This window comes from Devosia honganensis (genome assembly GCF_042648785.1).
GTDB classification, from domain to species: Bacteria; Pseudomonadota; Alphaproteobacteria; order Rhizobiales; family Devosiaceae; genus Devosia; species Devosia honganensis.
Genome location: NZ_JBHRYD010000001.1, coordinates 959664 through 1015691, shown reverse-complemented (window position 1 = coordinate 1015691; position 56028 = coordinate 959664). Strand labels below are relative to the sequence as shown.

General features: G+C 66.2%; 52 protein-coding genes (2 of these 52 running past the window's edge). 34 read left to right on the top strand and 18 right to left on the bottom strand.

Annotated elements, in window-relative coordinates; translation table 11 throughout:
* Together ACFOOL_RS04840 and ACFOOL_RS04835 are read left to right on the top strand one after the other, a co-directional pair.
* A protein-coding gene (locus ACFOOL_RS04840; RefSeq protein ID WP_380095382.1) for a cation:proton antiporter domain-containing protein crosses the window boundary here: on the top strand, positions 1-426 show its end. It extends 1755 nt beyond the left edge of the window; 426 of the gene's 2181 nt are visible here — the last part of the coding sequence; its start codon lies off the left edge, out of view; it ends in the stop codon at positions 424-426.
* Positions 427-451: 25 nt separating this feature from the next.
* Complete coding sequence (locus tag ACFOOL_RS04835; protein WP_380095381.1) at positions 452-892, top strand: RrF2 family transcriptional regulator; 441 nt, start codon at positions 452-454, stop codon at positions 890-892.
* 3 nt (positions 893-895) lie between these two features.
* On the opposite strand, the gene purU is transcribed toward ACFOOL_RS04835, so the two are convergent.
* From purU to ACFOOL_RS04810, 5 genes are all read right to left on the bottom strand, one after another.
* Positions 896-1750 carry a formyltetrahydrofolate deformylase gene (gene purU / locus ACFOOL_RS04830; protein WP_380095380.1) on the bottom strand — a complete coding sequence of 285 codons (855 nt, stop codon included), beginning with the start codon at positions 1748-1750 and terminating at the stop codon, positions 896-898.
* Between the two features lie 395 nt (positions 1751-2145).
* Positions 2146-2958: an ABC transporter permease subunit gene (locus ACFOOL_RS04825; protein WP_380095378.1), complete on the bottom strand. Its 813-nt coding sequence runs from the start codon at positions 2956-2958 to the stop codon at positions 2146-2148.
* A 1-nt stretch (position 2959) separates the two neighbouring features.
* The gene (locus ACFOOL_RS04820) at positions 2960-3916 is read right to left on the bottom strand and encodes an ABC transporter permease subunit (RefSeq protein ID WP_380095376.1); all 957 of its coding nucleotides are present in this window, start codon (positions 3914-3916) and stop codon (positions 2960-2962) included.
* 166 nt (positions 3917-4082) lie between these two features.
* Entirely contained in the window at positions 4083-5234 is a 1152-nt protein-coding gene (locus ACFOOL_RS04815) for an ABC transporter ATP-binding protein (protein WP_380095374.1), read from the bottom strand.
* A gap of 48 nt (positions 5235-5282) precedes the next feature.
* Positions 5283-6377, bottom strand: a complete 1095-nt coding sequence (locus ACFOOL_RS04810) for a polyamine ABC transporter substrate-binding protein (RefSeq protein WP_380095372.1) — start codon at positions 6375-6377, stop codon at positions 5283-5285.
* Between the two features lie 445 nt (positions 6378-6822).
* On the opposite strand from ACFOOL_RS04810, the gene ACFOOL_RS04805 reads away from it, so the two are divergent.
* On the top strand, positions 6823-7758 hold the full coding sequence (locus tag ACFOOL_RS04805) for a pseudouridine-5'-phosphate glycosidase (RefSeq protein ID WP_380095370.1): 936 nt from the start codon (positions 6823-6825) through the stop codon (positions 7756-7758).
* The gene (locus ACFOOL_RS04800) at positions 7755-8639 is read left to right on the top strand and encodes a carbohydrate kinase family protein (RefSeq protein ID WP_380095369.1); all 885 of its coding nucleotides are present in this window, start codon (positions 7755-7757) and stop codon (positions 8637-8639) included. The genes ACFOOL_RS04805 and ACFOOL_RS04800 overlap by 4 nt, the downstream gene beginning before the upstream one ends.
* A 37-nt stretch (positions 8640-8676) precedes the next feature.
* Here the strand turns inward: ACFOOL_RS04800 and ACFOOL_RS04795 are convergent, their stop codons facing one another.
* Together ACFOOL_RS04795 and ACFOOL_RS04790 are read right to left on the bottom strand one after the other, a co-directional pair.
* A complete protein-coding gene (locus tag ACFOOL_RS04795; protein WP_380095368.1) occupies positions 8677-9483 on the bottom strand; it encodes a siderophore-interacting protein in 807 nt (268 codons plus the stop codon).
* An 82-nt stretch (positions 9484-9565) separates the two neighbouring features.
* On the bottom strand, positions 9566-10882 hold the full coding sequence (locus ACFOOL_RS04790) for an NAD(P)H-dependent oxidoreductase (protein WP_380095366.1): 1317 nt from the start codon (positions 10880-10882) through the stop codon (positions 9566-9568).
* Between the two features lie 189 nt (positions 10883-11071).
* On the opposite strand from ACFOOL_RS04790, the gene ACFOOL_RS04785 reads away from it, so the two are divergent.
* From ACFOOL_RS04785 to ACFOOL_RS04770, 4 genes are all read left to right on the top strand, one after another.
* Positions 11072-11362 (top strand): STAS domain-containing protein, encoded by a 291-nt coding sequence (locus ACFOOL_RS04785; protein WP_380095364.1) that lies wholly within the window; start codon positions 11072-11074, stop codon positions 11360-11362.
* On the top strand, positions 11359-11724 hold the full coding sequence (locus ACFOOL_RS04780) for a response regulator (RefSeq protein WP_380095363.1): 366 nt from the start codon (positions 11359-11361) through the stop codon (positions 11722-11724). Before ACFOOL_RS04785 ends, ACFOOL_RS04780 begins: the two co-directional genes overlap by 4 nt.
* 38 nt (positions 11725-11762) lie before the next feature.
* Positions 11763-14105, top strand: coding sequence for a chemotaxis protein CheA (locus ACFOOL_RS04775; protein WP_380095361.1), 2343 nt, complete (start codon positions 11763-11765; stop codon positions 14103-14105).
* A gap of 81 nt (positions 14106-14186) precedes the next feature.
* Positions 14187-14675, top strand: coding sequence for a chemotaxis protein CheW (locus ACFOOL_RS04770; RefSeq protein ID WP_380095359.1), 489 nt, complete (start codon positions 14187-14189; stop codon positions 14673-14675).
* 121 nt (positions 14676-14796) lie between these two features.
* Here ACFOOL_RS04770 and ACFOOL_RS04765 read toward each other — a convergent pair whose 3' ends face one another.
* Positions 14797-15150, bottom strand: a complete 354-nt coding sequence (locus ACFOOL_RS04765) for a hypothetical protein (protein WP_380095358.1) — start codon at positions 15148-15150, stop codon at positions 14797-14799.
* A gap of 234 nt (positions 15151-15384) precedes the next feature.
* Here ACFOOL_RS04765 and ACFOOL_RS04760 point away from each other — a divergent pair, with 234 nt between their 5' ends.
* From ACFOOL_RS04760 to ACFOOL_RS04690, 15 genes are all read left to right on the top strand, one after another.
* Positions 15385-15975 carry a chemotaxis protein CheD gene (locus tag ACFOOL_RS04760; protein WP_380095357.1) on the top strand — a complete coding sequence of 197 codons (591 nt, stop codon included), beginning with the start codon at positions 15385-15387 and terminating at the stop codon, positions 15973-15975.
* A gap of 103 nt (positions 15976-16078) precedes the next feature.
* Positions 16079-17632, top strand: coding sequence for a methyl-accepting chemotaxis protein (locus ACFOOL_RS04755; RefSeq protein WP_380095355.1), 1554 nt, complete (start codon positions 16079-16081; stop codon positions 17630-17632).
* Positions 17633-17702: 70 nt separating this feature from the next.
* The gene (locus ACFOOL_RS04750; RefSeq protein WP_380095353.1) at positions 17703-18539 is read left to right on the top strand and encodes a CheR family methyltransferase; all 837 of its coding nucleotides are present in this window, start codon (positions 17703-17705) and stop codon (positions 18537-18539) included.
* The gene (locus ACFOOL_RS04745; protein WP_380095351.1) at positions 18539-19585 is read left to right on the top strand and encodes a protein-glutamate methylesterase/protein-glutamine glutaminase; all 1047 of its coding nucleotides are present in this window, start codon (positions 18539-18541) and stop codon (positions 19583-19585) included. The genes ACFOOL_RS04750 and ACFOOL_RS04745 overlap by 1 nt, the downstream gene beginning before the upstream one ends.
* A gap of 145 nt (positions 19586-19730) precedes the next feature.
* Positions 19731-20120: a response regulator gene (locus ACFOOL_RS04740; protein WP_380095349.1), complete on the top strand. Its 390-nt coding sequence runs from the start codon at positions 19731-19733 to the stop codon at positions 20118-20120.
* 213 nt (positions 20121-20333) lie between these two features.
* Positions 20334-22862, top strand: coding sequence for a methyl-accepting chemotaxis protein (locus ACFOOL_RS04735; protein WP_380095347.1), 2529 nt, complete (start codon positions 20334-20336; stop codon positions 22860-22862).
* 151 nt (positions 22863-23013) lie between these two features.
* On the top strand, positions 23014-25089 hold the full coding sequence (locus ACFOOL_RS04730) for a methyl-accepting chemotaxis protein (RefSeq protein ID WP_380095346.1): 2076 nt from the start codon (positions 23014-23016) through the stop codon (positions 25087-25089).
* 218 nt (positions 25090-25307) lie between these two features.
* Positions 25308-27347, top strand: a complete 2040-nt coding sequence (locus ACFOOL_RS04725; protein WP_380095345.1) for a methyl-accepting chemotaxis protein — start codon at positions 25308-25310, stop codon at positions 27345-27347.
* Positions 27348-27628: 281 nt separating this feature from the next.
* Positions 27629-30028: a methyl-accepting chemotaxis protein gene (locus ACFOOL_RS04720; protein ID WP_380095344.1), complete on the top strand. Its 2400-nt coding sequence runs from the start codon at positions 27629-27631 to the stop codon at positions 30026-30028.
* 251 nt (positions 30029-30279) lie between these two features.
* A complete protein-coding gene (locus ACFOOL_RS04715; protein ID WP_380095342.1) occupies positions 30280-31839 on the top strand; it encodes a methyl-accepting chemotaxis protein in 1560 nt (519 codons plus the stop codon).
* A gap of 69 nt (positions 31840-31908) precedes the next feature.
* Positions 31909-32283 carry a methylglyoxal synthase gene (locus ACFOOL_RS04710; RefSeq protein ID WP_380095340.1) on the top strand — a complete coding sequence of 125 codons (375 nt, stop codon included), beginning with the start codon at positions 31909-31911 and terminating at the stop codon, positions 32281-32283.
* 107 nt (positions 32284-32390) lie between these two features.
* The gene (locus ACFOOL_RS04705) at positions 32391-33173 is read left to right on the top strand and encodes an ABC transporter ATP-binding protein (protein ID WP_380095338.1); all 783 of its coding nucleotides are present in this window, start codon (positions 32391-32393) and stop codon (positions 33171-33173) included.
* Positions 33173-33877, top strand: coding sequence for an ABC transporter ATP-binding protein (locus ACFOOL_RS04700; RefSeq protein ID WP_380095336.1), 705 nt, complete (start codon positions 33173-33175; stop codon positions 33875-33877). Before ACFOOL_RS04705 ends, ACFOOL_RS04700 begins: the two co-directional genes overlap by 1 nt.
* Before the next feature lie 4 nt (positions 33878-33881).
* Complete coding sequence (locus ACFOOL_RS04695) at positions 33882-34889, top strand: branched-chain amino acid ABC transporter permease (RefSeq protein ID WP_380095335.1); 1008 nt, start codon at positions 33882-33884, stop codon at positions 34887-34889.
* Positions 34886-36211, top strand: a complete 1326-nt coding sequence (locus ACFOOL_RS04690) for a branched-chain amino acid ABC transporter permease (RefSeq protein WP_380095334.1) — start codon at positions 34886-34888, stop codon at positions 36209-36211. The genes ACFOOL_RS04695 and ACFOOL_RS04690 overlap by 4 nt, the downstream gene beginning before the upstream one ends.
* 85 nt (positions 36212-36296) lie before the next feature.
* On the opposite strand, the gene ACFOOL_RS04685 is transcribed toward ACFOOL_RS04690, so the two are convergent.
* The gene (locus ACFOOL_RS04685) at positions 36297-37499 is read right to left on the bottom strand and encodes an ABC transporter substrate-binding protein (protein WP_380095332.1); all 1203 of its coding nucleotides are present in this window, start codon (positions 37497-37499) and stop codon (positions 36297-36299) included.
* 222 nt (positions 37500-37721) lie between these two features.
* On the opposite strand from ACFOOL_RS04685, the gene ACFOOL_RS04680 reads away from it, so the two are divergent.
* The 3 genes from ACFOOL_RS04680 (at position 37722) to pyc (ending at position 42855) form a co-directional block, all read left to right on the top strand.
* Complete coding sequence (locus ACFOOL_RS04680; protein ID WP_380095330.1) at positions 37722-38777, top strand: glycine betaine ABC transporter substrate-binding protein; 1056 nt, start codon at positions 37722-37724, stop codon at positions 38775-38777.
* 121 nt (positions 38778-38898) lie between these two features.
* Positions 38899-39315 carry a TIGR01244 family sulfur transferase gene (locus ACFOOL_RS04675; protein WP_380095328.1) on the top strand — a complete coding sequence of 139 codons (417 nt, stop codon included), beginning with the start codon at positions 38899-38901 and terminating at the stop codon, positions 39313-39315.
* A 99-nt stretch (positions 39316-39414) separates the two neighbouring features.
* The gene (gene pyc / locus ACFOOL_RS04670; RefSeq protein ID WP_380095327.1) at positions 39415-42855 is read left to right on the top strand and encodes a pyruvate carboxylase; all 3441 of its coding nucleotides are present in this window, start codon (positions 39415-39417) and stop codon (positions 42853-42855) included.
* Positions 42856-42906: 51 nt separating this feature from the next.
* Here pyc and ACFOOL_RS04665 read toward each other — a convergent pair whose 3' ends face one another.
* Positions 42907-43197 carry a YkvA family protein gene (locus tag ACFOOL_RS04665; RefSeq protein ID WP_380095325.1) on the bottom strand — a complete coding sequence of 97 codons (291 nt, stop codon included), beginning with the start codon at positions 43195-43197 and terminating at the stop codon, positions 42907-42909.
* A 156-nt stretch (positions 43198-43353) separates the two neighbouring features.
* Between ACFOOL_RS04665 and ispG the strand changes: the two genes are divergently transcribed.
* Entirely contained in the window at positions 43354-44595 is a 1242-nt protein-coding gene (gene ispG, locus ACFOOL_RS04660; RefSeq protein ID WP_380095323.1) for a flavodoxin-dependent (E)-4-hydroxy-3-methylbut-2-enyl-diphosphate synthase, read from the top strand.
* 63 nt (positions 44596-44658) lie between these two features.
* Here ispG and ACFOOL_RS04655 read toward each other — a convergent pair whose 3' ends face one another.
* The 5 genes from ACFOOL_RS04655 to ACFOOL_RS04635 all read right to left on the bottom strand — a co-directional run bounded on the left by ACFOOL_RS04655 (position 44659) and on the right by ACFOOL_RS04635 (position 47885).
* Positions 44659-45102 (bottom strand): PACE efflux transporter, encoded by a 444-nt coding sequence (locus tag ACFOOL_RS04655; protein WP_380095321.1) that lies wholly within the window; start codon positions 45100-45102, stop codon positions 44659-44661.
* Positions 45103-45207: 105 nt separating this feature from the next.
* Entirely contained in the window at positions 45208-45858 is a 651-nt protein-coding gene (locus ACFOOL_RS04650; RefSeq protein ID WP_380095320.1) for a class I SAM-dependent methyltransferase, read from the bottom strand.
* Positions 45840-46307, bottom strand: a complete 468-nt coding sequence (locus tag ACFOOL_RS04645) for a YbaK/EbsC family protein (protein WP_380095318.1) — start codon at positions 46305-46307, stop codon at positions 45840-45842. Before ACFOOL_RS04645 ends, ACFOOL_RS04650 begins: the two co-directional genes overlap by 19 nt.
* A 37-nt stretch (positions 46308-46344) precedes the next feature.
* The gene (locus tag ACFOOL_RS04640) at positions 46345-46980 is read right to left on the bottom strand and encodes an MOSC domain-containing protein (protein ID WP_380095316.1); all 636 of its coding nucleotides are present in this window, start codon (positions 46978-46980) and stop codon (positions 46345-46347) included.
* Between the two features lie 2 nt (positions 46981-46982).
* The gene (locus tag ACFOOL_RS04635) at positions 46983-47885 is read right to left on the bottom strand and encodes a polyprenyl synthetase family protein (RefSeq protein WP_380095314.1); all 903 of its coding nucleotides are present in this window, start codon (positions 47883-47885) and stop codon (positions 46983-46985) included.
* Positions 47886-48000: 115 nt separating this feature from the next.
* Here ACFOOL_RS04635 and ACFOOL_RS04630 point away from each other — a divergent pair, with 115 nt between their 5' ends.
* The 3 genes from ACFOOL_RS04630 (at position 48001) to fumC (ending at position 50583) form a co-directional block, all read left to right on the top strand.
* Positions 48001-48711, top strand: a complete 711-nt coding sequence (locus ACFOOL_RS04630; RefSeq protein ID WP_380095312.1) for a biosynthetic peptidoglycan transglycosylase — start codon at positions 48001-48003, stop codon at positions 48709-48711.
* A gap of 174 nt (positions 48712-48885) precedes the next feature.
* A complete protein-coding gene (rpmF, locus tag ACFOOL_RS04625) occupies positions 48886-49065 on the top strand; it encodes a 50S ribosomal protein L32 (protein WP_286020162.1) in 180 nt (59 codons plus the stop codon).
* Between the two features lie 117 nt (positions 49066-49182).
* Complete coding sequence (fumC, locus tag ACFOOL_RS04620) at positions 49183-50583, top strand: class II fumarate hydratase (protein WP_380095310.1); 1401 nt, start codon at positions 49183-49185, stop codon at positions 50581-50583.
* Positions 50584-50585: 2 nt separating this feature from the next.
* Here the strand turns inward: fumC and ACFOOL_RS04615 are convergent, their stop codons facing one another.
* Both ACFOOL_RS04615 and gloB read right to left on the bottom strand, forming a co-directional pair.
* Positions 50586-50825 (bottom strand): hypothetical protein, encoded by a 240-nt coding sequence (locus tag ACFOOL_RS04615; RefSeq protein WP_380095309.1) that lies wholly within the window; start codon positions 50823-50825, stop codon positions 50586-50588.
* Between the two features lie 158 nt (positions 50826-50983).
* Positions 50984-51751, bottom strand: a complete 768-nt coding sequence (gene gloB, locus ACFOOL_RS04610) for a hydroxyacylglutathione hydrolase (RefSeq protein WP_380095307.1) — start codon at positions 51749-51751, stop codon at positions 50984-50986.
* 147 nt (positions 51752-51898) lie between these two features.
* Here gloB and ACFOOL_RS04605 point away from each other — a divergent pair, with 147 nt between their 5' ends.
* The 3 genes from ACFOOL_RS04605 to ACFOOL_RS04595 all read left to right on the top strand — a co-directional run bounded on the left by ACFOOL_RS04605 (position 51899) and on the right by ACFOOL_RS04595 (position 54787).
* Positions 51899-52654: a class I SAM-dependent methyltransferase gene (locus ACFOOL_RS04605; protein ID WP_380095306.1), complete on the top strand. Its 756-nt coding sequence runs from the start codon at positions 51899-51901 to the stop codon at positions 52652-52654.
* 64 nt (positions 52655-52718) lie between these two features.
* On the top strand, positions 52719-53819 hold the full coding sequence (gene hisC, locus ACFOOL_RS04600) for a histidinol-phosphate transaminase (RefSeq protein ID WP_380095304.1): 1101 nt from the start codon (positions 52719-52721) through the stop codon (positions 53817-53819).
* Positions 53816-54787 (top strand): prephenate/arogenate dehydrogenase family protein, encoded by a 972-nt coding sequence (locus tag ACFOOL_RS04595; RefSeq protein ID WP_380095303.1) that lies wholly within the window; start codon positions 53816-53818, stop codon positions 54785-54787. Before hisC ends, ACFOOL_RS04595 begins: the two co-directional genes overlap by 4 nt.
* 20 nt (positions 54788-54807) lie before the next feature.
* Here the strand turns inward: ACFOOL_RS04595 and ACFOOL_RS04590 are convergent, their stop codons facing one another.
* The gene (locus ACFOOL_RS04590; RefSeq protein ID WP_380095301.1) at positions 54808-55779 is read right to left on the bottom strand and encodes a DUF2125 domain-containing protein; all 972 of its coding nucleotides are present in this window, start codon (positions 55777-55779) and stop codon (positions 54808-54810) included.
* A gap of 236 nt (positions 55780-56015) precedes the next feature.
* On the opposite strand from ACFOOL_RS04590, the gene ACFOOL_RS04585 reads away from it, so the two are divergent.
* Positions 56016-56028, top strand: the beginning of a protein-coding gene (locus tag ACFOOL_RS04585) for a gamma-glutamylcyclotransferase (protein ID WP_380095300.1). It continues 569 nt past the right edge of the window; only the first 13 of its 582 coding nucleotides appear in the window; its start codon is at positions 56016-56018; its stop codon lies beyond the right edge, outside the window.

The following is a 56028-nucleotide window of genomic DNA, read 5'->3' as shown; positions in this document are numbered from 1 at the left end:
GCAAAATTGCCGGAAGTCGACAATATTCTTGCCAGGGAAGCTGCGCCGCCGCCGGAAGCGGCGTCGCCGGCCGATCCGGAGCCGGTCAGCGAAGCGGAAGCCGTGGCCGAGGCGGTGCCGACCGAAGCGCCGGCCGAGATCGAGGTGCTCGAGGCCGAGGTGAAGCCGGATATGGAGGTGCCGGCGGAGCCCGATAGCGGGGCCCCGGCCGAACTGCCGCCGGCGACGCTCGAGCCCATCATTGAAAAATCGATGCCGGAGGAGGCACCGGCGGCGGTTGACGAGGTTGCCCCGGTTGCGGCAGAGGAGGACAGCGCCGAGCCGGAGCCGCCCGCTACAGAGGCCGTGGAGACCGGTCCGGAGGAGACGACCCCGAAAGCCGAGGACAATGACGTGCCGCCCGTGACGCCCGAACCCAGGACCTGAGGCGTACGCAGAGCAAGGGAAAAGCATGATCTCGCAAAAGGCCAAATATGCCCTCCGCGCGCTGATATCGCTGGCGCGGGCGGCGCCTGGAGAGAGCCGCATGATCGGGGAGATTTCGCGGGAGCAGGCGATCCCGAAAAAGTTTCTCGAGCAGATCCTGCTCGAATTGAAGCGCGCCGAACTGGTCACCAGCCGGCGCGGCCGGATGGGCGGCTATATCCTGCTCAAGGCACCCGAGGACATCACCTATGGAGCGGTGCTGCGGCTGATCGATGGCCCCATCGCGCCTTTGCCGTGCCTGTCCAAGATCGCCTATCGCCGATGCGCCGACTGCCAGGACGAGGCGAGCTGCGAAATCCGGCATGTGTTCGAGCGGGTGACGCTGGCTACCCGCGCCGTGCTGGATCGCACCAGCCTCGCCGATTCGCTCAATCTTGAGGACTTGCCGATAGACGAGCCGGCCTAGGCATCAGCCGAACACCACCGTCTTGCGGCCATTGAGCATCACGCGACTTTCCAGATGCAGCTTCACGGCGCGGGCGAGCACGCGGCTTTCGATGTCGCGGCCGGCGGCCACCAGGTCGTCGGGGCGCATGGCGTGGGTGACGCGGGCGGTTTCCTGTTCGATGATCGGGCCTTCGTCGAGGTCGGGCGTGACGTAATGGGCGGTGGCGCCGATGATCTTGACGCCGCGCTCATGGGCCTGGTGATAGGGCTTGGCGCCCTTGAAGCTGGGCAGGAAGGAATGGTGGATATTGATCACCTGCCCGAAAAGGCGGGTGGAGAGATTGTCCGACAGCACCTGCATGTAGCGCGCCAGCACCACGAGATCGGCGCCTGTCTGCTTGACGATCTCCAGCACCTGGGCCTCCTGGGCCGCCTTGGTTTCCTTGCTGATGGGCAGGTGGTGGAAGGCTATGCCGGCATCCTCGGCGATCTTGCGCGCATCCTCGTGGTTGGAAATGATCGCGGCCACTTCGGCATCGAGCCAGCCGACGCGGATCTGGTAGAGCAGGTGCAGCAGCGCATGGTCGAATTTCGAGACCATGATGACGATGCGCCTGGCCTCGCCCTGATCGGAGAGAGCGGTCTGCATCTGGAAGCGCGCCACGGGCGAGGTCAGCGCCTTCTCGATGGTCGCGCGGTCCACCTGCGGCGGCGCGGTGAACGCCAGCCGCATGAAGAAGCGGCCGGTTTCACGGTCCCAGAACTGATTGGATTCGGCGATATTGGCGCCCAAGGCCGCCAGTTCGGTGGTGACGGCGGCAACGATGCCCGGCTGGTCGATGCAGGAAAGGGTCAGGACGAAATTGGCCGCGGACACGGTTTGCCTCCAGGATTGGTTGCCTGCGGTATCAATGGCCGGAGGGCATCCGTCAAGTCTTGGGGGCGACAGGCCGGAAAGAGCGGCGCCGCTTCGTCTGACGGGACGAACAGAAAAGGGCCGCCCTTGCGGACGACCCTTTCCTGAGCTTATCGGCCTCGAGGGCCGGGAGGCGTGTGTTTGTCAGCCGAGATCACTCCCGACCATCACACGAAAACCCAGACCTTCCTCGAGAACCATAATCTCATAAGACACTGGACCACCTCCTTTCAGCTGTTGACAATGAAGGCAGTGTGCGCCGGTTTTAAAGGCCTGTCCAGTCACGAAAATTTATCGGGAGCCCGGACCTTCGCCATCGTCCGGCGATCCCGCTGCGGATCATCGCTTTTTTTCCGTCAGCCCCGCGCCTTTTTGGGGCGCGCCCGCAATTGCAATATGGTTGCAGCCAGCACGCCCAGCGCCACGATGCCGATGATGATGGTAGCCAGCGCATTGACGTCGGGGGAGACGCCGAGTCGGATCTTGGAAAAGATCACCATGGGCAGGGTCGAGGAGCCGGGGCCGGAAACGAAGCTGGCGATGACGAGGTCGTCGAGCGAGAGGGTGAAGCCCAGCAGCCAGCCCGAGACCAGCGCCGGCGCGATGATGGGCAGGGTGATGTCGAAAAAGGTGCGCACGGGGCTGGCGCCCAGGTCCATGGCGGCTTCCTCGAGGCTGCGGTCGAAATCGGAAAGGCGCGACTGCACCACCACGCAGACATAGGCGGTGCAGAAAGTGGCGTGGGCGATGACGATGGTGAGCATGCCGCGGCCCTGCGGCCAGCCCAGCAGGCCCTCCATGGCCACGAAGAGCAGCAGCAGCGACAGGCCGGTGATGACGTCGGGCATGACCAGCGGTGCCGAGACCATGCCGGCAAAGAGCGTGCGCCCCCGGAAGCGCCGGAAGCGCACCAGGGCCACGGCGGCGAGCGTGCCCAGCACCAGCGCGATGGTGGCGCTGAGGGCGGCGATCTGCAGGCTCAGCCAGGCGGCGCCGAGCAGTTGCGGATCGCTGAACAGGGCTGCGTACCATTTGGTCGAAAAGCCCGACCAGACGGTGACGAGACTCGATTCGTTGAACGAGAAGATGACCAGCGAGACGATGGGCGCATAAAGGAAGGAAAAGCCCAGGGCCGCCGCGATGGGGAGGAACCAGCCACGCGAGAACATCTTATTTCTCCACCACGGCGCCCTGCGCCTTCTGCAGCAGCATGATGGGCACGACCACCACGACCAGCATGGCCACGGCGACCGAAGCGGCACGGGGCCAGTTGGCGGCGCTGAAGAACTCGTCCCAGAGCACCCGGCCGATCATCAGGGTTTCCGGACCTCCCAGCAGCGAGGGGATGACGAATTCGCCGATGGCGGGGATGAAGACCAGCATGGAGCCGGCGACGATGCCCGGCAGGGAGAGCGGCAGGGTGACCGAAAGGAAGGTTCGCAGCGGCTTGGCCCCCAGATCCGCCGCTGCCTCGAACAGCGAGACGTCCAGCTTCACCAGCGTCGTGTAGAGCGGCAGGATCATGAAGGGGAGGTAGGTGTAGACGATGCCGACATAGACGGCGAAATCGGTCTGCATCATCACCAGCGGCTCGATGCCGAAAAGCCCGAGAAACTGGTTGATGACGCCATTGCCCCGCATGAAGCCGGACAGCGCATAGACGCGCAGCAGGAAGGAGGTGAAGAAGGGCAGCACCACCAGCATCAGCAGGACGTTGCGCCATTTCTCCGGCGCCCGGGCAATGGCATAGGCCATGGGATAGCCCACCAGCAGCGTGATGACGGTGGCGATGAAGGCGATGCGGATCGAGGACAGATAGGCCGCGATATAGAGATTGTCGGTGAACAGGCGGATATAGTTGGACAGGTGCAGGGTGAGCTGCACCGTGCCTTCCTCGGTGGTGGTGAGGAGCGGCGAATAGGGCGGGCGGCCGAACTGCTTGGTGGCGAGCGAGATGCCGAAGACCACGGCCAGCGGCACCAGAAAGAACACCAGCAGCCACGATACCGGCGCGATTAGCACCAGTACCCGGCCGGAAATGCCCACTCGGGCTAGGCCCCGCTCCACGGCATTCCAGGGCCGCAGGCGCCGGGGCGGGGGAATGGTGGGCTCGTGGGTCGTGGTCATGAGGCTTGTCCGCATATCTTGAAGCCGTCCGCCTCGCCCGTCCCGGCCCGCGGCCGATCCACTCTCTCGGCGATGGGGAGAGCAATAGAGGCGGGGGCGATGCCATTCTTCTCCCTCTCGGAGAGAAGGTGGCGCGCAGCGCCGGATGAAGGGGTCGCCGCCCCCCTCATACCGTCAGCACCGAGCCGGCATTGTCCTGCCAGGTCACATAGACTTTTTCGTCCCAGGTGATGGCGTCGGGATTGCCCCGCGCTGAATTGGTCTGGCTGACGCGGATGCGCTTGCCGCTTTCGAGCGCCACCTGATAGACCGAAATGTCGCCCAGATAGGCGATTTCCTCGACGATGCCCTTAACGATATTGGCGTTGTAGGGACTTTCCGGCCTTTCGCGGCTGAGCACCATTTTCTCGGGGCGAATGGCCCACCACAGGATCTGGTCGGGGGCGCAATCGACGCCGTGCCCGACATAGATGTCGCCGCCCAGCTCGGCGGATCGGATGCGGACATGGTCGGGTTCGTCCTCGGTGACGATGCCTTCCACCATGTTGACCGAGCCGATGAAGCCGGCAACGAAGCGGGAGTTAGGAAATTCATAGATGTCGGCGGGCTCGCCGATCATGGCGATCTCGCCCTGGTTCATGACGCCGATACGGGTCGCCAGCGTCATGGCCTCCTCCTGGTCGTGGGTGACGACGATGAAGGTGACGCCGAGCTGCTCCTGGATCTTGACCAGCTCGAACTGGGTTTCCTCGCGCAGCTTCTTGTCGAGCGCGCCCAGCGGCTCGTCGAGCAGCAGCAATTTGGGGCGCTTGGCGAGGGCCCTTGCCAGGGCCACGCGCTGGCGCTGTCCGCCCGAGAGCTGATGGGGCTTGCGCCTGCCATAGTCCTGGAGCTTGACCAGCGCCAGCAGCTCGTCGACGCGATCGCTGATCTCGGCGCGCGGCAGATGGTCGCGCTTGAGGCCATAGGCGATGTTCTGCTCGACGCTCATATGCGGAAACAGCGCATAGGACTGGAACATCATGTTGACGGGCCGGTTATAGGGCGGCACGTCGGTCATGTCCTGGCCGTCGATCTCGATCGTGCCCGAACTGGGTGTCTCAAAACCCGCCAGCATGCGCAACAGGGTGGATTTGCCCGACCCCGACCCGCCCAGAAGGCAGAACAGTTCGGATTTATAGATATCGAGCGAGACCTCGTGCACCGCCGAGACGTCGCCGAATTTCTTCGAGACGTTCTTGATGCGCACGAAGGGCTTGTAGCTGGCCGGATCGCGCCAGGGTCTGGTGTCGATGGCGAGTTGCGGCTTCTTGGCCATGGCGGACTCTGCATAGGTTGAGGGGCGGCTGCGCCGCCCCCTCTGGTGTTACTGGCCGGTCTTGATACGGGTCCAGGTGCGGGTCAGGATTTCTTCATATTCGGGCGAATGGGCCGCCATCACGAAGGCCTTGGCCAGCACGTCGGCGGGCGGGTAGATGCCCGGATTGGACCTGACCTCCTCGTCCACGAACTCCGTCGCCTTCAGGTTGGGGTTGGCGTAATAGACGTAATTGGTGATCGCCGCCACCACCTCGGGCTCGAGGATATAGTCGATGAACTTGTGGGCGTTGTCCTTGTGCGGGGCATCGGCCGGGATGGCGAGGAAATCGAACAGGGTCGCCGCGCCTTCCTTGGGAATGATATATTCGATCTCCACGCCCTGGCCGGCGGCTTCCGCAGCGTCCGCGGCGATGAAGACGTCACCGGAATAGCCCAGCGACAGGCAGATCTCGCCATTGCCCAGATCGTCGATATATTGCGAGGAATGGTAGTAGCGGATGTAGGGCTTGACCGAGTTGAGCAGTTCCTCGGCCTTGGCGAGGTCTTCGGGCGCCTCGGAATTGGGATCGAGGCCCAGATAGTGCAGGGCGATGCCGACCACTTCCGAAGGGCTGTCGAGCAGGGTGACACCGCAGGAAGCGAGTTTTTCCACCACTTCGGGCTTGAACAGCAGGTCCCAGCTATCGAGGTCGGCGTCTTCGCCCAGCGCTGCCCTGACCTTGGCGGCGTTGAAGCCGATGCCGATGGTGTTGATCATATAGGGCACGGCATGGGCATTGTCCGGATCGTGCCGTGTCGCCGCCTGCATGACGGTGGGATCGAGATTGTCCAGATTGGTCAGCTTGGACTTGTCGAGCGGGGCGATGAGGCCGAACTTGATCTGGCGCTCGACGAAGGCGCCCGAGGGCACGACGATGTCATAGCCCGAATTGCCGGCCAGCAGCTTGGCATCGACGATCTCGTTGCTGTCATAGACGTCGTAATTGACCTTAATACCGGTCGCTGCCTCGAAATTGGCGATGGTATCCTCGGCAATATAGTCAGACCAGTTGTAGACGTTGAGGACCGGCTCTTCCTGGGCGAAGGCCGGAGCGGCGGCGGCCAGAAGGGCGCCAAGGGCGATGGCGAGCGAGGTTTTCATTGGTCTTGAATCTCCTATCGGGGACCATGGTGGAGGCATTTTGGCGTCTTGCGGACGGCCGGTTCGGCGCGAAATGAACTGCGCCCCTCGCGGAACGAGCCGCGGCTCAGCGCCGGCCCCTCATCTTTGAGGGCCCGGAATGACTGGACGGGAGATATGGGGATCGGCCGGCAGAGCACGCGGCTGCGTGCCCGGGAAAAACGCTGCTATCTGCCCGGAGCCGGGAGCGTATCGAGGCGCGAAACGGGCGCCCTCAACAATGGACCTGGTCAGCGAAGTGCCCTTTCCCTCATCAGTGAGCGCAAATTACTGCCAAACTGCCGAGGCGACAAGGCATGGCGGGGCAGATTTTGTAGGGCTTGACCGGGGTGTTGCAGCGGCGCACAAGCGAGGCTGAAAAGCCGCCCCGGGCGGTATTGGCGTATTTTCGCGGAGCTGCACGAGCATGAACGCAAAGGCCTATCTTTCGGTTTCGAATGACGTCGAGGCAGCGCTGGCTGCGGGCCGGCCGGTGGTGGCGCTGGAGTCGACCATCATCACCCATGGCATGCCCTACCCGCAGAACCTGGCCATGGCGCGGGAAGTGGAAGAGGTGGTGCGCGCCAATGGGGCCGTGCCGGCGACGATCGCGGTGATGGACGGCCGGCTGCGCGTCGGCGTGTCGGGAGAGGATCTCGAGCGGCTGGCCCGGCAGGGGCATGAGGCGGCCAAGGCCAGCCGTCGGGACGTTGCGGCACTGCTCGCCACCGGCGTCATGGCCGGCACGACGGTCGCCACCACCATGCAGATCGCGGCTCTGGCCGGCATCAGGATCTTCGCCACGGGCGGGATCGGCGGGGTTCATCGCGGCGCCGAGGAAAGCTTCGATATCTCGGCCGACCTGGAAGAGCTGGGACGGACCCCGGTGGCGGTGGTCTGCGCTGGGGCCAAGTCAATCCTCGATATCGCCAAGACTCTGGAAGTGCTCGAAACCAACGGAGTGCCGGTCGTGGGCTTCGGCACCGACAAGTTTCCGGCCTTCTGGGCGCGGGCCAGCGAATATGGCGTCGATCACCGTTTCGACGATGCCGAGGCGGTCGCGCGCCTGCTCGACATCCAGGCCGAGCTCGGCATGGGGGGTGTTCTGATCGCCAATCCCATTCCCGAGGCCGATGCCTGGGAGACCGATGCCATCGAGGCCAAGATCGCCGAGGCCCTGGACGATGCCAGGGCGCGCGGTATCGGGGGCAAGGCGACGACGCCCTTCCTCTTGCAGCGCATTTTCGAATTGACCGAAGGCAAGTCGCTGGAATCGAACATCGCGCTGGTCAAGAACAACGCGCGGCTCGCCGCCGAAATCGCGGTGGCGCTGTCCGCTCTGTCGGCTGACCGCCGCGCATGAGCGCTCGGGCCCTCGTCGTCGGCGATGTGATGACCGACATCATCGTTCGGCCCGAAGGTCCGATCGTGCCCGGGTCGGACCGGCGCGCCTCCATCCGCCAGCGCCCGGGTGGCTCCGGCGCCAATCAGGCGGTATGGCTGGGGGCGGCGGGAGCCGACGTCACCTTCGCCGCCCGGGTCGGCGCGGGCGACCTCGAGGCTCACGCGGCCTATTTTCGCAGCATGGGGGTCAGCCCGGTGCTGGCCGGCGATGCCGATCTGCCCTCGGGCGTGCTGGTGACGATACTCGATCCCAATGGCGAGCGCAGCTTCCTCACCGACCGAGGCGCCAATCTCAACCTGTCTCCCCAGGATCTGCCCGACAGTCTGCTGGACGGGATCGGCCTGCTGATGGTCTCGGGCTACAGCTTTTTCGTCCGCGGGCCGCGGCTGGCGGTGCAGCGCCTGCTCGGCACGGCGCGGGAGCGGGGCGTCGCCATCGCCATCGATCCGGCCTCGATCGGATTTCTGGCGGAGGTGGGGCCGGCGCTGTTCCGGAAATGGGTATCCTCGGCCGATTGGCTGTTCGCCAATGAGGGCGAGGCCGAGCTGTTGGCCGGGGAAGCCGATTTTGACATGCAGATGCGCCAGCTCGGGCAGCAATTCACTCATGTGGTGATCAAACGCGGGCAGTTCGGTGCGGTTCTGGGCGGCAGGGACGGCATCGTGCACAGTCGGTCCGCACCGCTGGTCGAGGCAGTGGACACGACCGGCGCGGGCGATGCCTTCGCCGCCGGCTTCGTGGCGGCGCTGTTGCGCGGCGAGGGCCACGAAGCCTGCCTTGCCGCCGGGGTCGAGGGCGGGGCGCGGGCGGTGCAGTTCGTGGGCGGGCAGCCGCGCTGAACGCGGACGGAAGCGCCGGGGCCTCCGCCAGCCGGGGTCAGTGGTCCTCTTGGGCGTCGGCGATGCCGAGATGCCAATAGCCGGCGGCTTTCACCCATTCAGGGTGGAAGCCGCGGCTTTCGGTGAGATGGGCGCGCACCGCGCGGGCCATGTTCACTTCCCCGGCGATATAGCCATAGGCTTCGCCCGCCGGCAGGGTTGCGGCGGCGACGGCGTCCTGGAGCAGGGTGGTGGTGCCGGCAGGCGCGCCATTGCGGTGGACATAGGTGAGGCTGAGATCGGCCTCGGTGTCGAAGGCCTGTTCTTCCGCCGCATTCTCGACCTCGATGAAAGCCAGGACCCGGGCGCCCCGCGGCAGTTCCTCGATGCGGCGGCCGATGGCGGGCAGGGCGGTTTCGTCGCCCACCAGCAGATACCAGTCATAGGCCATGGGCACCACGACCGAGCCGCGCGGCCCCCCGATCACCAGGTTCTGGCCCGGCGCGGCGGCGGCGGCCCAGCCGGCGGCCGGTCCATCGCCGTGCAATACGAAGTCGAGATCGATCCAGCCCTCCTCGACGCTCCAATAGCGCGGCGTGTAATCGCGCATCTCGGGACGTTCGCCGGGGGCGAACTGGACGCCGTTGGGGCCTATGGGCGGCAGTTCGGGCGTCGTGCCGGGAGGGAAGAAGAAGGCCTTGATGTGGTCGGCGTGTCCCGGCGAGGCGAAGCCGGACAGATCCCCCTCGAGCCGGACACGGCGCATCAGCGGCGTGATGTCGGTGACGGCGGCGACTGTCAGCAGCCGCAATCGCGTCTCGTGGCGGACGCGTCGGGGGGCGCGGGGATCGATGATTTCGTTCATGGTAAAATCCTGAATTGGTTGGTCAGGAATTGCGTCCTGGCGGCCTGCTTGGCAAGTCCGGACCACGGCTCTCCGTTCCCGGTCACGTCAGATGCAGCATCCGGTCCTGCGCCTCGCGCAACGCGTAAAGGCGGGTGGTGGTATCGGGAAGGGCATTGGCGCGGGTGAGCAACTCGCCTTTTCTGACCGGTGCGGTTACCTTGCCGCCCTCGAGCAGGCCAACCGGAACCGCCCCTTTTTCGCGGGCGTCGGCCACGGTCATGGCGAAGGAACGATAGCAGGTCTCGCCGATGGCATCGAGCGCCTCGCCGGGCGAGAGGTCGCGTTTGGCGACGGCGCAGACTTCGGCGACCGGGGTGGGCAGGGGCACCATGTCCGGCCTGCCATAGAGCATAATGCGGGCGCAGGTCAGCGGCACTTCCAGGCTGGTCAGGTGATAGGGCCGGAAGAAGGCGTAATAGGGTCCCTGGCCGATATGCAGGTCGTCCATGCGCTCGATGATGCGCGGATGCTCGGCTTTGGCGATGACGAAGACGCCGGGCGCCACGCCCTTGCCGATGGTGAAATCGACCACGCCCGAGGAATTGAGGATGCCGCCATCCTCCCGGGGGATGAGTACCCTGGCCATGTCCTCGCGATTGGTGGCGGGGCCGTGCATGCCCGGAATGTCGGGCAGGAGACCGGTGGCGTTGGCGATGGCGGTCATCTCCACGGCGGTCTTGGAGCCGTCTACGAATTCCACCAGCATGCGCGGGTTCATGTTGCGGCGCGCCGCTTCCTCCCGATATTCATCGGGCACCGCATCGTGCTTGAGGGGATTGTTCTTGCCCTTGCCGGCAGCGACGATGTCGAGCCCGAGGGCGGAGACGAATTCGATCAGCTCCATGCAGGAGGAGGGCTCGTCCCCGGCGCCGACCGAATAGACGACGCCGAGCTTGTCCGCCTGTGCCTTGAGATAGGGGCCGATGGTGACGTCGGCCTCGACATTCATCATCACCAGGTGTTTGCCGTGCTCCATGGCCATCAGGTCGTAATCGGCGGCGACGCCGGGCTTGCCGGTGGCATCGATGACGACGTCGATATTGGGGGTGGTGACGAGGGTTCCGGCCGAGGTGATGGCGATCTTGCCCGCCTCGATGGCGGCGGTGGCCTGGGCGGGCGTCTCGACCTCCCTTCCCATGGAATTTTCGCCATAGGCGATGGTCATGGCGTCGAGCGCGGTATGGGGCCGGCGGGTGGCGATGGCAGCCATCTCTATGCCCTTCATCAGGCTCATCTGGGTGACCAGGTCGGTGCCCATCTCGCCCGATCCGATCACCCCGACACGAATGGTCTGGCCCGCATCGGCGCGGGCGGCAAGGTCACGGGCGAGGCCGGTCAGGGCGATTTTGCGGGGCATGGCGGGTCCAATCACGATAAGCCTGCCTGCGATAGCGCCGCGCCGGGGCGGGAGCAAGCCTTGCCCCCGATATGCATCCGTTCTCGAAAGGCTGGCGCGCCGCGGGCCGGGGGTCAAAGGGTTAGCATTTCTTAAACCGTTCCGGACGATTATGCCGCCCGGGGACGACTCCGGGGGTACGTCAGGACCATGGCCAAGCACATCACGCAGACGGTCGCCTTGCCGGCGGTCATCGATCTCGATGCGATCGACGGCGTCCGGGATGTGCTGATCGATGCGCTGGAAGAGGGACCGGTGAGCGTGGACGCGGCCGCCGTCGAGCGGGTCTCGACCAATGCATTGCTGCTGCTGGTGAGCGCCGCCGAGACGGCCCGGCGGAACCAGTACGAATTTGCCATTCAAGCGCCGAGCGCCGCCATGGTCGCCGCGATCGGCCGGCTGGGCCTGTCCGCCCGGTTTTCGGGGATGATGAGACAATGACGCTGCGCATACTCACCGTGGACGACTCGCGAACGATCCTGGCCATGCTGCACCATACGCTCTCCAATGCCGGCTTCGAGGTGTTGCAGGCCGAGGACGGCAAGCAGGGCCTGGACATGCTCAAGGCCGAGCCGGTCGACCTCGTGATCACCGATATCAACATGCCGGTGATGGACGGGATCGAGTTCATCAAGAACGTGCGTGCCACCGGCCAGCATAACAGCCTGCCGATCCTGATCCTCACCACCGAGACCAGCCAGGACAAGCGCGACCAGGGCAAGGCCGCCGGCGGCACCGGCTGGATCGTCAAGCCTTTCGATCCGGAAAAGCTGATTTCGGTGATCCACCGCGTCGTGCATTGATATCGACGCCAAGCCCAGAAGGGTTGAACGAGCCGCAGATGAGCGATCTGGACGACTTCAAGGCCACCTATTTCGACGAATGCTCGGAACTGCTCACCGAACTGGAGGAGCAGTTCGCCGCCATCGAGGCCGGCGAGCGGGACGCCGACCGGCTCAACGCGGTATTCCGCGCCATTCACTCGATCAAGGGCGGCGCCGGCGCGTTCGGCTTTTCCGGGCTGGTGGGTTTCGCCCATGCCTATGAGACCCTGCTCGACTATGTGCGCGACGGGCGGGTGGAACTCACCGACGAGGTGGTGACGCTGTGCATTCGCGCCAATGACATCGTCGCCGATCACGTCAATGCGGCCCAGTCGGGCAACGATCTCCCGGCCGATTACGGCGCCGACGAAAAGGCGCGGTTCGACGCCATTGCCAGCGGCGGGTCCCTCACCGCCGCGCAGGAAGGCAGCGATGGGGACGATTTCGAGGATTTCGATATCGAGTTCACGCCCGTCATGGTCGATCTCGGGGCGCGGCCGGCCAATGGCGAGGCGCCGGTGGAAGACGTGTTCGAGGCGCCGCCCATGACCGCGGCCGAAAACCAGTGGGAAATCCGTTTCACGCCGCACCGCGCGCTCTACGCGCGTGCCAACGATCCGCTGCTGCTGTTCCGCGAACTGGCGGCTCTGGGCGAGACAGAGGTGCGCGTCGTGCTGGGCGATGTGCCGCCTCTGGCCGATTTCGAACCCTTTGCGGTCTATTGCTCCTGGGAGATCACCCTGACGGCGCCGGGGCTTACAGAGGCGGCGATCCGCGAGGTCTTCGAATTTGTGGACGGGGATTGCGATATCGCGATCGCCCGCGCCGGCGCTGCGCCGATGGCCGAGACTGCCGCCCCGGAGGACGTGTCCGTCAACGCTGCGGAAGCGCTTCCGGGCGAACCCGATCTATCGAGCCTTCTGGCCCTGACCGAGGAGGAAGTGGCCCAGCAGGCCAATGCCATGGCCGGTTTCGCGCCCGAGCCGCTCCCTGCCCCTCCTGGCGATCTCGACCGGCTCGAGCCGGATCCGGGGGAAGGGTTTGCGGCCCTCGCCGCCGAAATCGCGCGCGAGGCAGCCTCCAAACCCTCCGGACCGGAGGCGGCACCGCCGGTGGCATCAAGACTCCGGATGCCGGCCGGGACCGGAAGCGACAGCGAGGAAGGCGGCAGGAGCGCCGTCAGCGTACAGTCGATCCGCGTCGACCTCGACAAGGTGGATCGCGTCGTGAACATGGTGGGAGAGCTGGTCATCACGCAATCCATGCTGACCCAGCAGATGGATGAAACGCTGCGCGCCCGCTACACTGAACTGGTCAGGGGCCTGGAAGTCCTGGCGCAGACGACGCGGGGCCTGCAGGATTCGGTGATGGCCATCCGCGCCCAGCCGGTCAAATCGGTGTTTTCGCGCATGCCGCGCCTGGTGCGCGAACTGGCCGCCAAGACCGGCAAGAAGATCAGGCTCGAAACCATCGGCGAGAATACCGAGATCGACAAGACGGTGATCGAGCAGCTTTCCGATCCGCTGACCCACATGATCCGCAATTCCGCCGATCATGGCGTGGAGACGCCGGAAAGCCGCCTTGGCGCCGGCAAGGGCGAAACCGGCACGATCCGGCTTTCCGCCGAGCAGGCGGGGGGCAATATCCTCATCGTGGTCGAGGATGACGGAGCCGGTATCAACCGTGAGAAGGTGCTGCAACTGGCCCGCGACAAGGGGATCGTGGCACCCGACATCACTCCCAGCGACGAGCAGATCGACCAGTTGATCTTCGCGCCGGGCTTTTCTACCGCCGAAGCGGTGAGCGACATTTCCGGGCGCGGCGTCGGCATGGACGTGGTGCTCTCCAACATCAAGAAGATCGGCGGCTCGGTGCATGTGCGCTCCTGGCCCGGAAGGGGCACGCGCATGACGCTGAGGCTGCCGCTGACCCTGGCGGTGCTCGACGTCATGCTGGTCAAGGTCGGGGGCGGGCCCTATGTCGTGCCGCTCTCCTCCATCGTCGAGACCATGCAGTGCAGCCGCGCCAATTTCGAGCGCGTGCCCTCGGGCGGCCGGGTGCTGCAGGTGCGCGGCGAATATGTGCAGGTGATCGATCTGGGCCGGCGCTTCGGCCTCCCTGCCCGCACCGCGCCGGACGATCAATTCGTGGTGCTATGCGAAACCGAGGGCAATCAGAAGGTAGCCCTGGTGGTGGACGACATCATCGGACAGCAGCAGGTGGTGATCAAATCGCTCGAGGAGAATTTCGAGCGCGTCGAGGGCATTGCCGGCGGCACCATTCTGGGCGACGGCAATGTGGCGCTGATCGTGGACGTGCAGGGCCTGCGCACCACGCATCTGCACCAGAGCGCGGCCTAGCGTCGGCGTTAATCAATTGGCGTCGATTGGCGTCCTAATATGGGTGGAGCGCCCGGAAGGGGCGGCAGAAAGGCGGGATCGATGGAAGCGCTGAGCCTTCGCGATGATTTGAGCGACAACACGGCTGCGGCCGGCCAGAACACTTTACAGCTAATCGCCTTCTCCATCGGCGAGCAGACCTATGGCGTGGAAATCACCACGGTGCGCGAAATCCGCGCCTGGAACGGCGCCACTCCCTTGCCCAATACCCGCGAATTCGTGCGCGGCGTCATCAATCTGCGCGGCACCATCGTGCCGATCTTCGATCTGCGGGCCCGCTTCGGCGACGGCCAGACCTCGCCCACCAAGAACCATGTCGTGGTGGTGATGAGCGTGGGTGACAAGTGGGTCGGCATCCTGGTGGATGCGGTTTCCGATATCCTCACCGTCAATCGCGACGATATCCACAATGTGCCCGAAGGCAATTCCATCGACACCGAACTGCTCAACGGCATCGTCACCCACGATAACCGCATGGTGGGGCTGATCGACCTGCACGCCGTGGTCACCGGAGCGAGGATGGATGGCTGAGCCGGAGTATCGGCGGGTCTGGATTTGAAGGGCGCCTCGGACGCCCTTTTTCATTGCGACGGGCGGGATGCGGCATCGGGGCTTGCAATAGACCGATGCGGCCGGTCGTTCGTGACCGAGCCTAGAACAGATCGGCCTCGCCGTGCATCTGGTGCGCGGCGATGCCGGAAAGGGCCGGTACGCGCAATTCATCGAGCGTGAGGCTGGCCCAGATCTCGTCATAGACGCTGTCGGGCGCGGTAGGGGGCAACAGGGCGAACTGGCGCACGGCGAGGGCCATGTTGTGGCAGCGCTGCTCGATCCGGTCCTGGCCCTGCAAGGCGGTGACGATCAACTGCATGGCCTCGCGCACGGTGGGGTCGGTGGCCAGTTGCCTGTCGGAGAGCATGGCGAGCGCCTCGGCGATGCCTTCCACCATGGAGGCGGTCTGGCGCGCCGTCTCGTCCAGTTCTCTCGCGAGTTTTTGCAGTGACATCGAATAATCTATCCTGGGAAAATCTGTTCCGGCCCTGTTGCCGAGACCCTAGCCCGGCATTTCTAAACCTCTCCTTGCCGGTGCGGTGCTGGCCAGCCCGCAGGCCGCTCGTGGTTAGCATTTGGCTAACGAGTTCTCCGATACGATCGGCTCCGGAACGCGATCCGGAGAGAAAACGGAAGCTCGGATTCTTGGACGGATCCCGTTGGCTTGCAAAGGTACGCAGCAATAGACATGGCCCTCAACACTTCCCTGCCACCAGAATTCGATCGCGGGGTGGTGACTAATGTGCATCAAGGCGACTGCCACGTTTCGGCTGCCTCCGACGTTACCTTTTCAACCATTCTGGGGTCCTGCATCTCGGCCTGCGTGCGCGACAGGATGGCGCTGGTGGGCGGCATGAACCACTTCCTTCTGGCCGAACAATCGGGCTCGGCCAGGGACCGGTACGGCGCTTCCGCCCGCTATGGCGCCTTTGCCATGGAGCAGCTCATCAACAAGGTCCTGACCCGCGGCACCGGCAGGAAGGCCAATCTCGAGATCAAGCTTTTCGGAGGCGGCAAGATCAATTCGGTGCTGGACGACGTCGGAGCCAAGAATATCGAGTTCGTACGCCAGTTCCTCGAGGATGAGGGTTATGTCGTCACCAGCGAGGACCTGGGGGGCAGCTATGCGCGCCGCGTCCTGTTCAAGCCCTATTCGGGGCGGGCCTTCGTGCGACGGCTCGACAGCGATGTGGGAGCGAACGTGGTCCGGCAGGAACTGGCCATCGCGCGCCGCCGCGTGGTGATGCCCGCCTCCCTCGCCGATATCGAACTGTTCTAGCTTGGCGCGGTGCCCCGAAGCGCTTTTTGAAGCCTTACGGAAGTCTTAGCCCGGGGCGTCTCCTTACAGAGATGGTTAACCATTGTGCGGCTAGGGTCCGGCCATGCCGGACCGTGCAGCCAATGGAGATGATTCGCCGCCCCTGCGCCCGGGCATGCGCCTCGTTCTGACTGCTTGCGGCCTGTGGCTCGTGGCCGTCGCGACGGCGTTGGGCCTGCTGCTGGCGCTGGGTCCGGGCCCGGGCTGGTTCTCGGCCTCGGGCAGTCTCGTCGCTCTGGCAATGGCAGCGAGCCTGATCATCGGCGCAGTGGCGGATCGGCGCGAGGCGGCGCGACTCTCGGCGCTGGCGCGGGCGGCGGGTCTTGCCGGCGATGGCCCTGGCGCCAGGCTTTCCATCGGCGGAATCGTGCAGCGGCTCGGTATCAGGCTGGAGCGGGCGCATCATTTCCGGGCCGCCATCGGTACGCTGGAATCGCTGGTTCTGGTGGTGGACGAGACCGGCACCATCCTTGTCGCGAGCATGGGCATGGAACGGCTCTCCCCGGATATCCGGGAGGGCGGAACGCTCGACGGGCTGTTCGGTGCCGGTTATCTCGAAGCCGGCGGGGGTGCGCCCGAGGAAGCTCTGGTGCTGCTGCGCGGTCGACGGTTCATGGTGCAGCGGCGCGCCCTGCCGTCGCGGCGCTATGCGCTCGAGCTGGTTCCGGCGGGGCATTATCTGGAAGACGACGAACTGGACGCCTTTATCGGAGCGCTCGCGGCCGGGCAGACGGGCTTTCGCTTCGAGGGGAAAGCGGCGGGCGCCAATCCGGCCCTCGCGGCGCTCAACGAGGGGCTGGAGCGACTCGATGCGGGGCTGCGGCAATTGCAGGCGGCGATCGCCGGGCGGAGCCGAGCCGAGGCCGACGGGAGCCTGCCGCTTTCGGAGACGGCCGAAGCGGTGCTGGCGCTGGTAGCGGCAGCGGACCGATGGCAATGCGAGGATGGCGAGGAACGCGCACTGCTCGCGGCGCGGCTCTATGCGGTCAAGGACCTGCTGGCCCAGTTCGAGGCGCGGGCGGCCGCGTTGGAGGCGTCGGGCGAGACCGGCCGGCGGGCCCTGGCGGAGGGCGCGGCGAAAATGGCCGGGCTGGAAGCGCGGCTGGCGGCTGCGGCTCGACAGGTCCGGGATGCCGGGGCGCTGGCCGCCGAAGCCGAAGTCGCGGTGAACGCGACCGGCGCGATGATGGGTGAAATGGACGGCATCACCCGAGAGATCGACACCATGACGGCGGCGATCGAAGACGTGTCGTTCCGCACCAATTTGCTGGCGCTCAACGCGGCGATCGAAGCGGCGCGGGCCGGCGAGAAGGGCGCGGGCTTTGCCGTGGTCGCCGACGAGGTTCGCCAGCTCGCCCAGCTCACCAACCGCTCGGCCAAGGACATCCGCCTCGTCATCGACAGGGGACGGGGCCGGCTGCAGGCCGGACTCGAGCAGGCCGAAGCGCTGCAAGGCTTGGCTGGAGCGCTCCGGCAGAGTTTACGCAATCTAAGCAATGATGCTCCCACTATCGGGACGGATGCGGGAAAGGAGCCGGCAAATGCGGTTCCATCCAGACGAACGAAGGATGGCGAGGACGGCGGGAACACCGTGTCGATCCGGCTCGCGGCCGGTTGAGGCCGGCACGCGGCGCCACCTTTGCAATAAGGGTCCGGCCGGCAGAAGCCGGACGACAGGGGTGGGTTGCATGGAACAGGGGGAATTCTCCCTTAGCGAGCGGGAATTTTCACGGATCAAGGCGCGGGTCTATTCGGTGGCCGGCATCGCCCTCAGCGATGCCAAGCGCACGCTGGTGGTGTCGCGGCTGTCCAAGATCGTCCGGGCGCTGGGCCTGCCGGGCTTCGATGCCTATATGGACTATCTCGAGAGCGGCGGCGCCGAGGACGGGCAGGATTTCATCAATGCGCTGACCACCAATCTCACGCGCTTTTACCGCGAGGACCATCATTTCGATCATCTGCGCGCCTTTGTCGGGTCGCTCATGGCCGAGCGGCCGCGCGGCACCAGGCTCAGGATCTGGTCGGCGGGCTGCTCGACGGGACAGGAGGCCTATACGATCGGGCTCGATCTCCTGGCTGCCTTTCCCGATCTCAGGCGCTGGAACTTCAAGATATTGGCCACCGATATCGACACGGCGGTGATCGCCAAGGCCAGGCGGGGCGTCTACCCCGAAAGCGAGGTGTCCGGCCTCGGCCCGGAGCGGACCCGTCTCTTCGAGCGGTCCGAGGGCATGGTGCGCATTCCCGAGGCGGTGCGGGAGCTGATCGCGTTCAAACCGCTCAACCTGATCGGCCCCTGGCCGATGAAGGGGCCGTTCGACGCCATCTTCTGCCGCAATGTGGCGATCTATTTCGACAAGCCGACCCAGGGCGAGATGTTCGGACGCTTCTCCAGGATTCTGGCACCGGAAGGATTTCTCTATATCGGCCACTCGGAAAACCTGGGTTCGGGCGGCGAAGGCTTCCGGCTGGTGGGCAAGACCATCTACCAGTCGCGTGAGAAACTGAGCAAAAGAGCTGCGTGATGGGCATCAAGGTTCTCGTCGTCGATGATTCCGCGCTGATCCGAGAGGTGCTCGGGCGCATGCTGGTACGCGATGGCGACATCGACGTGGTGGGCACCGCCGTCGATCCCATCGATGCGCGCGAAAAGATCAAGGCGCTCGATCCGGACGTGGTGACGCTCGATATCGAGATGCCCAATATGAACGGGCTCGCCTTTCTCGAAAAGCTGATGCGGCTGCGGCCCACCCCGGTGGTCATGGTCTCGACGCTGACCAGGAAGGGGGCCAGCGAAACGCTGCTGGCGCTCGAATTGGGCGCGGTGGATTTCGTCGCCAAGCCCAGCGCCGAGTTCGCCGGCGGGCTCGATGCCTTCGGGGCGGGGCTGCGGGACAAGATCCGGGCCGCCGCCCGTTCCGACGTACGCGGGCGCGCCGTGCGCCTCGAGCAGCCCAGCAGCCCGGTGCGCACCGCCGCGGCGCCGGAGGGCGCAGTGATCGCCATCGGCGCCTCCACCGGCGGGGTCGAGGCCATCCGCACCGTGCTGGCCGACCTGCCGGCCGACTGCCCGCCGGTGCTGATCGCCCAGCACATGCCGGCCGGCTTCACCGGGCGTTTCGCCGCCCGGCTCGATGAATTGTGCGCGCTCGAGGTGGTGGAGGCCGAGGACCGGCTGCCGCTGCGCCCGGGCCACGCCTATGTGGCGCGGGGCGACTATCATTTGCGCGTCGAGCGCTCCTCGGGCCAGCTCAAGTGCCGGCTGGGCCAGGAGGGTCCCCAAAGCGGGCACCGGCCCAGCGTCGACGTGCTGTTCGAATCGGTGGCAAGGACCGTCGGGCCGCTGGCGGTGGGCGCGATCCTGACCGGCATGGGACGGGACGGGGCGCGGGGCCTGAAGCTGATGCGCGACGCCGGCGCCCATACGGTGGGGCAGAGCCAGGCCTCGGCGCTGGTCTACGGCATGCCCCGCGTCGCCTTCGAGGAGGGCGCGGTGGTCGAGCAGGCCCCGCTCGAGCAGATCGCCTCGCGCCTGGCCAGCGCGCTGGTCAAGCTCAAGGCGGCCGCGTGATGATGCTCCCCCTTTGCGCCGGCGCGATGCGACTGCTTCCCGCAACAATGCCACGGGTGCGATTGAGACATTTGTAACGCTTGGCCCCTAATGTCCACGCCAGTACGGGCCAGAAGGTCCCAGGCGCGTAGAGGTAAGAACGACCATGCCCAAAGCAAGCGCTGTCAGCGTTCTCATCGTTGACGACCAGCAGTCGATGCGCGGCATCTGTAAATACATTCTCACTCAATTGGGGTTCAAGGACATCATCGAGGCCAAGTCGGGGCGCGATGCGCTGGGCAAGCTCGAGAAAACGAATGTCGACCTCATCATTTCCGACTGGAACATGGAAGACATCGATGGCCTGACGCTGCTCAAGGTCATTCGCAAGCATCCCCGGACGCAGGCCATGCCGTTCATCATGGCGACGGGCCGTTCCGACAAGGAGCAGGTCAAGGAAGCCATCTCGTTCGGCGTCAATAATTACATCATCAAGCCGTTCGACGCGTCCACCATGAAAAAGCGCATCGAGGCGGTGATCGGCGCGCTGACCTGAGCGCGCCCCGCGGCGTCTTGCCGGAACCCTGACCTTGCCGCTTCGGACGGGCCTCGCCGCCTAGGGACTTGTCCGTAAGAAGTGGTTAATCCCATTCCTATATCGTTTCAGATGCCCGGCCGATCCGCTCGCGCCGGGGCGATTGCCTGTGCCGGGACCCGTATGAGGCCGGCGCATGGGGGGACATTCGCCAGAGGGGGGAGCCAGAATTTCATGAATGTGTTTGCGCAACTGAAGATCGCCCAGAAATTGCCGCTGGCCCTGGTCGGTTCTGCCTTGCTGGTCAGCGCCGGGGTCGGCATTGCCAGCTATCTGATCGGTCTGGGCACGGTGCAGGAACAGCGCGACCAGTCCATGCGCGCCTCGCTCAATACGGCCGCCGCACTGGTGAGCGACTATTATGCGAGCGCCGAGGTCGATCTGCGGCTCTTCGTGCAGCGCTCCGACACGGTGACGGCGGTAAAAAATCTGACGCGGGCCCTGAGCGAATTGCGCATGGGCCTGGCGGAGCGGGCCGGGGCGCAGTTGCAGACCGCCTATATCGTCGACAATCCCCATCCGGAAGACCGCTCGCTGCTGGACAGCGCCAATGGCAAGGGCGCCAGCTATGATGCGCCGCACAAACGTTTCCATCCCGGTTTTCGCACGCTGGTGCAGGAGCGGGCCTATGCGGACGTGCTGCTGATCAGCGCCGAGGGCGACGTCGTTTATTCGGTCGCCAAGAACACCGATTTCGCCACGAACGTGCTGAGCGACACGGCGCTGGCCGCCTCCGGGCTGGGAAGGGCCTTCGCCGCGGCGCGGACGCTGGGCGAGGGGCAGGCCGCCTTTGTCGATTTTTCCGTTTACGGCCCCGCCGGCGCTCCCGAGAGCTTCATGGCCATGCCGGTCTATGACCGGGACGAGAATAGCGGCGTAATGGTGCTGGCCATCTCGCCCGAGGCGGTGAGCGCCAGGGTCGGCGAGCTGTCGGGGCTCGGGCGGGGCGGGGAAGTGGTGGTGGTGGGCAGCGATGGGCTCTTGCGCACCGAATCGCCGCGAACGGAAGACGAAGACGTTCTGGCGACGACGCTCACCTCCGAAGCGGTGACGCTGGCTTTTGCCGGGGAAGGCGGGGAAGGGATCAGTACCGATTATCGCGGCGCTCCCATGGTGGTGCGGGCCCAGCCGGTCAGCGTAGGGGACGTCACCTGGGCGGTGGCGGCGGTCCAGCCCGAGGACGAGGCCTATGAGGCGGTGACCCGGATGCGCAACATGACGCTGGTCGTCGGCGGGGGATTGCTGGCCATAGCCGCGCTTTTGGGGGTGATCTTCGCCCGCACGATCAGCAAGCCGATCACGCGCCTCACTGGCACCATGGCAGCACTGGCGGATGGCGAATTGTCGATCGCGGTCGAGGGAGCGCGGCGTTCCGACGAGATCGGCGCCATGGCCCGGGCGGTCGAGGTGTTCCGCGAGAATGCGCTTCGGGTCCATGAAATGACCGAAGCGGAGGCTGCGCGCATCGTCGCCGGCCAGCAGGAGCGCGCGGCCATGATGCAGGATCTGCAGCGCGCCTTCGGACAGGTGGTGGATGCCGCCATCGCCGGCGATTTCTCGCCGAGGGTCGATGCCGAGTTCCCCGACGAGGAGCTCAATGCGCTGGCCCGTTCGGTCAACGAACTGGTCGAGACGGTGGACCGTGGGCTTTCCGAGACCGGTTCGGTGCTGTCGGCGCTGGCCCATACCGACCTGACCCGCCGCATGGAGGGGGACTATCGGGGCGCTTTCGCCCGGCTCAAGGCCGATACCAATGCGGTGGCCGAAAAGCTCACCGAGATCGTCGGCCAGTTGCGCGACACCTCGCGCACGCTCAAGACGGCTACGGGCGAGATCCTTTCGGGTGCCAACGACCTGTCCGAGCGCACCACGCGGCAGGCGGCGACCATCGAGGAGACCTCGGCAGCCATGGAACAGCTCGCCACCACGGTGATGGCCAATGCCGAGCGGGCCCGGGAAGCGAGCGAGGCGGCGACCGGCGTGACCCATACCGCCGAGCTCGGCGGCGCGGTGATGGATCAGGCGACCGAGGCCATGGAGCGGATCACGCAATCCTCGGGCAAGATCTCCAACATCATCGGCATGATCGACGACATCGCCTTCCAGACCAATCTATTGGCGCTCAACGCTTCGGTGGAGGCGGCGCGGGCCGGGGATGCGGGCAAGGGCTTTGCCGTGGTGGCGGTCGAGGTGCGGCGCCTCGCCCAGAGCGCCGCCAGTGCTTCGGCCGACGTCAAGGCGCTGATCGAGCAGAGCGGCGACGAAGTTGGCGGCGGCTCGCGGCTCGTTGCCGAAGCGGCGGCGCGGCTCGAGGAAATCCTTGTCGCCGCGCGCTCCTCGAGCGAATTGATGAACGGCATCGCGCGGGAAAGCCGCGAGCAGGCATCGGCCATCGAGGAAGTCAACACCGCGGTGCGCACCATGGACGAGATGACCCAGCACAATGCCGCGCTGGTCGAGCAGATGAACGCCTCGATCGAGCAGACCGAGGCCCAGGCAAACCAGCTCGACGGGATCGTCGACATCTTCGCGCTCGAGGCGGGAAGGGATGGAGGAAAGTCACAGGGGGTGAGGTTGCAGCCGGGGCCGGGCAGGACGCTGGCCGAGGGGGCGAGAGGCCTTCAGGAAAAGCTCAGGACCGTCGCCAAGTCCTATCTCAGCCATGGCAATAACGCGGTGGACAAGGAGTGGAGCGAGTTCTGACGCTTCGTCATGGCCGCAAATGAAAGGGACGCCACCGGCGTCCCTTTTTCGACGGACCCCGTCTACCATACAAGTTCAACGAAGCGTTAAGTCCCTGCCTTTACAATGCCGCCTCGGTAAAGCCCAGGGGGGCGGCGAGGGGGCCGGGTCAATGAAGTTTCTGTCTTTTCTTAACAATATCCGCCTGACCGCGGCCATTGCCGGGCTGATGCTGGCCAGTATCGGCATCACCATCGGCGCTTATTCGGTCAGCAATTATCTCAGCCTGCGCGGCCAGGCCGTGTCGCAGGCGATCGCGCAGCAATCGGTCGATCTCAAGACCGCCGCCACCATTTACGAGCGTCGCCTCAACGGCTCGGCCGTCACCTGGGCCGAAGACGGCAGCCTTGTCGGCTTCAGTACTTATTCCATCCCGTTTTTCTACGATACCGGGGCGGTGGATTCGGTGACGCGGGTGACCGGCGGGGAGACGGTGATCTTCGCGCTGGATGCCGAGAGCGATCAGTTCGTCGCCAAGAGCAGCAGCTTCGAGGCCGAGGAGGGCGGCCGCATCATCGATTTTGTGCTGCCTTCGGGGGGAGCGGCGGCCCGGGCGCTTGCGGCGGGGGAAACCTGGCAGGGCGAGATGGAAATGCTGGGACGGCGTTATAACGGCGCCATGCAGCCCATCTTCAAGCTGGACGGACTGCTGTTGGGCGGCTTCTGGGTCGGCAAGGACGTGGCCGAGGCCGACGCGGCAGCGGCGCAGGCCATTCCCGGGTTGGTCGTGATGGGCGGCGTCCTGCTGGTGATCATGGGCGCGGTGGGCCTGCTCGCCTCCCGGGCGCTGACCCGGCCCATTCCGGTTCTGGCCGGGGCCATGGATGCCATTGCGCGCGGCGACTACGAGACGCACGTGCCCTTTGTCGAGCGCGGCAACGAGATGGGTGCCATGGCCCGGGCGGTGGAGGTGTTCCGTGAGAACGGGCTGCGCGTCAGCCGGATGACCGAGGCGGAAGCGGCCCGGATCGTCGCCGACCAGGAAAACCGCCAGCGCATGATGAGCGAATTGCAGAACGCCTTCGGCGCGGTGGTGGACGCGGCGGCTGCAGGCGATTTCAGCGGCCGGGTGGAGGTGGAGTTTCCCGATCCCGAGCTCAACGCCCTGTCGGGCAGCGTCAACAATCTGGTATCGACTTTCGACCGCGGCGTCTCCGAGGTGGGGTCGGTGCTGGACGCGTTGGCCAATACCGATCTCACACGGCGCATGGAGGGCGATTACGAGGGTGCCTTCGCCACGCTCAAATCCGACATCAACGCGGTGGCCGACCGCCTGACCGAGGTGGTGGGCCAACTGCGCGACACCTCCGGCACACTCAAGACGGCGACCGGCGAGATTCTTTCGGGCGCCAATGACCTTTCCGAACGCACCACGCGGCAGGCGGCGACCATCGAGGAAACCTCGGCGACCATGGAACAGCTCGCCGCCACGGTGCTGGGCAATGCCGAGCGGGCGCAGGAAGCCAGCGTCAGCGCCGGGGTGGTCACCCATACGGCCGAGGAAGGCGGGCAGGTGATGGAGAACGCCACCGAGGCCATGGAACGGATCACCTCGTCCTCCGGCAAGATCTCCAACATCATCGGCATGATCGACGATATCGCCTTCCAGACCAATCTCTTGGCGCTCAACGCTTCGGTGGAAGCGGCGCGGGCCGGGGAGGCGGGCAAGGGCTTCGCCGTCGTCGCGGTCGAGGTTCGGCGGCTGGCGCAGTCGGCAGCGCAGGCGTCCAGCGACGTCAAGGCGTTGATCGAGCAGAGCGCCGAGGAGGTCAGGGGCGGCTCGCGGCTGGTGGCCGATGCGGCCGCCAAGCTGACGGCGATCCTCGAGGCGGCGCGGACCTCCAATGGCCTGATGCGCTCCATTGCCGAGGAAAGCCGCGAACAGGCTTCCTCCATCGAGGAGGTCAATACCGCGGTGCGCACCATGGACGAGATGACCCAGCACAACGCGGCGCTGGTCGAGGAAATGAATGCGGCCATCGAGCAGACCGAGGCGCAGGCCGTGGAGCTCGACCGCATCGTGGACGTGTTCACTGTCGCAGCGGGGGAGGCCACGCCGCCGGTCCGCGCCGGCCGGTCCGCTGCCCCAAAGCCCGAGCCCCCGCTTTCCCCCCGGGCCAGGGCCGCCGGCCGGACCTATCTCAGCCAGGGCAATGCGGCGATCGACGCGGACTGGAGCGAGTTCTAGAGGCCGGGGGACTTACGCCTTTCCATCCGTGGCGCGCGCCATGGACGGAAAGGCACCGATTTTTCGGTGGCCGAACCATTAATAAAGCCCTCGAAATCGATTGCGAGCCGATCCGTACAACTTTCAGTAACCGCTTTCTCCTAGCGTCCATCCAGTGATCCGTTTCCGGGGACTGCTTCCCATGGGGGAAGCCGGGCTGGTTCGGGGGAGAATTGTTCATGAAACGACTGGTGCGCCTTTTGGGCAATGTGCGCATGACCACCGCCATTCTGGTGCTGGTTCTGGCATCCATCATCGGCTCGATCGCGGCCGTGTCGGGGGCGATCTACGTGACCCTGCACGCGCAGTCGCTGGCCGACAGCCGCCTGCAGCAGGAGACCAATCTGGGCATTGCCGCCACGGTATTGGAGCGGCGCATTTCCGGTTCGGTGCTGAACTGGAACGATGACGGCACCATGGCCAGCTTCCAGAGCTGGGCCATCCCGCCCTTCTACGACACCGAGGTGATCGATTCGGTCACCCGCGTCACCCGGCAGGATGCCGCCATTTATGTCCTCGAGAACGAGACGGGCGATCTGGTGGCCAAGACCACCAGCATCACATTGCCCGATGACAGCCGTGCTGTCGGCAGCGTGCTGCCCGCCGACAGCCCGGCCGTCATGCAATTGATGCAGGCCGAACCGGTGCTGGATACGCTCTCGATAGAAGGGATCACCTATTTCGCCGCATTGCAGCCGATCCAGAAGGCCAATGGCGACGTGATGGGCGCGATCCTGGTGGGCACGCCCCTGATCCATGTCGAGGCTTCGGCCAATGACGTTCTGGGGTTGGTCGGCATGGTCGGAGGCGCTGCCATTGTCGGCTTTGGCCTTTTGGGCTTTGTCGCTTCGCGCGTCATCACCCGCCCCATTCCGAGGCTGGCCGGTGCCATGGATGTGATTGCCGAGGGCGATTACGATGTCGAGGTGCCCTTTATCGACCTCGGCAACGAGGTGGGCGCCATGGCCCGGGCGGTGGAGGTGTTCCGCGAGAACGGGCTGCGCGTCAGCCGGATGACCGAGGCCGAAGCGGCGCGCATCGTCGCCGACGAGGAAAACCGCCGCCGAATGATGAGCGAGCTTCAGGGTGCGTTCGGCGAGGTGGTGGATGCCGCCGTGGCGGGGGATTTCTCCCGGCGCGTCACCGCCGAATTCCCCGATGAGGAGCTCAATGTGCTGGCCGCCAGCGTCAACAATCTGGTCTCTACCTTCGAGCGCGGCGTTTCCGAGGTCGGCGAGGTGCTCGGCGCCATGGCCGATACCGATCTCAGCCGCCGCATGGCGGGGGATTATGAAGGCGCCTTCGCCCGGCTCAAGGCCGACACCAATGCGGTGGCCGACCGGCTGACAGAGGTGGTTCTGCAATTGCGCCATACGTCCGGTTCGCTCAAGACGGCCACCGGCGAGATTCTTTCGGGTGCCAACGACCTGTCCGAGCGCACCACGCGGCAGGCGGCGACCATCGAGGAGACCTCGGCGGCCATGGAACAGCTCGCCGCCACGGTGATGGCCAATGCCGAGCGGGCGCGCGATGCCAGCCTCAACGCCGCCAAGGTGACCCGCGCCGCCGAGGAAGGCGGCACGGTGATGGATCAGGCGACCGAGGCCATGGAGCGGATCACGCAATCCTCGGGCAAGATCTCCAATATCATCGGCATGATCGACGATATCGCCTTCCAGACCAATCTTTTGGCGCTCAACGCGTCGGTGGAGGCGGCGCGGGCCGGGGATGCGGGCAAGGGCTTTGCCGTGGTGGCGGTCGAGGTGCGGCGCCTCGCCCAGAGCGCCGCCAGCGCTTCGGCCGACGTCAAGGCGCTGATCGAGCAGTCGGGCGGCGAGGTCACCACCGGCTCGAAGCTGGTGGACGAGGCGGCGGGCAAGCTGGCGGCCATGCTGGACGCCATTCGCGACAATACCGCCTCGCTCGAGGCCATCGCGCGCGATAGTGCCGAACAGGCCACCTCGATCGAGGAGGTGAACGCGGCAGTGCGCACCATGGACGAGATGACCCAGCACAATGCCGCGCTGGTCGAGGAGACCAATGCCGCCATCGAGCAGACCGAGGCGCAGGCCAGCGAACTCGACCGGATCGTGGATATCTTCGCGATCGGGGAAGCCGTCCGGCAGGAGGCTGCGCCCCCGCCGCGTCCCGTTCGCGCGGCGCCCCCGCGCCTGGAGGTCCACGGTAATGCGGCCCTTGCCGATTGGGACGAGTTCTGAGGCGAAAACCCGCCGGAGGGCTGTCAAGAGGGCGCCATGGCGCCCTCTTTGCTTTTCCTATCACGATGGGAAGCATGCTTTACCGGCCCTTAACGCCGTCGTGCTCTTGTGGGACAGGATACGGAAAATGAGCGCCTGCCGGCGGGCCGGCGGCGATCGGAGGTGCCGTTCCAGCGTGCCAGCGCCATCCGGCTTTTGCCGTCCCGATGGGCGAACGGGATCGTGCCTGGCGTGAGATTGGTGGGGCGGCCAGAATGGCCTGCCCATGGGGCATGCAGGAAATGAAATTCAGCGATCTGTCCATTCGAACGAAACTGGTGCTGGGCGCGGGCTTGTTGTCGCTGGCCTCGATGGGCGCCATCATCACCGGCGCCTTGGCCCTGATGTATCAGACGGCGGGCAACGAGGCCGAGGAGCGCGCCAGGGCCCTGATGGGGCAATACAGCCAATTGGCCGTCGGCCAGATGGGCAACATCATCTCGGCGACGAGAAGCCTGGGAGCGGCCGTCGAGGGCGTGATCGCCACCGGGCCGATCGACCGTGAACTGCTCGGGCGCTTCGTCACCGCCTCGATGCAGGCCCAGCCGGCCGTCATCGGCATGACGCTGGCCTTCGACGCCAATGCGCTCGACGGGCGGGACGCCCTTTATGTGGGCCATCCCTATTCCGACGAAACGGGGCGCTTCGTTCCCTATTTCACTTGGGAAAACGGCCGGATAGAAGTCGAGCCGCTCATCATGACGCCGGAAAACGGCACCGAGAGCTGGTACGACATGCCGATGCGGGAGGACCGCGACGTCCTCACCCCGCCCTATACCTACCCGGTCAATGGGCGATCCACCCTGCTCACCAATGTCAGCGTGGTTGTGCACAAGGCCGGCAAGCCCATCGGCATCCTCACCTCGGACCTGACGCTGGACACGATTTCACAGGTCATGTCCGATCTCAAGCCGTTCGAGGTCGGCTCGGTGATGCTGGTGAGCAATGCCGATAGCTGGATCGCCAATCCCGATCCCGGGCTCATCGGCGAGGAACTGGCCCCCGATATAGCCGCGGCTCTGCTCGACAGCGAATTGATGGAGCGCGGCATGATCTATGCCGACGAGGCGGGGGTGAACCAGTTCGTGGTCACCGCGCCTCTGCAATTCGGCGGCGTCGACGACAGATGGACCATGGTGATGCAGGTGCCGGCGGCCACCATCTATGCCGGGGTCGATGCCATGCGCAACATGGCGCTGGGCGCTGCGGCCGCGCTGCTGGGCGCCAGCCTTTTGCTGGTCTGGTTCGGGGCCGGCGTCATTGCCCGGCCCATCCGCCGGATGACCGAGATCATGGGCGTGCTGGCCGAGGGCGATTACGATGTCGCCGTGCCCTACAGCCAGGGACGCGATGAAATCGGCGGCATGGCCCGGGCGGTGGAAGTGTTCCGCCAGAATGGGCTCAAGGTCAGCCAGATGACCGAGGCGGAAGCGGCGCGCATCATCGCCGACCAGCAGGCCCGCCAGGCCATGATGAGCGAATTGCAGCTCGCTTTCGGCGAAGTGGTGGATGCCGCCGTCTCGGGCGATTTTTCCAAGCGCGTCAATGCCAGCTTCCCCGACCCGGAACTCAATGGCCTCGCCGCCTCGGTCAATTCGCTGGTGGAAACGGTGGACCGGGGGATCGACGAGACCGGCAAGGTGCTGGGCGCGCTGGCGCGCACGGACCTGACCGAGCGTATGGAGGGCGAGTATCGCGGTGCCTTCGCGGCCTTGCAGGACAATACCAATATCGTGGCCGAGACGCTGAGCGAGGTGGTCAACGGGCTCAAGCTGACCTCGCGCACGCTCAAGACCGCGACGGGGGAAATCCTGTCCGGCGCCAACGACCTGTCCGAGCGCACCACGCGGCAGGCGGCCACTATCGAGGAAACCTCGGCGGCCATGGAGCAACTGGCGGCAACGGTGCTGCAGAACGCCGATCGGGCGCGTGACGCCAACGATCTGGCCCAGACCGTCAGCCGCAGCGCCGAGGAAGGCGGGCAGGTGATGGAAAACGCCACCGAGGCGATGGAGAAGATCACCGCTTCCTCGGCCCGCATCTCCAACATTATCGGGCTGATCGACGATATCGCCTTCCAGACCAATCTTTTGGCGCTCAACGCCTCGGTGGAAGCGGCGCGGGCCGGGGAAGCGGGCAAGGGCTTTGCCGTGGTGGCGGTCGAGGTGCGGCGCCTCGCCCAGAGCGCGGCCGAGGCATCCGCCGATGTCAAGGCGCTGATCGAAACCTCGTCCGGCGAGGTGGAGGCCGGCACGCGGCTGGTGGAGGCGGCGGCGGCCAAGCTCGGCGCCATGCTGGAGGCGGCCCGGCAGAATTCCGACCTGATGGACAGCATCGCCCGCGACAGCCGCGAGCAGGCTTCCGCCATCGAGGAAGTGACGGTCGCGGTGCGGCAGATGGACGAGATGACCCAGCACAATGCGGCCCTCGTCGAGGAGACCAATGCCGCCATCGAGCAGACCGAGGCGCAGGCCAGCGAACTCGACCGGATCGTGGCGGTGTTCCGGACGGAGGCGGGCGAGGCCGTCGCCCCGGATTCCGCGCCGGTGCCACCGCGGCAAGCCCGGACCTCGCGTCAGGCGGCCGCGGATTATCTCACCGCGGGCAATGCCGCGATTTCGGCGGACTGGAGCGAATTCTAGGCCGGTTCGTCCTGCGGCCCCGGTGCGGGTGAAGGAGGCCTGGACGCATTAAACGCGTCCAGGCCTCCCGCGTCTCGTCCGGCCCGCCTACGCGATCGTCCGCTTCGGCGAATCCGCTAGCAGGCCTACAGCTATTCGTTAACCCAGGACGGTCCAGCTTGGAGCGACGTGACGATGGCGCGATTCGAAAGGGGAACGAACATGGCGGGAGCTGTGCGGGGCCGGACAGGCCAGGCGGGAGGCAAGCCCTCATGACGGCCGCTTCCCGCGACATGCTGCAGGCGCGGCTGGATTTCATCGGCCTGGATGCCGCCACCCGCGAACGGCTGGCCCAGGCGCGCCCCAGCATAGAGGCGCATCTCGATCCGGCCCTGGCCAAATTCTACGACAAGATCGGCACCGTTCCGGCGGTGATGCGCTTTTTCGACGGCCAGCCCCAGATGGATCGCGCCAGATCGCGGCAGAAGGACCATTGGCGCGCCATCGCCACCGGCCAGCTCGATGCCCAATATCTCGAGGCCAGCACGCGCGTCGGGCTGCGCCACGCTCAGATCGGGCTGGAGCCACGCTGGCATATCGGCGGCTATGGCATCGTCATGGAGACGCTGATCAGGGGCCTGATTCAGGATTTGATGACGGCGGCGCTGCAACCCGAAAAGCGGCGCTTCGGGCGGAGCGCGCCGCGCGCGCCGGACGCCATTCTGGCCGATGTCGATGCGATGGCCGACATGGTGGTGGCCGTGCTCAAATCGATGCTGCTCGATATCGATATCGGGGTCTCGGCCTATTTCGACCGGATGAACGCCGATGCGCGGGCGACCGAGCATGCTGCCCGCGCCCGTATCCAGAAGGCCGTCTCGACGACCGGCGAGGTCCTCAAGAGCATGGCGCTGGGCGATCTTTCGGGGCGCATTACCGAGGAACTGGGGGCCGAATTCGAGCAGATCAGGCTCGACACCAATGAAGTGGCCGAGAAAATGGCCGGCATTGTCGGCCAGCTCAAGGACACCGCCGGCTCGCTGCGCACGGCGACGGGGGAAATTCTTTCGGGCGCCAACGACCTTTCCGACCGCACCACGCGGCAGGCCGCCGCCATCGAGGAGACGGCCGCCTCGATCGAGCAGCTGACCGCGGCGGTGGCGGAAAACGCTCGGCGCGCGGCGGCGGCCAGCGGCAAGGCGCAATCCCTCGCCCGCACCGCTACCGATGGCGGCGCGGCCATGAAGGATGCCAATGGCGCCATGGCCGCCATCGAGGCATCGTCGGGCAAGATTTCCAACATTATCGGCATGATCGACGATATCGCCTTCCAGACCAATCTTTTGGCGCTCAACGCCTCGGTCGAGGCGGCGCGGGCCGGGGAGGCGGGCAAGGGCTTCGCCGTGGTGGCGGTCGAGGTCCGGCGTCTCGCCCAGAGTGCGGCCGAGGCGTCCCGCGAGATCAAGCGGCTTATCGACGCCAGCGCCGACGAGGTGCGCAATGGCAGCCAGCTCGTGGCGCGGGCGGATGAAATGCTGCGCGACATTCTCGCCGGGGCCGAAGAGAGCGCCGAGCTCATCGATACCATCGCCCGGGAAAACCGGAGCCAGTCCTCGGCGCTGGAGGAAGTAACCGCCGCCATGCGGCAGATGGACGAGATGACCCAGCACAACGCGGCGCTGGTCGAGGAAATCAACGCCTCCATCGGACAGACCGAGGCCGAAGCGGTCGCGCTTGACGGCATCGTGGACATATTCCGTCTCGGCAACCCTGATGCGGCGCCCCAACAGGTAGCGGACGCGCCCCGGCCGGCCCGTGCCATGCGCGCCTGACCCCTCGTATACCGGTGCTTAATCGCGGCCCGGTAATTTCCACAGGCCGGCCGTATTCGTCGGCGTCCCATGGAGGGGGAAATGGCGCGGATCGGCCTGGTTGCCCATGACGACAAGAAGGACGACCTGTGCCGCTGGGCCGAGGCGCACAGGGACAAGCTCGCGCGGCACCAGCTCTGGGGTACCGGCACCACCGGCAGCAGGGTCATGGAAGCGACGGGCCTCGAGGTCGGCCTGCTCAAGAGCGGGCCTTTGGGCGGCGACCAGCAATTGGGCGCCATGATCTGCGAGGGGCGGCTGGACGTCCTGGTGTTTTTCATCGACCCGCTCTCGGCGCAGCCTCATGACGTGGACGTGAAGGCGCTGACCCGGCTCGCCACGCTCTACGACGTGCCTCTGGCCAATAATAAATCCACCGCAGACGCCGTGCTGGCCGCGATTTGACCCCGCGGATAGTGTTGACCGTTCCGTGCTGTTGTGACCAGATGCCACAAAATTGCCCGGATTGAACCGGGCGGCTGATATTCAGGAAACCCCGAGGCACCACCAACTTGTCCTCCGACTTGGTTATCGACGTTCGCAACGTCACCAAACGCTTCGGCGGCATCACCGCCGTCAACGATTGCTCGCTTTCGGTTCGGCGCGGTTCGATCACCGGGCTGATCGGGCCCAACGGCGCGGGCAAGTCGACCCTGTTCAATATCGTGGCCGGCAATATCGTGCCCGATAGCGGGCAGGTGATCTTCGATGGCAAGGACGTGACCGGCTGCAAGCCGCACGAGCTGTTCCGGATCGGCATGCTGCGCACCTTCCAGATCGCGCATGAATTCTCGCAGATGACGGCGCTCGAGAACCTGATGATGGTGCCGGGCGACCAGCCGGGCGAGCATCTGGTCGGTATGTGGTTCCGTCCCGGCCTGGTGCAGGCGCGCGAGACCGAGGTGCGCAAGAAGGCGCTCGACGTCATCGATTTCCTCAAGCTGGGGCATGTGCGCCACGAATTGGCGGGCAATCTCTCGGGCGGGCAGAAAAAGCTGCTCGAACTGGGCCGGACCATGATGGTCGATGCCCGGATCGTGCTGCTCGACGAGGTGGCGGCCGGCGTCAACAGGACCCTGCTCAACGATCTGGCGGACAATATCGAGCGCATGAACCGCGAACTGGGCTATACCTTCTTCGTCATCGAGCACGACATGGACCTGATCGGGCGGCTGTGCGATCCGGTCATCGTCATGGCCCAGGGCCAGAAGATCGCCGAGGGGCCGATGGCGGAAATCCGCGCCAATCCCGCGATCATCGAGGCCTATTTCGGCGCCCCGGCCGAGGTGGCGTGATGGCGTTGATCGAACTGAAGCACGTCGTGGGCGGTTATGGCGGCGCGCCCATCCTCAATGGTGTCGATATCGCCATCGAGAAAAGCGATATCGGGGTGATCGTGGGGCCGAACGGCGCCGGCAAGTCCACGACGCTCAAGGCGATTTTCGGGCTGCTGCGCGTCACCGGCGGCAGCATCGAGTTTGCCGGCGAGGAGATCACCAATTCCCTGCCCGACCGGCTGGTGCCCAAAGGGCTGTCCTTCGTCCCGCAGGAAAAGAACGTCTTCACCTCGATGAGCGTCGAGGAAAATCTGGAAATGGGGGCCTTCACCCGCGAGGACGATTTCTCCGGGACCATGGCCTGGGTCTATGAGATGTTCCCGGTGCTCCGGGAGAAGCGCCGCCAGCCGGCGGGCGAGCTCTCGGGCGGGCAGCGCCAGATGGTGGCCATGGGCCGGGCGCTGATGAGCCAGCCGAGCCTGCTGATGCTCGACGAGCCTTCGGCGGGCCTGTCGCCGCGCTATGTCATCGAGATTTTCGAAACCATCGTGCGCATCAATCGCGAGGGCGTGGGCATTCTCATGGTCGAGCAGAACGCGCGTCAGGCCCTGGCCTTCGCCACGCGCGGCTTCGTGCTCGCGGGCGGGCAGAACCGCTTCACCGGCACCGGGGCGGAGCTGATCGCCGACCCGGAAGTCGCCAAGTCTTTCCTGGGGGGCTGAGCCGATGGACGAGCTGATCTTCTTCATCAACCGCGTCCTGATTTCGGGCACCGTGCTGGGCTCGATCTACGCGCTCGGCGCCATCGGGGTGACGCTGATCTTCGGCATATTGCGGTTCGCCCATTTCGCCCATGGCGATATGATGACAATGGGCGCCTTCATCGCTTTCCTCCTGGCCTCGGCGCTCGCCGCCATGGGCATCATCCTGCCACTGCCGATGGGCTTCGTGGTGCTTCCCGTGGCCATGGTTCTCACCGCTTTCATCGCCCTGGGGATCGACAAGGGCTTTTACGCTCCCCTGCGGGCGCGCGGGGCCAAGCCGGTGACGCTGCTGATCGCCTCGATCGGGGTGACGCTGATGATCCAGGGCCTGGTGCGGCTGTTCTTCGGGTCGGGCACCAAGACCATGTACGTGCCGGGCGAAGCCAAGGACATCTTCCGCTTCGACATGAGCTGGGCCGGCGGAACGCGGCCCATCAACGTCACCGAGCCGCAGCTCATCATGTTCGTGGTCACCGCGCTCCTGGTGGTGGCGCTGCATCTGTTCCTCACCCGCTCGCGCCTCGGCAAGGCCATGCGCGCCATGGCCGACAATGCCGATCTGGCGCAGGTCTCGGGCATCAATACCGCCCTCGTCGTGCGGGTCACCTGGGTCATTGCCGGCGGGCTCGCCTGCGTCGCCGGCACCATGCTGGCGCTCGACGTGGCGCTGATGCCCGATCTGGCCTTCAACATCGTGCTGCCGATCTTCGCCGCCGCCATCGTGGGCGGTCTGGGCCATGCCTATGGCGCCATCGTGGGCGGCTTCCTCATCGCCTTTGCCGAGACGCTGGCGGTGTTCAACTGGACTGCGGTGCTGCGCCCGCTCAATGCCGTGCTGCCCGAGGGCATGGCGTTGCCGGCCAATCTGGCGCTGGTGCCCACCGAGTACAAACTCACCGTGGCCTTCGTGATCCTGGTCATCACCCTGCTGGTGCGGCCCACGGGTATCTTCAAGGGAGCCTCGACATGAGCCCGGCCGCCGCCGCCGCGACAAGGAGCTGGGACAGCCCGCTCCGGCGCGGCCTCATGCTGTTCGCCGCCATGTTCCTCATCGTGGTGGTGGTGGGAATGGTGCAGGGCACCGCCTCGGTGCTGCTCATCCTCACCCAGGCCACCGCCTTCGCGCTCATCGCGCTGGGGCTCAATATCCAATGGGGCTATGGCGGGCTGTTCAACTTCGCCATCATGGGTTTCCTCATGGTGGGCGGCGCCTCGACGGTGTTTCTCTCCTATCCGGTCAACATGGCCTTCTGGGACAGCGACGGGCCGATGCTGCTGGGACGCGCGCTCATCGCCTTCCTCATCGGGCTGGCGCTGGTGCTGGCGGCGCGGCGGGTCGACCGGTTCGGCATTACCGGCAAGGGGAAGGCGTTCGTCGTGGCGCTGGCCTGGTTCGCCGGCTATGTCATCTATCGCAGCCAGATCGATCCGGCCGCCGCCTATATCGAATCCACCGCCGGCTTCGTGGGCGGGCTGGGGCTGCATCCGGTGCTGGGCTGGGCCTTCGGGGGGCTCGTCTCGGCCGTCATCGCCTATTATATCGGCCGGATCAGCCTGGGGCTGCGGACCGATTACCTGGCCATCGCCACGATCGGCATTTCCGAGATCCTGCGGGCGCTGATCAAGAACATGGACTGGCTGACACGCGGCACCATGACGGTCTCGCCCATGCCCTGGCCGACGCCGCTGCCCCAGCAATTGCAGGCGGAGGGCTTTTCCATCCCCGAAAGCTTCGTGCTGGCCCGCCTCATGTACCTCGTGCTCGCGGTGCTGGTGCTGGTCCTGGCCTTCCTGCTGGTCCAGCGCGCCTATGGCGGGCCCTGGGGCCGGATGATGCGGGCCATCCGCGACAACTACATCTCGGCCGCCTCCATGGGCAAGGACGTGACCGGACGGCAGCTCGAGCTGTTTATCTTCGGCTCGATCCTGATGGGGATCGGCGGGGCGATCCTGGCCACTTTCACCCAGATCTTCGATCCGTCCGGCTATCAGCCGATCAATCACACCTTCATGATCTGGGTGATGGTGATCGTGGGCGGGGCGGGCAATAATTGGGGCGTGGTGCTGGGCTCCTTCCTCATCTACATCGTCTGGATCATTTCCGATCCGCTGGCGCAGATCATCTTCCTCAATCTCTCGGCCTTCACCGACGGCATGGGCTGGGGCGCCATTCCCGAGATCGATTCACGGGCCTTGCAGGCACGCGTCTTCGTGCTCGGCGTGGTCATCTCCATCGCCCTGCGCTACGCCCCGCGCGGGCTCATCCCTGAAACCGTGCGCCGCGATGCGTGAGGCGGGGCCCCGATCGCGGGGAAAGGCTGAAATGAAAACGGCCCGGGGAAACCCCGGGCCGTAAACGCTTCGCGGTTGTACCGACTTACTCGATCAGGCCCTTGTCGACGGGCTCGCCGCCTTCGATGACCCAGTAGTTGATGGCGCCGGCGACGTCGCCGACCTCGTCGAACTCGATGGAGCCGGAGGCGCCCTCATAGTTGATGTCGGTACCGGCGGCGATCAGTTCCTTGGCCTTGGCCCATTCGCCCGGCAGGATGGTCTCGCCGGGGGCGTTGGCGATCTCGCGCAGCGCGGCGGAAAGCCCCTCGCGCTCGGCCGAGCCGTTCTTCTCGATGGCCAGGGCCAACAGGAACACGGCGTCATAGGAATTGGTCACATAGGTGCCGTTGACGTCCTGGCCGGCAGCCGCGGTTAAGGCATCCAGGGCGTCGAAGGCGGGGCCTTCGGCGGCGGCGGCCTGGGTGAGGATCATGCCTTCGAGATCGGCGCCGTTGCGGCTGGCGAGCAGGGCGTCGCCGGCCATGCCGTCGCCGCCCATGAACAGGTCGAACGAGCCGGCTTCGATGGCCTGGTTGAGGATGGCGCCGCCACCGGAATTCTCATAGCCATAGATCACCAGCGTGGTGGCGCCGGAGGCCTCGATCTGGCCGATTTCGGGGCGGTAGTCGGCCTTGCCGTCTTCATGGGCGACATTGGCGAGCACGGTGCCGCCACCGGCAGCAAAGGCATCGGCGAAGGCGCCGGCCAGGCCCGAACCGTAATCGTTGTTCAGATAGGTGAGGCCCACTTCGGTGACGCCCTGGCTGAGCAGCAATTCGGCCGCCTTGACGCCCTGGATGGAGTCGGGAACCACATCGCGGAAGACGAGGTCGTTGTCATCGAGTTCGGCCACGGCCGGCGCGGTGGAGGCCGGCGAGATCATGACGACATTGCCCGGAATGGCCGAGCCATTGGCGCCGGCCAGGGTGGAGCCCGAGCAATAGCCGCCGAAGATGGCGGTGACGTTCTCGGCATTGACCAGACGGTCGGCGGCCGGACCGGCGGCGCCGGCATCGCAGGCGCTGTCCGCGATCACCGAGACCAGCGTCTGGCCGTCCAGGATACCCCCCTGGTCGTTGACATTGGCGATGGCGAGATTGCCGGCATCGATCATGCCCGGCGCGAACCCGGCAATGCCGCCGGTCACGTCGGCGAGGAAGCCGATCTTGACCTCCTGAGCCAGGGCCGGAGCGGCGATGATCAGGCTGGAGGCGGCGACCGCCAGGGTCAGGGTTTTCTTCAACATTGACATCCCTCTGTTTCGGTTGCCCGCCGGGTGGCCTTGCTGGCCCCTTCTTGCGGCGCGACAACGGATAAGCAGGCGCGATGCGCGCCCCGCTGACCAGACTGTTGCACATTCCGGAGGTAAAAGTCACCGGGATTTGAGCGCCCGGATCGCACGGCGTTCCGGTTGCTTAACGCCGCCCGATCGCGCATAGACTGGCGGCGGTGCCGGAAAGGGGTGCGCATGAGATTTCGAGGTCCGGCCATCGCGATCCTGGCGCTGGCCATGCTGGCATCGCCGGCGGCGGCGCAGCTCACCGTGCTCGACACCGCCCAGGATGCGCGCGGCGGCGCGGCGGCGCCGGAAGCGGCGGTGGAACAGCCTATCGAGGCGAGCCTGCCCGCGGCACCCTGCGGCGACCAGCCGTTCAGCATCGCCCGACTGGGCTGGCCCTCGGCCAGCCTGCTGGCGGAAATCCATGCCCGGGTCCTGGCCGCCCAGTTCGGCTGCGACGTGCGGGTGACGCCGGGCGATCCGGCGACCTCCATCTCGTCCATGGGCTCGACCGGACAGCCCGCCGTGGTCCCCGAGGTCTGGGTCAACCGCGTCGCGGAACTGTGGAACGGTGCGATGGAGGGGCAGATGCTGCGCAGCGCCGCCCCGACCTATGCGGAGGCGCGCTTCGAAGGCTGGTACATGCCGGTCTATATGGCCGCCGCTTTCGCCGCAGCTCCCGCCGCGGCCGATCTCGCCGCCGCGCTGCCGCAACTGCATCCGGAAGGGCCGGTGCGGTTCATTTCCTGCCCCATCGACTGGGCCTGTTCGCTCATCAACCGCAATCTGGTGCGGGCCCACGGGCTGGAACGCCTGGTGGAACTGGTCGAGCCGGCCAACCGCTTCGAGATGGACCGGCTGATCGCCGAGGCGGTCAACCGGCGCGAACCGTTCCTGTTCTATTATTGGCAGCCCAATGCGGTTTTGGCCCAGCTCGATTTCGTCGCCCTGGACATGGGAGCCTATGACGAGGCGGCGGCGAAATGCCTGGCCGGGCGGATCTGCGCCGATCCGCAGCCCAGCGCCTTCGCCGAGGATCTGGTGGTGATCGCGCTGGCGGAGCGGGTGTTCACCGACATGCCGGCCATCGCCGGCTATTTCCAGCGCGCCAGCCTGGCGCTGGCGGAGATGGATGCGCTGCTGGCCCGGCTCAACGCTCCCGGCGCCACGCTCGAAAGCGTCGCCGACTGGTTCGTCGAGGAGCGCGGCGATCTCTGGGGGAGCTGGGTCGGCACGGCTCCCTGAACGCCGATCCGGCGCCTGCGCCGAAAGGCTGATGGCGGCTTGGCCTTGAGGATGGTTGCGCCGGACCGGGGCGCGTGGCTATAAACGGCCCGGACAGCAACCGGGGCAGGGGAGTTCAGCCTTGGATTTGAAGCGGATCGACGATCACGTCAGCGTATCTGGACAGATCCGGCCCGAGGACGTGGCGACGCTCAAGGCCATGGGCTTCGTTGCCATCGTCAACAACCGGCCGGACGGGGAAAGCCCCGACCAGCCGGCCGGTGCCGAGATCGAGGCGGCCGCCAGGGCCGCCGGCCTCGACTATCACGCCATTCCGCTGGGGCGCGAGGGGGTCAATCCCGACCTCGTGGACCGCACCAGGGCCGCGCTTGAGGGGAGCGCCGGGCCGGTATTCTGCTTTTGCCGGTCGGGCACGCGCTCGACCACGCTCTGGGCGCTGAGCCGGGCCGGCGAGATGCCGGCCCAGGATATCCTCGCCCAGGCCGCAGCGGCGGGATATGATTTGAGCCATCTGGCCGGCTATCTCGGCCGGGACTGAGGATGAAATCCGGACGGTCGGGCGGGCCACCGTCCTTTCCGTCGATTTGCTGAGCCGGGCCATCATGGCCTTTCGCCCCTTCTGCTCGGAACCTGATCGATGCCCATCAAGAAAATCCTCGTCGCCAATCGCAGCGAGATTGCCATTCGCGTGTTTCGCGCCGCCAACGAGCTCGGCCTCAAGACCGTCGCGGTCTTTGCCGAGGAAGACAAGCTGGCGCTGCACCGCTTCAAGGCCGACGAGGCCTATCTGATCGGCAAGGGGCTGGGACCGGTCGAGGCGTATCTGCAGATCGAGGAATATATCCGCATCGCCCGGCTCTCGGGCGCCGACGCCATCCATCCCGGCTATGGCCTTCTGGCGGAAAGCCCCGAATTCGTCGATGCCTGCACCGATGCGGGCATAATCTTCATCGGCCCGCGCGCCCAGACCATGCGCGATCTGGGCAATAAGGTCGCCGCCCGCAACATGGCCATCGCCGCCGGCGTGCCGGTGGTGCCGGCGACCGAGGCACTGCCCGACGATCCGGAGGCCATCAAGGCGCTGGCCGCCGAGATCGGCTATCCGCTGATGCTCAAGGCGAGCTGGGGCGGGGGCGGGCGCGGCATGCGCCGCATCCTCGATGAAAAATCCCTGCTCTCGGAGGTCTCCGAGGGCAAGCGCGAAGCCAAGGCCGCCTTCGGCAAGGACGAGATGTATCTCGAAAAGCTGATCGAGCGCGCCCGCCATGTCGAGGTGCAGCTGCTCGGCGACGACCACGGCAATCTCGTCCATCTTTACGAGCGCGACTGCTCGGTGCAGCGCCGCAACCAGAAAGTGGTGGAACGGGCGCCCGCGCCCTATCTCAACGACGCGGTGCGCAAGGAATTGACCGATGCGGCGGTGCGGCTGGGCCGGGCCGCCAATTACCGGGGCGCCGGCACGGTCGAATTCCTCATGGATGCCGATACCGACAAATTCTACTTCATCGAGGTCAATCCGCGCATTCAGGTCGAGCATACCGTCACCGAGGAGGTGACCGGCATCGATATCGTCAAGGCGCAGATCCACGTTCTGGACGGGGCGGTGATCGGCACGCCGGAATCGGGCGTTCCCGCCCAGGACAAGATCCGCCTCAACGGCAATGCCATCCAGTGCCGCGTCACCACCGAGGATCCGGAACACAATTTCATTCCCGATTACGGACGCATCACCGCCTATCGCGGCGCCACCGGCTTCGGGGTGCGGCTCGATGGCGGCACCGCCTATGCCGGCGCGATCATCACCCGCTATTACGATCCGCTCCTGGAAAAGGTCACCTGCTGGGCACCGAGCGCCGACGAGGCCATTGCCCGTATGCACCGGGCCCTGCGCGAATTCCGCATTCGCGGCGTCGCCACCAATCTGGCCTTCCTCGAAAACATCATCACCCATCCCGATTTCGTCGGAAACCGCTATACCACCCGCTTCATCGACACGACGCCCGAGCTGTTCAATTTCAAGCCGCTCAAGGACCGGGCCACCAAGCTCCTGTCCTATATCGCCGACGTCACGGTGAACGGGCATCCCGAGGTGCGCGACCGGCCGCGGCCCCCCGCCGATGCCGCCGCGCCCTTCGTGCCGGAATTTCTGCCCCTGCCCGTCATCGAGGGCAGCCGGCAGGTGCTGGAGCGCGAGGGGCCGGAGGGGCTGGCGCGCTGGATGAAGGCGCAGACCCGGGTGCTGTTCACCGACACCACCATGCGCGACGCGCATCAGTCGCTGCTGGCGACGCGCATGCGCAGCTTCGACATCACCCGCATCGCCGAGGCCTATTCGCGCGGCCTGCCGGACCTGTTCAGCCTCGAATGCTGGGGCGGGGCGACTTTCGACGTCGCCATGCGCTTTCTCAACGAGGATCCCTGGGAACGGCTGGCCAAGGTGCGCGAGGGCGCGCCCAATATCCTGACGCAGATGCTGCTTCGCGGCTCCAATGGCGTGGGCTACACCAATTATCCGGACAATGTGGTCAAGTTCTTCGTCCGCCAGGCGGCTCGGGGCGGGGTGGATATCTTCCGCGTCTTCGACTGCCTCAACTGGGTCGAGAACATGCGCGTCGCCATGGATGCGGTGATCGAGGCGGGCAAGGTCTGCGAAGGCGCCATCTGCTACACGGGCGACATGCTCGATCCGGACCGGGCCAAATACGACCTCAAATATTACGTTGCCCTGGCGCGCGAGCTGGAAGCGGCGGGCGCTCATGTGCTGGGCCTCAAGGACATGGCGGGGCTGCTCAAGCCGGCGGCGGCCAGAAAGCTCGTCGCGACGCTGAAGGAGGAGGTGGGCCTGCCGGTCCATCTTCATACCCATGACACTTCGGGCGCCGCCTCGGCCACGGTGCTGGCGGCGGTGGAAGCGGGCGTCGACGCGGTAGATGCGGCCATGGACGCGCTTTCGGGCACCACCTCGCAGCCGACGCTCGGCTCGCTGGTGGCGGCATTGGCCGATACGGAGCGCGATACCGGGCTCGAGGCCACGGCGATCCGGCAGATTTCCTTTTACTGGGAAGGGGTGCGCACTCAGTATCGTGCCTTCGAGAGCGACCTCAAGGGAGGCGCCTCGGAAGTCTACCTGCATGAAATGCCGGGCGGGCAGTTCACCAATCTCAAGGAACAGGCGCGCTCGCTGGGTCTGGAGACCCGCTGGCACGAAGTCGCCCAGACCTATGCCGACGTCAACCGGATGTTCGGCGACATCGTCAAGGTGACCCCCTCTTCCAAGGTGGTGGGCGACATGGCGCTGGCCATGGTCTCGGCCGGCATCTCCCGGGAGGAAGTGGAAGACCCGCACCGCGACATCGCCTTTCCCGATTCGGTGGTCGGCTTCTTCATGGGCGATCTGGGCCAGCCGCCGGGCGGCTTCCCCGAGGCGCTGCAAAAGAAGGTGCTCAAGGGCAAAAAACCGCTCACCGAGCGGCCCGGCTCCTATCTCGAGGATGTCGATATCGAGGCCGAGCGCGAAAGGATCGCCGGGGAAGCGGGACACGAAGTCGACGACTTCCGGCTCGCCTCCTATCTGATGTATCCCAAGGTCTATGCGGATTTCGAAAAGACCCAGGACCGCTACGGCCCCACCGAGGTGCTGCCCACGCCGGTCTATTTCTACGGCCTCAACGAGGGCGACGAGATCCTGGTCGATATCGAGCAGGGCAAGACGCTGGTGATCACCTATCAGGGCCGGGCTCCGACCAATGACAAGGGCGAGGTGCGCTGCTTCTTCGATCTCAACGGCCAGCCGCGCACCATCATCGTGCCGGACCGGCTGAAGGCCGGCGAGGTCAAGGCGCGCGCCAAGGCTTCGGTCAGCGATCCCAGGGAAGTGGGGGCGCCCATGCCCGGCGTCATTTCCACGCTCGCTGTCGCTCAGGGCCAGAAGGTCTCGGCCGGCGACGTGCTGTGCTCGATCGAGGCGATGAAGATGGAAACCGCCATCCATGCGGAAGTGGACGGCGTGGTGGCCGAATTGCTGATCAAGCCGGGCGACCAGATCGACGCCAAGGACCTGCTGGTCAGGCTGGAATAGCGAAGGCCCGGAGTGATCCGGGCCTTGGTTCGGCGTCAGGCAGTAAAATCGTCAGAGCCGGCGCGAGCGGCCGTCCACGGTCGGCCCGGGCCTGCCGGCATGGACGCGGACCGGCACCGGCAGGCGCGACACGATCCAGCTCACCATCAGCGGCACCAGCACGATATCGTCGACCCAGCCCAGCACGGGAATGAAATCGGGCAGGATGTCGAAGGGATTAACCAGATAGAAGGCAACGAAGAGCGTTGCCGCCTTCAGGTGAAACGGGGTCTCGCGCGCCCGGAAGGCGTTCCAGAGCTGCACGACTTCCTTACGGAAGAGGACGAGGCGGGAAAGGAGCATGGTCATCATACCGGATAAATGGTTTCGCCCGGGGCGCGGTTCAAGATGCCGGGCCGGGCAATATTTTCCTTCCTCGCCGGATCGTCATTTCATTGTTCGGTTGCCAGGCGAGAAGGGAAGGCCTATCTCGGGGGCGATGGAATGCAAGGGTTGAACATGGCCGGTCCAGCGCCGCGCAGGCAATCGGTTGGGGTCAATGTCGGCGGCGTCATGGTCGGGGGCGGCGCTCCGGTCGTGGTGCAATCCATGACCAATACCGATACCGCCGATATCGACGCCACGGTGCGCCAGGTGATGCAACTGTCCCGGGCGGGCTCGGAGATCGTGCGCATCACCGTCGACCGCGACGAGAGCGCGGCGGCGGTGCCCCATATCCGCGACCGTCTCGCCTCCATGGGCTATGACGTGCCGCTGGTCGGCGATTTCCACTATATCGGCCACAAGCTGCTGACCGATCATCCGGCCTGCGCCGAGGCGCTGGCCAAATACCGCATCAATCCGGGCAATGTCGGGTTCAAGGCCAAGCGCGACACGCAATTCGCCACGCTGATCGAACTGGCGCTGCGCCATGGCAAGCCGGTGCGCATCGGGGTCAATTGGGGCTCGCTGGACGAGGAACTGCTCACCCGTCTCATGGACGAGAACGCGGTGTCCTCCAGCCCGGTCTCGGCCGCCGCGGTGCAGCGCGAGGCGATCATCCAGTCGGCGCTGCTCTCGGCGCAGCGGGCCGAGGAGATCGGCCTCGGGCGCGATCGCATCATCCTGTCCACCAAGGTTTCCGACGTCCAGCATCTCATCGCCGTCTACCAGGATCTGGCGGCGCGCAGCGATCATGCGCTGCATCTGGGGCTGACCGAGGCCGGCATGGGCTCGAAGGGGATCGTCGCCTCCTCGGCGGCTTTGGGCATCCTGCTGCAGCAGGGGATCGGCGACACGATCCGCATCTCCCTCACCCCGGAGCCGGGCGGCGACCGCACGACCGAGGTGAAGGTGGCGCAGGAATTGCTGCAGACCATGGGGTTCCGGCAATTCCTTCCCGTCGTGGCGGCGTGCCCGGGCTGCGGGCGTACCACCTCGACCACCTTCCAGACGCTCGCCAAGGAGATCCAGGACCATCTCGACGCCTCCATGCCGGAATGGCGCGAGCGCTATCCGGGCGTCGAGACGCTGACGGTGGCGGTGATGGGCTGCATCGTCAACGGGCCGGGCGAGAGCAAGCACGCCAATATCGGCATTTCCCTGCCGGGCACCGGCGAGATGCCGGCGGCGCCGGTCTTTGTCGACGGCGCCAAGGTGGCGACGCTGCGCGGGCCCGACGTGGCCGAGCAGTTCAAGGCCATGGTGGCCGATTATATCGAGCGTAAATTCGGCGCCGGCAGGCAGAGCGCGGCCGAATGATGAACGAGCGCAATCAGAGGCGGCTGTTCTGGCTGGCCATGCTGATCCTGGTGCTGGGCGCGCTCAAATTCTCGGGTCATCTGGGCTGACCTGCCATTCGGGCAGCGGAAACACCCGGTCATAGGCCCAGTTGTAGACGAAGGCGTAGCCCATGTAGAACAGGGCCAGCGCGATATCCATGACCAGCGCCTCCCACAGCGAGATCTGCAGATACCAGGCGATGCCCGGCAGCATGATGGTCAGGAGGCCCAATTCGAACAGGATGGCGTGGGCGACGCGGATGGGCACGGTCTTTTCGGTGCCGCCGCGCCAGGCGGTCATCGCATGGTCGAAGCCGAGATTGTAGACATAGTTCCACACCATGGCCACGGTGGCGCTGGCCACCACGATCACGGCGGAATCGCCGCCGGGCAGATGGAAGGCGAATGCGGCGAGCGGCGTTGCCATGGCGATGCCGATGATTTCGAAGAACACGGCGTGGCGGATGCGATCAGCGGTGGTGCGCATGGAAAATCCCCATGTGATCCGGGTCGTCCCGAATGTGATCCCGGTCTGGGGGAGGCCGTCCTCGCTTGCCGGCCATATAGGATGCCGGCGGCGCCGGGGCAAGCGCTACCCGGCATTGCCGGTATTCGCCCGGCGCAGGGTGAAGACGCCGGAACGTACCGCCGCGCCGCCACCCATGTCGGGCACCTCATATTCGGCGATCTGCTCGAGGCGCCGGCGCGGCAGGTCGCGGCGGAACGGGTCACCCACCAGTACCGGGCATGATGCGGTCTCGAGGACGGCAAGGGTCTGCGCCGCCACCACGGGATCGTAAAAGACGTCACCCGCAAGGATCAGGTCAATCTCGGGAAGGGGTCCGCCGGGCCGGAGAGCGATCGCTACCCCATTGGCCCGGGCATTGAGCGCGATGGCGGCATGGGCCAGGGGGTCGGGCTCGATGGCGCACACTTCCCTGGCGCCCGCCAGCGCCGCCGCGATGCCGGCAAGGCCCGAGCCGGCGCCGAAATCGGCCACGCGCCCGCCCCGCACGATTTCCGGATGGTCGCGCAGGTAAAGCGCCAGGGCAGCGCCGCCGGCCCAGCCATAGGCCCAGTAGGGGGTGCGGCCGGCCTCGCCGCGTTCGGCCAGGAAGCCGGCGAGGCCGCTGCGCGGCGTCGGGCGGTAGAGCCGGATATCGGGCCGGAAGGAAAGCGGCGCCAGTTCGAAGCGCCCGCGGATGAATTCTTCGGGCGACGGGTTCACCCGGGAAGCTGGCACGCATCCACCCAGCGGTCGCCGCATAATTCGGCCAGCCGGGCGAGGCTCAGCCTGACCGAGGAATGGGTGTCGCCCGCCGCCGGAATGACGAGGTCGTAGATTTTGAGCGAGCTATCGAGATAGATCGGCAGCGGCGCGGGCAGGCCGAAGGGACAGACCCCGCCCACCTCGTGGCCGGTCAGGCGCAACACGTCCTCGGCCCCCAGCATGCGCGGGCGGCCGCCAAAGGCGGCTTTCGACTTGGCATTGTCCAGCCGCGCATCGCCGCGCGTCACCAGCAGGAACTCCTCGTCCCGGACGCGGATGCACAGCGTCTTGGCGATCTGCCCCGGCTCGACGCCGTGCACCTGGGCGGCCAGTTGCACGGTGGCGGTGGAATCGCAGGTTACCAGGACTTCGAGGTCGGGCGCGCGGACGGCCAGGTCTTCGCGGACGGATTGCAGGCTCATGGTGGAAATCAACTCGTCTTGTTAGGGATGGCCGCGTTCAAAACAGGCTGGCCAGCTTGGTCTCATATTTGAAGCGGGTCTTTTCGCGGATGGGCGTCGTCAGCGCCCGGCGCATGAAGTCGCGCGGGATGTCCTTGAGGCCGTCCTGCGCCATCAGCTCGGCCATGGTGATCCGCTCGCCCGCGAAAGGAGCGATGGCGACGGTCATGCCCGCTTCCGCTTCGCCCGGACGGATCACCCGGCAATAGGCGCCGGGCCGGTTGGCCCGGTAAAAGCGCTTCGCCCATTGCGGGTCGCCCATTCTCGCCGAAAAGGTGGCGCAGGGGGTGCGGTGGGCGGTCACCTCCAGCACCACCTCCCCGATGGCGAAGCGGTCGCCGATGGCGGCGGTGGCGCTGCTGGCGCCGGATATGGTGAGGTTCTCGCCGAACAGGCCCGGCGCGGGCGGGGCGGCCAGTTCGCCCGCCCACCAGTCGTAGTCTTCCTGAAAATAGATATAGACCGCCTGCTCGCTCCCGCCATGGTGCTGGCGGTCGAGAATGGCGTCGTCCTCCAGGCCCTGGGGCCCGATCGCCACCGGGCCGGCAACCGGCTCCTTGCAGATGCCGGTCAGGGCCTTGTGGCCGGGAATGCGGCGCGGCCGGGCGCGGTTGACGCTGAGCAGCATGGCCATGGTCATCTCTTCCTTGCGGCGAAATAGCGGGCGGTGGCGCGCAGTCCATCGGCGCGCGGCCCGAAGGTGCGCAGGGCCGAAATGGCGTCGGCAACGATGGCGTCGAGGTTTTTCCGGGCCTCGTCCAGCCCCAGCCGGGAAACGAGGGTCTGCTTGCCCGCCCCGGCGTCCTTGCCGGTGGCCTTGCCCATGGCCTCCTGCGTCGCGGTCACGTCCAGAATGTCGTCGGCGAGCTGGAAGGCGCGGCCCGCCGCCTCGGCATAGGCGGTGAGGGCGGAAAGGGCGCGCGGATCGGCGCCGCCCAGCATGGCTCCCATGCGCACCGCCGCGCGGATCAGTGCTCCGGTCTTCATGGCCTGCATGGTGGCGATATCGGTTTCGGAAAAGCTCCCCTCTTCCCCCTCGATGTCGCGCATCTGCCCGCCCACCATGCCGCCGGCACCGCTGCCGGCGGCCAGTTCGGCCACCAGTGCCACCCGCACATCCGGGTCGGGATGGCATCGGGGGTCGGCGAGGATGGCGAAGGCCTGGGTCAGTAGGGCGTCTCCCGCCAGGATTGCCGTGGCTTCGTCGAAAGCCTTGTGCACGGTGGGCCGCCCGCGCCGCAATGCGTCGTCGTCCATGGCGGGCAGGTCGTCATGGATCAGCGAATAGCAATGGATCATCTCCACCGCCAGGCCCGCCGGCAGCGCCGCCTCGCGCGACACCGAAAAGATTGCCGCCGCCTGCCGCACGAGGAGCGGCCGCAAGCGCTTGCCGCCCTCGAGACTGCCGTGTCGCATCGCTTCCACCAGGCGCTCGGCCGCCGGGCCGGGGCCGGAAAGCCGGGCGCCGGTCAGGACGTCTGAAAGCCCGGCCTCGACGGAACGGACGCAATCGGCGCTGTCGGCGGAAAAGTCGTACATGGTGCGTTGCTAGCTTTTTGCCCGGAGAGGAGCAAGAGCAGAGGCCGGCCGCGGGCGGCTCTCTGACGACGAAGACCTCTTGGCCTCCGCCGCCGCCGCCGCTAAACACCCCGCCATGGCAAGATGCGCAAAAAATCTCTGGCGGATCGTCCGCATTCCGCTCCTTGCCCTTGCCCTGCTGGTTGCCCTGCCGCTGGTCCTGACCCCGCTCTATCTGGCGGTCGATCCGGTCTCCGTGCCCATGCTGGTGCGTGGCGCCACCGGCCAGAAAGTGGTGCGGCAGTGGCGGGACATCGACGATATTTCCGACCGGCTCAAGGCCGCCGTCATCCTTTCCGAGGATGGGCAGTTCTGCCGCCATCACGGGGTGGATATCGCGGCGCTGAGGCAGGAAGTGGACAATTTCCTTGCCGGGAGGGATGCCCGCGGCGCCTCCACCATCACCATGCAGGTGGCGCGCAACCTTTTTCTCTGGAACGGACAAAGCGCCTTGCGCAAGGCGCTGGAAGTGCCGCTGGCCGCCTATATCGACCTGGTCATGCCCAAAAGGCGCATCATGGAGATTTATCTCAATATCGCCGAATGGGGGCCTTCGGGGCAGTTCGGCGTCGCGGCCGGGGCGGAGCATGCCTTCGGCCGCGAGCCGCAAAATCTGGACTGGCGCACGGCGAGCCTGCTCGCCGTCACCCTGCCCAATCCCATCCTGCGCAATCCGGCCCGCCCCGGTGCGGGGCTCTCGCGCGTGGCCGGCATCGTGGAGGAGCGGGCGCGCCTATACGGCCAGCGCGCCGCCTGCGTGAGCAAGGATGGCAGGCTGGCGCTTTAGCGGCCCCCAGGCGCTTCGGTCGAACCGGCCGACGGCCGGACGGGGAAGCGGCGGCGCCCACAAAACCCCTAGCCAAGCGCCGCGTCTTCCTCTATAGAGCGCCCGATCCCATCAGAGATATGTCTCTGGCCGCTCCCGGCGGCGCAACGAATTTGAATTCGGAAGGACCGAAAAATGGCTGTGCCAAAACGCAAGACCTCGCCGATGAAGCGCGGCTTCCGCCGTTCGGCCGACGCGATCGCCAATCCGACCTATGTGGAAGACAAGGATTCGGGCGAGCTGCGCCGTCCGCACCATGTCGATCTCAAGACCGGCATGTATCGCGGCCGCCAGATCCTCGCGGTCAAGAACTGAGCCGAAAGGCGGTTTGGCGCTCCGGCGCCTGATATGATATTCGAGCGGCCGGCCCCCCAAAGGGTCGGCCGTTTTTTTTCGCCGCCGGCAATGCGGCCCGCAGGAGACAGGCAGAAGATGAGCACACGCGTCGAGTCGGACACGATGGGGACGATCGAGGTTCCGGGGGACAGATATTACGGCGCGCAAACGGCTCGAAGCTTGCAGAATTTCGATATCGGCGGGGAGAAGATGCCCACCGAGATCATCAAGGCCTTCGGCATCCTGAAAAAAGCGGCGGCGCTGGCCAATTTCAAGCTCGGCCTCATGGACGAGGCCGTCCGCGATCTGGTGGTCGCCGCGGCCGACGAGGTGATCGCGGGCAAGCTGGACGGCCACTTCCCGCTGGTGGTGTGGCAGACCGGCTCGGGCACCCAGTCCAACATGAACGTCAACGAGGTCATCTCCAACCGCGCCATCGAGATGGCCGGGGGCGAGATGGGTTCGAAAAAGCCCGTCCACCCCAACGACCACGTCAATATGAGCCAGAGCTCCAACGACACCTATCCCACCGCCATGCATATCGCGGCGGTCGAGGCGGTGGAGTCCTATCTCTATGAGCGCGTCGAGGCGCTGCGCGATACGCTGGCCGCCAAGTCCGAGGCCTTCATGGACGTGGTCAAGATCGGCCGCACGCATCTGCAGGACGCGACGCCCCTGACCCTGGGCCAGGAAATCTCCGGCTGGGTGGCGCAGATCGATCATGGGCTGGCCGCCATAAGGGCGACCATGCCGCAACTCAAGGAACTGGCGCTGGGCGGCACCGCCGTGGGCACCGGGCTCAACGCCCATCCCGATTACGCCGTCACCGTCGCCAAGGAAATCGCGGCGCTGACCGGCCATGATTTCGTCACCGGCCCCAACAAGTTCGCGCTGCTTGCCGGGCATGACGCCTTTGTGGGCACGTCGGGCGCCCTGAAGCAATTGGCCGTCGCCTTCATGAAGATCGCCAATGACGTGCGCTGGCTCGCCTCGGGCCCGCGCTCGGGCCTGGGCGAGATCACCATCCCCGAAAACGAGCCGGGCTCCTCGATCATGCCGGGCAAGGTCAATCCGACCCAGTCGGAAGCCATGACCATGGTGGTGGCGCAGGTGATGGGCAATGACGCGGCGATCGGCTTTGCCGCCAGCCAGGGCAATTTCGAGCTCAACGTGTTCAAGCCGGTCATCGCCTATAATTTCCTGCAAAGCGTGCGGCTGCTGGCCGATGCGGCCAAGAGCTTCAACGATCACTGCGCCGTGGGCATCGAGCCGGACCGCAAGCGCATCAGGCAGTTGGTCGACCAGTCGCTGATGCTGGTGACGGCGCTCAACCGGCGCATCGGCTACGACAATGCCGCCAAGATCGCCAAGACCGCCCACAAGAACGGCACCACTTTGCGCGAGGAAGCCATCAATCTGGGCCTGCTCACCGGCGAGGAATTCGACGCCGAGGTGAAGCCCGAGCAGATGGTCGGCCCGCTCAAGGTCAAATCATAGGATCAGGCCAGGACGCTTTTGCGGAAGCCCTGGGGCATGCGCCGCTCGCCGCTGCTGGCGGTGCGGCCATAGGCGCCCAGCGCTCGGGCGGATAGCTCGGGGCGGCGCTCCCGCATAGCGAGCAACTGGCTGAGGAAGGCGGCGCTCGCCTGCGACCGCGCCAGCGACGGGCGCGGTCCCGCCGGCTGTAAGGGCAGCGGCAGGCGGGGGCGGGGCGTGTCGTTTTCGGGCAGTCCGGACATCGGCTGTTCCATTCTGGGCCGCCCTGTCCCGAACTGGGGCAGGTCCGACGGCATCCTGCCCTATTCGGGGCAAGCACCGTGCCAGATGTTAACAGTCCGTTAACACATTTCGATCCCGCGCCGGATCTTGTTCACAAGTCAATGGTTAACCGGCGCGCTCAGAAATCGTCCTTGCCCTTGCGGATGGCGGCGAACACCGCGGCCGGATCAGTGCCGTCCAGCCCATAGTGCGCCGCCAGCTCCGGCGCGTCGGCGCGCAGGAAGGGATTGGCACGCTTGTCCTCGCCCAGCCGGAAGGGAATGGTGAAGCGCCCTTCTTTCCGCAGCGCCTCCGCCTCGGCGGCGCGAGCCTGCAGCGCCGCGTTGTCCGGGTCGATGGAGAGGGCGAAGCGGGCATTGGCAAGCGTATATTCGTGCCCGCAATAGACCAGGGTGTCGTCAGGCAGGGCGCGCAGGCGCTTGAGGCCCTCCCACATCGGTCCGGGCGCTCCCTCGAACATGCGCCCCGCCCCCAGCGAGAACAGCGCGTCGGCCGAGAACAGGTGTCCCCCCGCTGCATCGTAGTAAACGACATGGCCCAGCGTGTGGCCGGGCGTGGCGATGACCTCGAGCGTGGTCCTGCCCAGCCCGACCCGGTCGCCGTCGTGCACCAGTTCGTCGAGGCCGTCGATCTTGCCGGCCTCGGCGGCGGGGCCGGTGACGCGGGCGCCGAAGGCGGCCTTGAGCTCGCCTATGGCCTCGACGTGGTCGGCATGATGATGGGTGATGAAGATATCGGTGAGGCCCCAGCCGCGGCGGGCCAGCGCCGCCCGGATCGGCCCGGCCTCGGGGGCGTCGATGGCGGCGGTGCGCCCGGTCTCCTCGTCATGCGCCAGATAGCCGAAATTGTCGCTGCGGGCGGCGAACACGTCCACGCTGAGGCCCATCGCCATTCTCCTTCTTTTATTGGTGCCCGAGGCTAGAACATCGGGGCGGAAAGGGGAATCGCGCTTTGCCGGAACACCGGCGAAGGCGCGGCGCCTCATGGCAATCGCCAATTGGACAAGTCGGTGGCGCTTGCCTAAATTCGGGCCATGACCAGCGATGTTTTGCGTCTCATCGACTATTACAAATCGCCGCTGGGCCGGATTTCCCGGGCATTGGTGCGCGAGCAGATCGTGGCGCTGGCAGGCGACGTCCGGGGCCGGCGCGTGCTGGGGCTGGGTTTCGCCACGCCCTATCTGCGCTTCGCGCTCGAGGGGGCCGAGCGGGTGCTGGCCTTCATGCCCGAGCGGCAGGGCGCCTCGGCCTGGCCGCGGGAGGGGCCGTCCTGCACCATATTGTGCGACCCGCTGGAAATGCCGCTGACCGATGCGGCCATCGACCTGACCATCGCCGTGCATGCGCTCGAGCACATCGCCGATGCGGAGGAGCTGATGCGCGAACTGTGGCGGGTGACGGCGCCCAACGGGCATCTGGTCATCGTCGTGCCGCGGCGGCGCGGCATCTGGGCGCAATGGGACAATACCCCGTTCGGCCAGGGCAATCCCTATTCGGGCGGGCAGCTCGAAAAGCTGCTGCGCGACCACAGCTTCGTGCCCGAGGCCTGGCGCGATGCGCTGTTCCTGCCGCCGGTGCAATCCTCGCTGGTGCTCAGGTCCACCCGCTTTTTCGAGCGGTTCGGCCCGCTATTGGGGCCCACCATGAGCGGGGCCATCTGCGTCAGGGCGCGCAAGGAGGCGTTTCCCGCCGTTCCCAGGCGCCTTAGGACCGAGCGTTATGTGCGCCTGCCCGGCCTCTCCACCGCAACGGCCCGCGCCAAGCAGGCGCCGGGGCATGCAAGTGCATAGAGGCTTTGCCTTTAACAGCCGGTTTCACTATGGTCCGCCGGCTTTTCCTGCCCGGTGATCCGTCATGTCCGAACCCCGCCGCCCCACGCCGCAGCCCGGCATTCTCGACATCGCAGCCTATCTGCCGGGCAAGTCCGGCGCGCCGGGCAGCGGTGCGATTAAGCTGTCGGCCAATGAATCGCCGCTGGGCGCCAGCCCCAGGGCGGTGGAGGCCTTCGCCGCCAGCGCCGCGCAGCTCCAGGTCTATCCCGAGGGCTCCTCGCGGCTGTTGCGCGAGGCACTGGGGGAGGTGCACGGCATCGACCCGGCAAGCATTGTGTGCGGCAATGGCTCGGACGACCTGCTGCACCTGCTGGCGCAGGCCTATCTCGGCCCGGGCGACGAGGCGGTGATGAGCCGTTATGGCTTTTCGGTCTATCCCATCGTCACCAGGGCGGCCGGCGCCAAGATCGTCATGGTCGAGGAGCGCGACTATAGCGCCGATGTCGATGCCCTGCTGGCGGCGGTCACCGCGCATACGAAAGTCGTCTGGCTGGCCAATCCGAACAATCCCACCGGCACCTATCTCGATGCCGCCGCGGTGGCGCGGCTGCATGCGGGGCTGCGGCCCGATATCCTCCTCGTCATCGACAGCGCCTATGCCGAATATGTGACGGCGGAGGACTATGCGGACGGGCTCGAGCTGGCACGCACCCAGCCCAATGTCGTCATGGTGCGCACCTTCTCCAAGATCGGCCTGGCCGCCGCCCGCATCGGCTGGATGGTGGGTCCCGGCCATGTGGTGGATACGCTCCATCGCATCCGGGGGCCGTTCAACGTCAACCTGCCGGCACAACTGGCGGGAGCGGCGGCGGCGCGGGACGTGGCGTTCACCAGGCGCCTCAGCGAGCACAATGCGCGCTGGCGCGACTGGATCACGGCGGAGCTGCGCGCCAGCTCCAACCGCATGCGCGTGGTGCCCAGCCAGGCCAATTTCGTCATGGTGCTGTTCGAGGATGCCGAAACGGCGGCGTCCGCCTTCGAGGCACTGGCGCAGGCCGGCTATATCGTGCGCGAGATCGGCGCCTCCTACGGCATCGCCAACGGGCTGCGGATTTCCATCGGCGCGGAAGCGGCGATGCGCCGGGTCGCCGAGGTGCTCAAATCCACGGTGCCGGCCAAATGAGCGTCCGCTTCCGCAAGCTGGCCCTGATCGGCATCGGCCTTATCGGTTCGTCCATTGCCCTGGCCGCGCGGCGCCAGAGGCTGGTCGATAGCATCGCCATCGCCACGCGTCGGCCCGAAACGCTGGCGGAGGCGCGGGGTCTGGGCCTCGGAGACATCTATACGCTCGAGGCAGCCGAGGCGGTGCGCGGTGCCGATCTGGTCATTCTTTGCGCTCCCGTGGGCGCCTATGGCGCATTGGCGGCTTCTATCGCGCCGGCGCTGGAACAGGGCGCCATCCTGTCCGATGTCGGTTCGGTCAAGGCGCATGTGCTCAAGGTGGTGGGGCCGCATGTGCCCGATGGCGTGCATTTCATCCCCGGCCATCCCATCGCCGGCACCGAGCATTCGGGGCCTGCCGCCGGCTTTGCCGAATTGTTCGCCGGCCGCTGGTGCGTGCTGACGCCGGCGCCCGGTGTGCCGCCTGCGCAAACCGAGCGGCTTGCCGCCTTCTGGCGGGAAATGGGGTCGATGGTGGAGTGCATGGACGCGGCCCATCACGACATGGTGCTGGCCATCACCAGCCATATCCCGCATCTGGTCGCTTACAATATCGTGGGCACGGTGGCGGATCTGGAAGCCGATACGCAGTCGGAAGTGGTCAAGTTCTCCGCCTCGGGCTTTCGCGACTTCACCCGCATCGCCGCGTCCGATCCGGTGATGTGGCGCGACGTCTTCCTGACCAATCGCGAGGCGGTGCTGGAAATGCTGGGGCGGTTCCTCGAGGACCTTTCGGTGCTGCAGCGGGCGGTGCGCACCGGCGACGGCGCCCGACTCGAGGCGCTGTTCACCCGCACACGGGCGATCCGCCGCTCGATCATCGATGCCGGGCAGGAGACCGCAGCGCCCGATTTCGGCCGCTCGCACGAGGCGCCGCCAGTGCCGGCATCTGCTTTCCTGCGCGACCATGGCGGGGGCGACGACGCCTGAGAACGGCCGCGGGCGACCGGTCAGAACAGCGGGGGCAGGGTGGCGACCGGCACGAGGCCGGAGGAAAGGCCGCCGCCGGCGAAGGTCAGCCGGTTCTTGTGCCGTCCCTCGGTGTCGGGGACGCCCAGCACCAGCGTGCGCCAGGGCTCCTCGAGATGCGGGCCGATGCGTTCGGCGACCCCGAGCGAATCGATGTCGATGCTGCCGGTGGGATAGCCCGCAGCGTTGAGCGCCATCTCGCCGCTGGCGTTGAGGTCGGCGGCGCCGTCCTCGGCCCGGATGCCCACGATGCGCAACCGGCCCCCGGCCTGCTGCCAGTCGGGCAGGAACGGCGCCAGCCCCCAATCGCGGATATCGTCGCGCAGCGCCGTCGCTTCGAGCTCGATCTCGACATTGGCGGGAGAGGTCAGCACGCCCGGCGCCTCGAGTTCGCGCATGCGCAGGTAAAGGGCGAGGGCGGCGCGCCCGGCCTGGCTGTCGTGCAGCTCGGGCATGTCGAGCAGGTGCGCTTCCAGATGCGGACTGCGGGCGATGAGCGTGTCCCCGAACAGCCGGTCGCTCCAGCTCGGCGCCTCGACGAGGATGGATAGCCGGGCAATGCGCCAGTGCTCGAGGCGCAGGCTGGCTTCCAGGTCCTCCCAGGCCAGCGCCTGCCGCTGGCCGGTGAAGGCGTCGGAAAACTGCGCCGGGCCCAGGGCCGAGGCGAGGACATGGTTGGGGCGATAGACCATGGCGCTGGCGCGCAGGCCGGGTATCTCCACCAGCATGTCGCCGGCAAGGATGGCGGCATCGGCGCAATCGATGTCGAAGCGGAACGGGAAGCCGCCGACATCCAGCCGGTCGCAGGTGAGACGGGGCGTGCTCTCCCCGTCGGCGAAGGCCAGCGCCTCGACATGCTGGCGGATCTGGCCGGCAAGGACGTGCCAGGCGCCGGTCCAGACCAGGACGACCAGCAGTACCACGGCGCCCAGAATGATGATTCGCTTCTTCATGCCTTCTTCTTACCCTTCAAGCGGCCCGGTCAGAAGCGGGTTTACGGCGCCCGTGTTCATTTGCCATCCATGCCGCATCCGGCATAGTGGCCGGGAGGCCATCCATGGGTGGCGGGGTTTTAAGCATCGGACCGAAAAGTGCGAAGCGGTTTTCGGAAGCCTCCGATGCAATGATAGACAGATAGAGCGCTCGATCCGATTCCATCGGATCGTCGGCGCTCCAGGCGGATCGGACGATGCTGGAAACGG

What these genes read in the sequence shown, in the direction of transcription:
- ACFOOL_RS04655 (WP_380095321.1), bottom strand. Translation starts at nt 45,102, where the DNA reads ATGCGCACCACCGCTGATCGCATCCGCCACGCCGTGTTCTTCGAAATC.
- ACFOOL_RS04680 (WP_380095330.1), top strand. Translation starts at nt 37,722, where the DNA reads ATGAGATTTCGAGGTCCGGCCATCGCGATCCTGGCGCTGGCCATGCTG.
- ACFOOL_RS04615 (WP_380095309.1), bottom strand. Translation starts at nt 50,825, where the DNA reads ATGTCCGGACTGCCCGAAAACGACACGCCCCGCCCCCGCCTGCCGCTG.
- ACFOOL_RS04730 (WP_380095346.1), top strand. Translation starts at nt 23,014, where the DNA reads ATGAAGTTTCTGTCTTTTCTTAACAATATCCGCCTGACCGCGGCCATT.
- pyc (WP_380095327.1), top strand. Translation starts at nt 39,415, where the DNA reads ATGCCCATCAAGAAAATCCTCGTCGCCAATCGCAGCGAGATTGCCATT.
- ACFOOL_RS04765 (WP_380095358.1), bottom strand. Translation starts at nt 15,150, where the DNA reads ATGTCACTGCAAAAACTCGCGAGAGAACTGGACGAGACGGCGCGCCAG.
- ACFOOL_RS04785 (WP_380095364.1), top strand. Translation starts at nt 11,072, where the DNA reads ATGGCCAAGCACATCACGCAGACGGTCGCCTTGCCGGCGGTCATCGAT.
- ACFOOL_RS04835 (WP_380095381.1), top strand. Translation starts at nt 452, where the DNA reads ATGATCTCGCAAAAGGCCAAATATGCCCTCCGCGCGCTGATATCGCTG.
- ACFOOL_RS04740 (WP_380095349.1), top strand. Translation starts at nt 19,731, where the DNA reads ATGCCCAAAGCAAGCGCTGTCAGCGTTCTCATCGTTGACGACCAGCAG.
- hisC (WP_380095304.1), top strand. Translation starts at nt 52,719, where the DNA reads ATGTCCGAACCCCGCCGCCCCACGCCGCAGCCCGGCATTCTCGACATC.
- ACFOOL_RS04665 (WP_380095325.1), bottom strand. Translation starts at nt 43,197, where the DNA reads ATGCTCCTTTCCCGCCTCGTCCTCTTCCGTAAGGAAGTCGTGCAGCTC.
- ACFOOL_RS04605 (WP_380095306.1), top strand. Translation starts at nt 51,899, where the DNA reads ATGACCAGCGATGTTTTGCGTCTCATCGACTATTACAAATCGCCGCTG.
- ACFOOL_RS04790 (WP_380095366.1), bottom strand. Translation starts at nt 10,882, where the DNA reads ATGCCCCGCAAAATCGCCCTGACCGGCCTCGCCCGTGACCTTGCCGCC.
- ACFOOL_RS04805 (WP_380095370.1), top strand. Translation starts at nt 6,823, where the DNA reads ATGAACGCAAAGGCCTATCTTTCGGTTTCGAATGACGTCGAGGCAGCG.
- ACFOOL_RS04595 (WP_380095303.1), top strand. Translation starts at nt 53,816, where the DNA reads ATGAGCGTCCGCTTCCGCAAGCTGGCCCTGATCGGCATCGGCCTTATC.
- ACFOOL_RS04745 (WP_380095351.1), top strand. Translation starts at nt 18,539, where the DNA reads ATGGGCATCAAGGTTCTCGTCGTCGATGATTCCGCGCTGATCCGAGAG.
- ACFOOL_RS04825 (WP_380095378.1), bottom strand. Translation starts at nt 2,958, where the DNA reads ATGTTCTCGCGTGGCTGGTTCCTCCCCATCGCGGCGGCCCTGGGCTTT.
- ACFOOL_RS04780 (WP_380095363.1), top strand. Translation starts at nt 11,359, where the DNA reads ATGACGCTGCGCATACTCACCGTGGACGACTCGCGAACGATCCTGGCC.
- gloB (WP_380095307.1), bottom strand. Translation starts at nt 51,751, where the DNA reads ATGGGCCTCAGCGTGGACGTGTTCGCCGCCCGCAGCGACAATTTCGGC.
- ACFOOL_RS04635 (WP_380095314.1), bottom strand. Translation starts at nt 47,885, where the DNA reads ATGTACGACTTTTCCGCCGACAGCGCCGATTGCGTCCGTTCCGTCGAG.
- ACFOOL_RS04630 (WP_380095312.1), top strand. Translation starts at nt 48,001, where the DNA reads ATGGCAAGATGCGCAAAAAATCTCTGGCGGATCGTCCGCATTCCGCTC.
- ACFOOL_RS04750 (WP_380095353.1), top strand. Translation starts at nt 17,703, where the DNA reads ATGGAACAGGGGGAATTCTCCCTTAGCGAGCGGGAATTTTCACGGATC.
- ACFOOL_RS04735 (WP_380095347.1), top strand. Translation starts at nt 20,334, where the DNA reads ATGAATGTGTTTGCGCAACTGAAGATCGCCCAGAAATTGCCGCTGGCC.
- ACFOOL_RS04815 (WP_380095374.1), bottom strand. Translation starts at nt 5,234, where the DNA reads ATGGCCAAGAAGCCGCAACTCGCCATCGACACCAGACCCTGGCGCGAT.
- ACFOOL_RS04710 (WP_380095340.1), top strand. Translation starts at nt 31,909, where the DNA reads ATGGAGGGGGAAATGGCGCGGATCGGCCTGGTTGCCCATGACGACAAG.
- ACFOOL_RS04685 (WP_380095332.1), bottom strand. Translation starts at nt 37,499, where the DNA reads ATGTTGAAGAAAACCCTGACCCTGGCGGTCGCCGCCTCCAGCCTGATC.
- ACFOOL_RS04795 (WP_380095368.1), bottom strand. Translation starts at nt 9,483, where the DNA reads ATGAACGAAATCATCGATCCCCGCGCCCCCCGACGCGTCCGCCACGAG.
- ACFOOL_RS04725 (WP_380095345.1), top strand. Translation starts at nt 25,308, where the DNA reads ATGAAACGACTGGTGCGCCTTTTGGGCAATGTGCGCATGACCACCGCC.
- ACFOOL_RS04640 (WP_380095316.1), bottom strand. Translation starts at nt 46,980, where the DNA reads ATGGCCATGCTGCTCAGCGTCAACCGCGCCCGGCCGCGCCGCATTCCC.
- ACFOOL_RS04770 (WP_380095359.1), top strand. Translation starts at nt 14,187, where the DNA reads ATGGAAGCGCTGAGCCTTCGCGATGATTTGAGCGACAACACGGCTGCG.
- ACFOOL_RS04810 (WP_380095372.1), bottom strand. Translation starts at nt 6,377, where the DNA reads ATGAAAACCTCGCTCGCCATCGCCCTTGGCGCCCTTCTGGCCGCCGCC.
- ACFOOL_RS04720 (WP_380095344.1), top strand. Translation starts at nt 27,629, where the DNA reads ATGAAATTCAGCGATCTGTCCATTCGAACGAAACTGGTGCTGGGCGCG.
- ACFOOL_RS04590 (WP_380095301.1), bottom strand. Translation starts at nt 55,779, where the DNA reads ATGAAGAAGCGAATCATCATTCTGGGCGCCGTGGTACTGCTGGTCGTC.
- ACFOOL_RS04695 (WP_380095335.1), top strand. Translation starts at nt 33,882, where the DNA reads ATGGACGAGCTGATCTTCTTCATCAACCGCGTCCTGATTTCGGGCACC.
- ACFOOL_RS04690 (WP_380095334.1), top strand. Translation starts at nt 34,886, where the DNA reads ATGAGCCCGGCCGCCGCCGCCGCGACAAGGAGCTGGGACAGCCCGCTC.
- ACFOOL_RS04700 (WP_380095336.1), top strand. Translation starts at nt 33,173, where the DNA reads ATGGCGTTGATCGAACTGAAGCACGTCGTGGGCGGTTATGGCGGCGCG.
- ACFOOL_RS04760 (WP_380095357.1), top strand. Translation starts at nt 15,385, where the DNA reads ATGGCCCTCAACACTTCCCTGCCACCAGAATTCGATCGCGGGGTGGTG.
- ispG (WP_380095323.1), top strand. Translation starts at nt 43,354, where the DNA reads ATGGCCGGTCCAGCGCCGCGCAGGCAATCGGTTGGGGTCAATGTCGGC.
- ACFOOL_RS04755 (WP_380095355.1), top strand. Translation starts at nt 16,079, where the DNA reads ATGCCGGACCGTGCAGCCAATGGAGATGATTCGCCGCCCCTGCGCCCG.
- ACFOOL_RS04645 (WP_380095318.1), bottom strand. Translation starts at nt 46,307, where the DNA reads ATGAGCCTGCAATCCGTCCGCGAAGACCTGGCCGTCCGCGCGCCCGAC.
- fumC (WP_380095310.1), top strand. Translation starts at nt 49,183, where the DNA reads ATGAGCACACGCGTCGAGTCGGACACGATGGGGACGATCGAGGTTCCG.
- rpmF (WP_286020162.1), top strand. Translation starts at nt 48,886, where the DNA reads ATGGCTGTGCCAAAACGCAAGACCTCGCCGATGAAGCGCGGCTTCCGC.
- ACFOOL_RS04775 (WP_380095361.1), top strand. Translation starts at nt 11,763, where the DNA reads ATGAGCGATCTGGACGACTTCAAGGCCACCTATTTCGACGAATGCTCG.
- ACFOOL_RS04715 (WP_380095342.1), top strand. Translation starts at nt 30,280, where the DNA reads ATGACGGCCGCTTCCCGCGACATGCTGCAGGCGCGGCTGGATTTCATC.
- ACFOOL_RS04820 (WP_380095376.1), bottom strand. Translation starts at nt 3,916, where the DNA reads ATGACCACGACCCACGAGCCCACCATTCCCCCGCCCCGGCGCCTGCGG.
- ACFOOL_RS04800 (WP_380095369.1), top strand. Translation starts at nt 7,755, where the DNA reads ATGAGCGCTCGGGCCCTCGTCGTCGGCGATGTGATGACCGACATCATC.